The organism is Viridibacillus soli, assembly GCF_016612995.1.
Lineage (GTDB): Bacteria > Bacillota > Bacilli > Bacillales_A > Planococcaceae > Viridibacillus > Viridibacillus soli.
The window spans coordinates 1-57,671 of the sequence record NZ_JAEOAH010000005.1 but is presented as its reverse complement, the minus strand read 5'-3'; the positions used below and the strand labels follow the sequence as shown (position 1 = coordinate 57,671).

Sequence of the window (57,671 nt, the reverse complement as noted above, 5' to 3'; positions counted from 1 at the left end):
ACCACATGGCGATCCATTTGCGAAAGCAGATGAATTAGTAGAAGAAGCGAAAAAAGTTTCTCCGTTAATCTTCGTGGATTTCCATGCTGAAGTAACTAGTGAAAAAATCGCAATGGGATGGCATTTAGATGGCCGAGTATCAACTGTTGTTGGTACGCACACACATGTTCAAACAGCGGATGCACGCATTTACCCTGGCGGTACTGCGTATATTACCGATGTTGGAATGACAGGCCCGTACGATGAAGTATTAGGGATGAATAAAGAAAGCGTACTCTATCGCTTTAAAACAAATATGCCAGTACGCTTTGAGGTACCGAAACAAGGCCGCGAAGTATTAAGTGGCTTCTTTGTTGATCTGGATGATAAGACGGGCTTAGCAAAATCATTTGAGCGCGTATATATTAATGCAGATTATCCATTCCGAGCATAATTGTAAGTCTATTCCCAAAACCAGCTGCATACAATAATCCATGGACAATAGAGATGTCCCACATTTTTTCAAATTAAGGGAGGAATTGTTGTGGATTCATTGAAAGTATCTTCTCGCTCAAACCCGAACTCAGTCGCTGGCGCATTAGTAGCAGTCATCAGGGAGCAAGGCTATGCAGAGATGCAAGCAGTTGGAGCAGGTGCACTAAACCAAGCTGTTAAAGCAGTTGCAATTGCAAGAGGATTTGTTGCACCAAGTGGTACGGACTTGACTTGTTCGCCTGCTTTCACCGATATTTTAATTGCAGGTGAAGACCGAACAGCGATAAAGCTTTTAGTTGAAAAGCGTTCGAGATAAATAAGAACAAAAAATACCGGGCAACCGGTATTTTTTTTATATACATAAAAAAGTATGGTAACATAGTGATAATTGTCAGTATTTATTATTACAACTTATTGAACGGGCTTTTCCGTCAAAGGTCTGAATTTCAAAGAATTCGCTTATAAATAATAGTTTACATCGGTTCTTCGTGATAAACTGATGAAGGATAAAAAGCTTAAAACCTGTAATTAAGGAGATGTTATACATGTTACATCAGCTTTCATGGAAAGTCGGTGGGCAACAAGGGGAAGGTATTGAGAGTACGGGGGAAATTTTCTCTACGGCTATGAACCGTCTTGGATACCATTTATATGGATACCGTCACTTCTCTTCCCGCATTAAAGGTGGCCATACGAACAATAAAATTAACGTACGCACATCTGTCGTACACACGATTCCAGATGATTTAGATATATTGGTCGCATTTGATCAAGAAACAATCGATGTCAACTACAAAGAGTTAACATCAGGAGGCGTTATTTTAGCAGATGCTAAATTCAACCCTGAAAAACCAGAAGATTGCCCAGCAACATTATACGTTGTTCCATTCACGGAAGTAGCAGCTGAATTGGGCACTACTTTAATGAAAAACATGGTTGCAATCGGTGCAACTGCTGCATTATTAAATCTTGAAGATGAAGTATTCCAAAGCGTCGTTGATGAAATCTTCGGTCGTAAAGGTGAGACAGTAGTCCAAAAAAATATGACAGCGATTGCACAAGGTCATGTACTGATGAATGACATGCTTGGTGACCGTGTTGGTGCATTCGAATTAGAGCAGGCAGATGGCAAGCATCGCATGTTCATGATTGGGAACGAAGCTATTGCTCTAGGCGCATTAGCAGCAGGCTCTCGCATTATGTCAGCATATCCAATCACTCCAGCTTCAGAAATTATGGAATATTTAATTAAAAAATTGCCAAAATTTGGTGGTACTGTTATTCAAACAGAAGATGAAATCGCAGCAGCAACAATGGCGATCGGCGCTAACTATGGTGGCGTACGTGCATTTACAGCATCTGCAGGTCCGGGTCTATCATTAATGATGGAAGCAATCGGCCTTTCTGGTATGACAGAGCAACCACTTGTTATCGTTGATACACAACGTGGTGGTCCATCAACAGGTCTACCAACAAAGCAAGAACAATCGGATTTAATGGCAATGCTTTACGGTACACATGGTGAAATTCCGAAAGTAGTTATTGCACCAAGTACTGGTGAAGAAGCATTCTACGATACAATCCAAGCCTTTAACATTGCGGAAGAATTACAATTACCAGTTATTCTATTATCAGATCTTCAATTATCACTTGGTAAACAAACAGTTGAACCATTTGATTACTCGAAAATTGAAATTCGTCGCGGTAAATTAGAACTTGGAGAATTACCTGAAGCAGAAGATAAGGCTTACTTTAAACGTTTTGAAGTAACAGAAGATGGCGTGTCAACTCGTGTCGTGCCTGGTCAAAAACACGGTATTCATCACGTTACAGGTGTCGAACATGACGAAACAGGTAAACCATCAGAAGCTGCGGGCAATCGTAAAGCGCAAATGGACAAACGTTTCCGTAAACTAGACCACGTCAACTTCAACGTTCCAGTATTCAAAAACACACCGCACGAAGAAGCAGATGTCCTATTAGTAGGCTTCAACTCAACTAAGGGTGTATTAGAAGAAATTCAACCGATGTTGAATGAAGAAGGTGTGAAAACAAACCACGCACATATTCGTTTAATTCACCCATTCCCAACGGAGGAAATGAAAGAATTAATCGGTCATGCGAAAAAAGTAATCGTCGTTGAAAACAATGCCACTGGCCAATTAGCTAATGTGATAAAAATGAATATTAGCGCACACGAAAAAATTATTAGCTTAGTGAAATATGACGGCACACCATTCTTACCAAAAGAATTGTTAGGCCGCGTGAAGGAGTTGCTAACAGATGGTAACATTTAAGGATTTCCGGAATAATGTTAAACCTAACTGGTGTCCTGGATGTGGTGACTTTTCAGTGCAAGCTGCAATCCAACGTGCTGCAGCAAATCTTGAAATAGTGCCACATGAACTAGCTGTTATTTCAGGAATCGGCTGTTCAGGTCGTATCTCAGGTTATATTAATTCATATGGTTTACATGGTATTCACGGTCGTGCATTACCAATCGCACAAGGCTTGAAAATGGCTAACCGTAATTTAAAAGTAATTGCATCAGGTGGTGATGGTGACGGCTTCGCAATCGGTATGGGTCACACAATCCATTCAATTCGTCGAAACGTTGATATCACTTACATTGTCATGGATAACCAAATCTATGGCTTAACAAAAGGCCAAACATCACCACGCTCAGCTGCTGGCTTCATAACGAAGTCAACACCAGGTGGCGCAATAGAGCCTTCACTAAAGCCATTAGAAGTTGCAATATCTGCAGGAGCAACATTCGTAGCACAAAGTTTCTCAACAGATTTAAAAGAGCTAACTGCAATTATCGAAGCAGGTATGAATCACAAAGGCTTCTCATTCATTAACGTATTTAGCCCATGTGTAACTTATAATAAAGTCAACACATATGACTGGTTCAAAGAAAATATTACAAAATTATCAAGCTTAGAAGGCTACGACTCATCAAACCGTGCCCAAGCTATGGCAACAGTAATGGAGCATGACGGTCTTGTAACAGGTATCATTTATCAAGACAAAGAAGCACAATCATACCAAGATTTAGTCAAAGGTTATCACGAAGAACCCCTTAATCAGCAAGATATGATGATTGAGGAAAATGATCTCCAAGAGCTAATGAAAGAGTTTATGTAATAAATTATTTAGAAGTTAAACCTCTAGTCGCTTGTCGGCTAGAGGTTTAGCTTTTTTTAATGGTGTTTTGGGGAGGGAATGGAAGGGCTAATGCTAGTTGAGTTGTGCGAAAGTAAGTGAGTAGCGCCAAAATCCCCCAACTCGCCAAACCTAGCTATATGTCGAAACACCGACAATTAACGTTCTTTTCTTGTAGGAACCACACTCCATTCAGTATAATAAGAAAATGGGTATTCGAGTGTGCGAATACGAGTGGAAGGAGTTTACTGATGAACGAAGAACAGCGACTAGCTAGTCAACAAGTGAAACAACCAGATACATCGGACAAAAAATCCGAGAAGGACTATAGTAAATATTTTCAATCTGTTTATACAGCGCCATCTTTAAAAGATGCAAAGAAACGTGGTAAAGAAGAAGTTCAGTACCATAAAGACTTCGCTATTGATGAGAAATACATGGGTATGGGACATGGTCGTAAATTCTACATTCGTACGTACGGTTGCCAAATGAATGAACACGATACAGAAGTAATGGCTGGGATTTTCCTACAACTTGGTTATGAAGCGACAGATAGCGTAGAAGATGCGAATATCATCTTAATGAATACTTGCGCAATCCGTGAAAATGCGGAGAACAAAGTATTTGGTGAACTTGGTCACTTTAAACCGTTAAAACAAAAAAATCCAGATTTATTGATCGGGGTTTGTGGCTGTATGTCGCAAGAAGAAGCAGTTGTGAAGAAAATCTTGAAAACATATGACCAAGTTGATATGATTTTCGGGACGCATAATATTCATCGTATACCTGATATTCTAAACGAAGCGTATATGTCAAAAGAAATGGTTATTGAAGTGTGGTCTAAAGAAGGTGACGTTATTGAGAACCTTCCGAAAGTCCGTAAAGGTAATACGAAAGCTTGGGTTAATATTATGTACGGCTGTGATAAATTCTGTACATACTGTATCGTACCTTATACACGCGGCAAAGAACGTAGTCGACGCCCAGATGATATTATTCAAGAGGTGCGCCAATTAGCAGCACAGGGCTATAAAGAAGTGACATTACTCGGTCAAAACGTAAACGCTTACGGAAGAGATTTTGAAGACCTCACATATGGCCTTGGAGAATTAATGAATGAGTTGCGAACAATTGATATTCCCCGCATTCGTTTTACAACAAGTCATCCACGCGACTTCGACGATCACTTAATCGAAGTATTAGCAAAAAAAGGGAATTTGGTTGAGCATATTCATTTACCAGTACAATCAGGTTCAAGTGATATGTTGAAAATCATGGCGCGTAAATATACGCGTGAAAGCTATTTGGAGCTCGTTCGCAAAATTAGAAAAGCTATTCCAGATGTAGCGTTAACAACAGATATAATCGTTGGTTTCCCGAATGAAACGGACGAGCAATTTGAAGAAACGCTATCATTATATAAAGAAGTAGGCTTTGAAATGGCATTTACGTACATTTATTCACCACGTGAAGGTACACCTGCAGCTAAAATGCAGGATAATGTGCCAATGGAAGTGAAAAAAGAGCGACTACAACGGCTAAATGATGTGGTGAACCAACTTTGTGGTGAAGCTATTAAGCAATATGACGGTCAAATCGTAGAAGTGTTAGTCGAAGGGGAAAGTAAACGTAACCCGAATGTACTAGCAGGTTATACTAGAAAAAATAAACTCGTAAACTTTGTAGCACCTAAAGAAGTTATCGGTCAAATTGTGAAGGTACAAGTTACCGAAGCAAAAACATGGTCACTTCAAGGGGACTTTATCGAAGTCTTAACGGGTCAAGAGGTGGAAATATAATGGCGGAAATGTATACAAAAGATCAAATCATCGCAAAAGCAATGGAAGTCGCACATATGGTAGCAAACACAGAAGAAGTTGATTTCTTCAAACGTGCAGAAGCGCAAATTAACGAAAACCAAATGGTACGCGAAAAAATCGCTAGTTTAAAAAGTTTACAAAAACAAGCAGTAAACTTCCAACATTACGGTAAAGAAAAGGCACTTAAACTAATTGAAGATAAAATTGCGAAAATCGAAGAAGAAATCGATTCTTTACCAATCGTAGAAGAATTCAAACAATCTCAAGGTGATGTAAATGATCTATTACAATTAGTATCAAATACAATCGCTAACAGCGTTACAGATGAAATCGTTGAGTCAACAGGTGGCGATGTGTTACGTGGCGAAACAGGATCAAAAGTAGAAAACTCAAAACCAGGTAGCTGTTCTTAATCTTATAAATCCCAAAAACCTTTTAAAGATCTAGTATCTTTAAAAGGTTTTTTTATAGAATAAACTGTTTCTTTTTTCGTGAAATAAATAAACGCATTTCAAAAGAGGCGGAGCATTTTAAAAGAAAAAGAAACTTGATTAGGATTCTAAAGTGCTTGATGATTTAGGTGGTATTCCTCATCGTATTGATTAGAAAATTGGTGGCAAAGTGGATGGGCAGCAATATCTAAGTATACTTCCATCGATCGTTGAGCTCTTTTGAAAAATTCGATCCAGTTGATACGAAGATTAATGTAACGATTAGAGGTCGAGGCTGGACAGAGTTTGATAAGGCCTACTTTTTAAGGCAATAACGTTTAATCGGGTTATTTACTGGAGGTAAAGGGTATCATTTTTGATTTATATCCGAGTATTTATAAACAAAAGGAATTATCAACAGATATGACGTTAATTCCTCAATTGATTTATAATACGGATCATCCAGGTTCAGCAATGCCCGCTACCCGTCTAGCCTTTAAAGTAACAGAATAATAAGAGACTACTGTTTAGCTGAAATGAAAAAGGCTGTTCAGTAGTTTTTTTATTTAAAAAGACTAATCTAATCACCCAATAGGCTAATGCCGCATAAGATGAAATGAACGGAAGCAAAGGAGGAATTGCGCTGAAACAGTTGCGTCAAATTGTCACAAAGGCGGTCGTCGCTAAGGGAAAAAAACGAGTAGAAGTGTGTGAGCTTTTAAGACCACCCAATAAACCATCGAGTATTTTAGGGTGCTGGGTGATCAATCATACGTATCAAGCGAAAAAGCATGGCAATTTTGTTGAAGTAACTGGCAAATTTGATGTCAATGTTTGGTACGCTTATCATAATCATTCAAAAACGGCAGTGTTCTCAGAAACTGTACTGTACAAAGATCGTATCAAGCTTAAATACAGAGATACGGATACGACAGGTAAAGAGGATGTCCATGTGAAGGTTTTACAGCAACCAAACTGCATAGAAGCTATTATTACACCTTGTGGGGAGCAGTTCCAAGTTACAATAGAACGAGAATTGCTTGCGGAAGTAGTCGGAGAGACAAAAGTGTGCATTAGTGTACATCCATTAGAATTTGAAGAGGAGTGGGACTTAGATGAAAGCTCATCTAGTTCATCATCGTCTAGTTCATCCTCTTCCTCTTCATCGTCATCTAGTTCATCATCATCTAGCTCATCATCAGGTCCGCCATTTGAATCGTCATCCTTTCACTAAGGATCATTAAAGCCGGAAGCGACTCCGGCTTATTTTTTGTGTACAAAGATAAAAAGGTATGAAACGCTTTTCGTAACGGATTTTGTTATAATAGAAATAAGATTTAGGTATACAAGAGAGGTAATGACATGACAACATATACACCCATGATTCAACAATATTTACAAGTGAAAGCAGACTATAAAGACGCTTTTTTATTTTTCCGTTTAGGAGATTTTTATGAAATGTTCTTTGACGATGCCGTAAATGCATCTCAAATTTTAGAAATCACATTAACTAGCAGAGATGCAGGGATGAAAGAACGCATTCCGATGTGCGGTGTACCACATCACGCTGCTAAAAACTATATCGAAACACTTGTTCAAAAAGGCTATAAAGTAGCAGTTTGTGAACAAACAGAAGATGTCAAACAAGCAAAAGGTGTCGTTAAACGAGAGGTCGTACAGCTCATCACACCAGGGACGATCATGGAAGGGAAAGGGCTAGACGGTAAAACAAATCATTTTATCGCAGCTGCTGTGCAAATAAATACATCAGAATATGCTTTTAGTTATTTAGATTTATCAACTGGAGAAGCAACGGCTACATATGTAGAAGGTGACGGTAAATTATTGTTACAGCAACTACAAGCATATGATATTCGCGAATTAGTCGTGTCAGAACAATTATTTGACGAATTGACAGAACAGGCTGAAACATTATCAATTGTCCTATCAATAGAAGAAGAGGCTATGGATGAAGTAAGAAGTGCACAGTATTTAGTAGCAGCACCGAGTAATTTACACGGTGCGGGACGCAAGTTACTTTACTATATCGAACGTACGCAAATGCGCTCGCTATCGCATATTCAACCATTCCAATACAATGAAACAAAAAATTATTTAAATATTGATACCAATTCAAAACGTAATTTAGAATTGATTCAATCACTGCGTGGTGGTGATCAAAAAGGAACGCTTTTATGGTTACTGGATGAGACCGTTACAGCAATGGGTGGTCGAAAATTAAAACAATGGCTACACCAACCATTAGCAAACCGTCAGCATATTGAAAATCGCTTAAGCATCGTTACGGATTTACTTGAAGAGTATTTCATTCGAGCAGAATTACAGGAATTATTTAAACAAGTGTATGACTTAGAACGCTTAGCAGGACGCGTTGCATTCGGTAATGTAGGAGGCCGTGATTTAGCCCAATTGAGAGAATCACTACGCCAAGTTCCTGTTATTCAAGAGCAGTTGCAATCCTCTTCAAAAGTAAACCTACAAAACTTAGGGAAAGCACTTGATTTATGTAGTGATGTGGAAAGCTATTTAAGTCATGCGATTACGGATCATCCCCCCATTTCGATTAAAGAAGGCGATGTCATCAGAGGTGGCTACGACGAAAAATTAGACGAGCTCCGTTACGCCTCCCGTAACGGTAAAGATTGGATTGCTGCACTTGAACAGCAAGAACGTGAAAAAACAGGTATTAAGAATTTAAAAATTGGCTATAATCGCGTGTTCGGCTACTATATTGAGATTACGAAATCATATATACATTTAGCGGATTTAGAGCGTTATGAACGAAAGCAAACACTTGCTAATGCTGAGCGTTATATTACAGATGAGCTGAAAGAAAAAGAAGCGATTATTTTAAATGCAGAAGAAGAAAGCTTAGCGCTTGAATATACGTTATTTACACAAATTCGTGAAGAATTAAAGCATTATATTCCGCGATTACAAGCACTTGCTTCAGCAGTTAGTGAATTAGATGTCTACGTGAGCTTTGCGACAGTAACGGAAAAGTATCGCTTCACAAAACCGGTATTCCATGAAGGACGTTCACTGAAAATCGTTAATGGTCGTCACCCAGTCGTTGAGAAAATGATGAATAAGCAATTGTATGTTCCTAATGATTGCATTCTGACTGATGAGCGCAATATGATGCTTATTACAGGACCAAATATGTCGGGTAAAAGTACGTATATGCGCCAAGTAGCACTTATTACAATTCTTGCACAAATAGGCTGTTACGTCCCTGCAAATGAAGCAGAACTACCGATTACTGACCAAATTTTCACGCGTATTGGAGCAGCGGATGATTTAGCCGCTGGACAAAGTACATTTATGGTGGAAATGTTGGAATCTCAACATGCCATTACAAACGCTACAGCGAAAAGTTTGTTGCTCTTTGATGAAATAGGACGTGGTACCTCAACTTATGACGGTATGGCATTAGCTCAATCCATGATGGAGTATATTCATAATAAAATCGGTGCGAATACGTTATTCTCTACCCATTATCATGAATTAACAGATTTGGAGAATGCATTAGATCGCTTGCAAAACGTCCATGTTTCGGCAACGGAGCAAGATGGTAAGGTAGTCTTTTTACACAAAGTGAAAAAAGGGCCAGCAGATAAAAGTTATGGTATCCACGTTGCTGAATTAGCAGAGCTACCAGCTGATATTATTGCAAGAGCTCGTATATTACTTGAACAATTTGAAGCAACAGATGAAGTTTCAGCAGCAACCGTTACAAAAGTAGAACAAGCTCCAAGCATCAAAGAGGAGCCTGCTCAATTATCGTTATTTGCTGAAGAGAAACCTGGGAAAGTTGTAAAATCAGCTGTTTCAGAAATAGAACAAGACGCGCTAGAGCAGCTTCGTGCATTAAATGTATCCGGCACTACGCCAATGGATGCACTGCAGCTTGTTTACGCATTGCAACAATCTTTACTAAAAAAATAGGAGGTGCAAAAAATGGGTCATATTCATATTATGGATGAATTTTTGTCCAATAAAATTGCGGCAGGTGAAGTAGTTGAGCGCCCTTCATCCGTTGTGAAAGAACTAGTTGAAAATGCCATTGATGCAGGAAGCACCTCAATTGAAGTGACATTAGAAGAAGCTGGGTTAACATCGATTCAAGTAATCGATAATGGTAGTGGAATGGACGAAGGGGATGCATTGAAATCATTCCAGCGCCATGCCACCAGTAAAATTGATAACGAGCATGATTTATTCCGTATCCGCACGCTCGGTTTCCGCGGTGAGGCATTAGCTAGTATTGCTTCAGTATCCAAAATTTCACTCGTGACATCGGATGGTGAAAAGGGTACTGAAGTGCAGCTTGAAGGTGGTCATGTCATAGACAAAAAGCCTGCAGCATTGCGCAAAGGGACGGATATGAAAGTATCACAACTTTTTTACAACACACCAGCACGTTTAAAGTATATGAAAACGATACAAACTGAACTAGGTCACACGATTGATTTGATCAATAGATTGGCACTTTGTAATCCTGATATCGCGTTCAAATTGCGACACCATGACCATACATTGTTGGAAACAAATGGTCGCGGTGATTTACGTCAAGTGTTAGCGGCTATTTACGGTGTCGCCAATGCGAAAAAGATGGTGCCGTTTGAAGGTGAATCAGCCGATTATAAAATTTCAGGCTTTGCGACTGTTCCTGAAATAACACGTGCATCAAAAAATTATATGTCTATTTTCGTCAATGGACGTTGGGTACGCCATTACACTGTGCAAAAGGCGATTATCGATTCCTACCATACATTTTTGCCAATCGGTCGCTTTCCGATTTCGGTCATTAATATTGAAGGTGATCCGTTTTTAACAGACGTGAATGTTCACCCTTCAAAACAGCAAATTCGGTTAAGCAAAGAAGCAGATTTAATGGACTTAATTGAAAAGACATTGCATAAAGTGATTCGTCAATCGATGCAAGCGCCAGAAATTGCAGAAAAAAAGAAAAAAGTACCGCAAACAGGAGAACAAATCAACTTCTGGAAAACGATGAATTACAACAATACGAGCATGCCACTGTTCAATGAAAAACCGAAGCAAGAACAGGATTCAACTACCTTTTCAAGGCCGTTCCCGCAAGATGTTTTAAATTCGACATCAAATATAGGTGTTGTAAAAGAAGAAACATGGGAACAAATAAGTCATACGGGTAACTCGGAGAATTCTGAACTACCTGTGCAACAAAATAGCACAGATGTACAGCGTATGATTCCATATGAAGAGGAAAACGAACAATTGTCTAAAGAAGAGCCATTTCCAGAGCTTGAAATCGTCGGTCAAATTCATGGTACGTATATAGTAGCGCAAAGTGAGGATGGCTTTTATCTCGTTGATCAGCATGCTGCACAAGAACGTATTAAATATGAATTTTTCAAAGATAAGGTTGGAGATGTAAATCCAAATGAGCGACAATCATTATTATTCCCGTTAACATTTCACTACTCAGCTGACGAAGCACTCGTGTTACGAGAAAATGTAGATTGTTTAATAGATGTCGGTGTCTTGCTGGAGGAATTTGGCACGAACTCATTTGTTGTTAGAGAGCACCCTGCTTGGTTTCCGAAAGATTTTGAAGATGAGATTATTGAGGAACTTATTGAACAAGTGCTACGCGAACGAAGAACGGATGTTAGAAAATTACGCGAGGAAGCGGCTATTATGATGAGTTGTAAACGTTCCATTAAAGCAAATCACTACTTAGATCAGCAGCAAATGGAAGTATTACTACATGATTTAAAACAGATGGCCAACCCGTTCACATGCCCACATGGTAGACCTGTGATCGTCCATTTCAAAACGTATGAAATTGAGAAAATGTTTAAGCGAGTTATGTAATTTTAATGCTATAAGGAGGAAGATATTATGTTTTCATCTGTTCAACGTGAAAGTATTATTGAAACGCTCGATGCTTATTCTTTTGATGTATTAGTTATTGGTGGTGGCATTACAGGTGCAGGTATTGCTCTTGATGCTGCCTCTAGAGGATTATCCGTTGCCCTTGTTGAGATGCAGGATTTTGCAGCAGGTACATCTAGTCGTTCAACGAAGCTTGTACATGGTGGTTTACGTTATTTAAAACAATTGCAAGTCGGTGTTGTAGCTGAAGTAGGGAAGGAACGTGCCATCGTTTATGAAAATGGTGTGCACATTACAACCCCTCAGTGGATGCTACTTCCTTTCTACAAGGGAGGGACATTTGGACCTTATTCAACCTCACTTGGCTTAAAAGTGTACGACAAATTGGCTGGAGTTAAAAAATCTGAGCGTCGTAAAATGCTGAATTCTGAAGTGACGTTGCAAAAAGAACCGTTACTTAAAAAAGAAGGCTTACTTGGCGGGGGTTACTATGTAGAATACCGTACAGATGATGCACGATTAACAATTGAAGTCATAAAAAAAGCGGTTGAACTCGGCGCTGTTTGTTTAAATTATGCAAAAGTAGAAGAGTTTAAGGTAGAAAACGCGAAAATTACAGGTGCAGTCGTCCGTGATCAAATCTCATCTCGCACTTGGACACTTCAAGCAAATACAGTTGTGAATGCAACGGGACCATGGGTAGATGAAGTTCGTAAAAAAGATCAAATTAGTAACAATAAACAGTTACGCCTCACAAAAGGGGTACATATTGTTATCGACCAATCCCGTTTTCCGCTTCGACAATCTGTATACTTCGATACGCCAGATGGCCGAATGGTTTTCGCAATCCCTCGAGATGGCAAAACATATGTGGGGACAACAGATACTTTTTACGAAGAAAACCCAGTAAAGCCAGTTGTGACAGATGAAGATATTATTTATTTAATCGACACAATTCACCACATTTTCCCGGATGTCCAAATTACGAAAAACGACGTTGAATCGAGCTGGGCAGGTGTTCGGCCACTTATTTTTAAAAAAGGGAAAGATCCTTCGGAAATTTCTCGCAAAGATGAAATTTGGGAATCGCCAAGTGGCTTGTTAACAATTGCCGGTGGGAAATTAACGGGCTATCGTAAAATGGCGGAAAATATCGTCAATAAAATTATAGAAAAAAAGCAATTCAAAAAAGCAGGTCCATGTACTACTGAGTATTTATCACTATCTGGTGCAAAAAGTATTAACTCTTTAAATTTCGATGCCTATGTAAAAAATAAAACGTATGAAGGTACGAAATTTGGCTTAACAAAAGACGAAGCTCATATGCTTGTTTCAAAATACGGTACGAATATCCAAGAAATATTCAATATTATTCATACATTGCAAGTGAATAACACAGTTGAAGATTTACCAATCGCTATTCATGCGCAGTTGCTTTATGCCATTCAATACGAAATGGCGTTAACACCAGCTGATTTCTTTGTCCGTCGTACAGGACGGTTATTATTTGATATCGATAGCGTTTATGACCATAAAGAAACAGTCATTCAACTAATGAAAAAATATTTATCCTATACGGCAGCAGAAGAAGCGAGCTATCGTTTAGAGCTAGACCAGTTACTGTACGAGGCGACGCACTTTGCAAAAGAAGACTTATATGAATAAAGTGGCGCATACAATTAAAGCCTCAGACGGTCATCTAATTGCAGTGACCGTCTATCGCCCTATTGGACAGCCAAAGGGCCATATTCATATTCTTCACGGAATGGCAGAACACAGTGCAAGGTATGACGTTTTTGCGATATTTTTAACAGAGCATGATTATATTGTTTCTACGCATGATCATCGTGGTCATGGGCAAACAGCTACGTTAAATGAAGCGCCAAGAGGATATTATGCAGATGAACAAGGATTTGATCGTGCCGTATTAGATGTGCATGAAGTACTTGCATTTGTCCGAGTTGATTTACATTTACCTCCAACTGTTCTATTTGGTCATAGTATGGGTTCATTCATTGCGAGACGATATACGGAGCTTCACAGTGAGACGCTTTCTAAAGCTATCTTCTGTGGAACGGGCGCAGCTAGTGTGACGCATCGAGCTGGACATATACTTGCAAAATGTCTTGCTAAAAAGCATGGTAAAACAAAAGAAAGTCCATTATTAGATAAATTGTCATTTGGCAATTTTAATCGTGCATTTCCAAATACACAAACTGATTTTGATTGGCTTTCATCAGATATAGCTGAAGTAAAGAAATATATTGCTGATGACAATTGTGGATTTCTCGCAACAAATCAGTTTTACGCAGATTTAACGGGTGGTATTTTAAAGCTATCAAAACGAGAGGAAATGAACCGCATTCGCAAAGATTTACCGATTCTCTTAATAAGTGGTGCGGATGATCCTGTTGGTGGCTTTAGTAAAGGAATTTGGAAAGTGGCTAAAAGCTATCAAAGTTGTGGTTTAACGAATATTACAGTGCAGTTATTTGTAGAAAAAAGACATGAGATATTGAACGAAGTAAACCGAGAAGAGGTTTACAACTCAATCATACGGTGGTTAGAAAAAGAATGAGACGACAAGATTTAGATGTAATTGCTATTGTTGGCCCTACTGCTTCTGGCAAAACAGCCCTTAGTATAGAGCTGGCGAAGCAGTTAAATGGAGAAATTATTAATGGTGACTCCATGCAAATTTATAAAGAATTGAATATCGGTACAGCTAAAATTACAGAAGCTGAGATGGGCGGTATACCCCATCATTTACTTAGCATTAAAGAGCCAACTGAATCGTTTTCAGTCGCTGAATATCAGCAGCTTGTGCGTGAACGTATAGATTTCATCCGAGCTAAGGGTAAATTCCCTATCATTGTTGGAGGGACAGGCCTTTATATTCAAGCGGTATTGTTTGATTATCGCTTCACGGAAGAAAAGATTGATGAAGTAGCGCGTGAAGCTTATTATACAGAGCTTTCAGAAGTGGGACCTGAGGCGATGCATGCGAAATTAGCGAAGCTCGATCCGAAAACAGCTGAAACGATCCATCCGAATAATACAAGACGTGTAATTCGAGCGCTTGAAATGGTTGAGCAAAGTGGGGTTGCAAAATCTTCTGATGAGCAAAATCAAGGTAACAAACCGCTTTATAAACATTTAATTATGGGTTTAAATATGGACCGTGAACTGTTATATGACCGAATAAATAAACGTGTTGACCTGATGTTGGAGCAGGGGCTACTTGCTGAAGTCGAGGCTCTTTGGAAAAAGGATATTCGCGACGTGCAATCGGTGCAAGCTATTGGTTACAAGGAAATATACGCTTATTTTGATGGTAAATGTTACCTAGAAAATGCCACAGAGCAATTAAAACAAAACTCCAGACGTTATGCGAAGCGTCAACTCACGTATTTCCGTAACAAAATGGATGTAAGATGGTTTAATAGCTTAGATGGCACAGAAAAAATAATTAGAGAAATATTGGAATTTTAAAGGGTTTTTTCTAAATGAAATCGAATACAATCTATTGAGAAGATTTTATAATAGAAGAGGGAGTGGCTTTGTATGAAATCAATTAACTTACAAGATGCGTTTCTAAATCAGATGCGCAAAAACGGAATTTTCGTAACCGTTTTCTTGCTAAATGGCTTTCAATTAAAGGGTGTCATAAAATCATATGATAATTTCACAGTATTATTAGAATCTGAAGGTAAGCAACATTTGATTTACAAACATGCCATTTCTACATTCGCCCCTTCAAAATCCGTTAATATTTCTCAGGATGATGAAGCATAACATTAGTTCGGCTAGTATAAGTACTAGCCGGATTTTTTATTTCTCGCTATACTAATAGAGGTATTTAAAAAGATTGACCGATAATGGAGGACTTTAATAATGAAAACTATTACAACAACGGAACTTTTAGACAAAGTTGATGCAAATGAAGATTTATTTTTAGTAGATGTACGTGAAGACGAAGAAGTAGCAAATGGTGTGATTCCAGGCGCAATTCATATTCCGCTAGGCTCATTACCTGACAGAATCGATGAATTAGATAAAACAAAACCATATATTTTCATCTGTCACGCAGGTGGCCGTAGCGGCAGTGCATGCTCGTACCTTACTGGCCTAGGTTATGATGTGACGAATATGGAAGGCGGTATGCTCGCGTGGGAAGGCGAGTTGGAATTTTAAGTTAATCCAAAAAAGACGAATCGTAAATTGATTCGTCTTTTTTATTTTAAAGAATTATTATTTCGTAATGATTTTAATGGTAGTCGCCAATTTCTCATGTATGATAATACACGAAGAGCGGTCATACTAACAAATATTACGTACAGCCATATATCTTGTTTGAATAGGCCTAAACCAACAATTACACCAGCAATTGCCGCCCATACGGCATAAACTTCTTCACGCAATACAAGTGGCTTACGACCAGCCAATAAATCGCGGATAATACCGCCGCCTGAGCCGGTTAATACAGCAGCTACAATCGCCGCACTAATTGGTAAATCTAATCTTACAGCAAATAATGCACCTTGAATTGCAAATGCTGATAAGCCAATAGCATCAAAGAAATTGCCCCACCGATGCCAATGCTTCAGCAAATTTTGAGGGAATATAAAAACAATAGTAATTGAAATAAGTGCAATTTGGAACATTGTCTCCTGCTCCCAAAGAGCAGAGACAGGTACGCCTATAAGTGTATTTCGAACAGCCCCTCCGCCAAATGCAGTCACGATACCAAGTAAGTAAACACCAAACAAATCATATTCTTCTTCCATTGCAACAATTGCGCCAGAAATAGCAAAAGCAATTGTACCGATAATACTAAATACATCCCATGCCATAATAGATCCTCAACTTTCTAAGAACGTCCTTGAATTGTACCAAAAATAGTGATAAATACAAGTTTTACAGACCGGATTGTTGACTCTTTGGTTGTTATTGATAAGATAGTAATGGAAAAGTAAAAAGGAGCCAAACAAATGACGTATTCAACAACATTTAGTAAAAAATTATTAATGAAAGCAAAAGAAATTGAAGTACTAATTAAGCCTTACCATGATCACGTCGATGAAGTGGCTTTCTTCAATCAACAAAAAGTTTTAGCAGCTTTTCGTAACCATCAAGTAAGTGATTTTCATATGCATCCATCAAGTGGCTATGGCTATGATGATGAAGGACGTGACAATTTAGAGCGCGTTTATGCGGAAGTTTTCGGTGCAGAAGCTTGTATCGTACGTCCACAAATTATTTCTGGCACCCATGCCATTACTTTGAGTCTCTTTGGTGTATTGCGCCCGGGAGATGAGCTAATGTATATTACCGGAGAACCTTATGATACACTACAATCAATTGTTGATGGTGGTGATAAAGACACCGGTTCATTAAAAGACTTTAATATTGGCTATCAACATATTGATCTAGTCAATGATATAGACGTTGACTGGGATACAGTGAAAAAGGCTGTTTCTGAGAAAACAAAAGTCATCGCAATTCAACGTTCAAAAGGATATGCATCACGTCCTTCTTTCACAGTAGAACAAATTGCTGATATGATTAAAAAAATACGTGAAATTCAACCATCAGCTATTATATTCGTAGATAACTGCTACGGAGAATTTGTTGAAGAAATTGAACCAACTGACATTGGTGCAGATTTAATGGCGGGCTCACTAATTAAAAATCCAGGTGGTGGCTTAGCTAAAATTGGTGGCTATATTGCTGGGCGTGCAAATTTAGTGGAGCAATGTGCATTCCGCATGACTTCACCAGGAATCGGTGCAGAAGCAGGTCCTACTTTGAATGCGCTTGCGGACTTCTATCAGGGTTTCTTCTTAGCACCGCATGTAGTTGCACAAGCAGTAAAAGGTGCAATATTCACTTCTGCGATGCTTGAATCGATTGGAATGACAACTTCACCGCATTATTCAGCACCACGTACGGATTTAATTCAATCGGTTTCATTCAAAACTGCTGATCAAATGATTTCTTTTTGCCAGGCTATTCAAGCGAGTTCACCAATAAACGCCCATTTTGCACCTGAACCAGCATATATGCCGGGATATGTGGATGATGTAATTATGGCAGCGGGTACATTTATACAAGGCGCAAGTATTGAATTGTCTGCTGATGGTCCAATTCGCCCGCCATACACTGCTTATGTTCAAGGTGGTTTAACGTATGAACATGTAAAATACGCTACATTAAGTGCAGTGCAAAAATTAGAAAAATAAAATTCCCAATAAAAATACAGTATTAATTGAGAATTTTGAGTATAGAAAAAGCTTAGAAACCATTGTGGCTCTAAGCTTTTTCTATACTTAAATAGTTATGTTATGTTATATGACATGGTATTGACAGAAAATCTAACATGATGTATTATTTAACTTGTAAAGGGGAAGGTGAATGATATGAGTCGTGAAATACGAAGATCAATGCCATTACTCCCAATTAGTATAGTCATGCAGCTGACAGATTTAACAGCTCGTCAGATTAGATATTATGAAGAACATAATTTAATCGAACCTGCAAGAACAGAAGGCAATCGCCGTATGTTCTCCTTAAATGATGTCGATTCGCTGCTTGAAATTAAGGACTTGTTGGAGCAGGGTATCAATATGGCAGGTATTAAGAAAGTATTCGCTTTAAAAAATGAACCCGCAATTGCTAACCTCGGGAAGAAAGACATTACCGACGCAGACCTACGTCGCATATTGCGAGAAGAAATGCAGCAAGCTCAACGCCTTCAAAGAACTTCTATTCGTCAAGGGGATTTATCTCGTTTCTTTCAATGAGAAGCTGAGTAGAATATAAAATTTTTACATGTGGAGAGTGAATAAAATGGGAAAATTCACAAAAGAAGACATTAAGAAATTAGTATTAGAAAAAGAAGTTAAGTTCATCCGTTTACAATTTACAGACATTCTAGGAACAATCAAAAACGTTGAAATTCCTGTAAGTCAACTTGATAAAGCATTAGATAATAAAATGATGTTCGACGGTTCTTCAATAGAAGGATTTGTTCGTATTGAAGAATCAGATATGTATCTCTACCCTGATTTAGATACTTTCATCGTATTCCCGTGGACTAATGGTAAAGGTACAGTTTGCCGATTCATCTGTGACGTATACAAAGCAGACGGAACACCATTTGCTGGAGATCCACGTAACAACTTAAAACGCGTACTTAAACATATGGAAAAAATGGGCTTCACAAGCTTCAACTTAGGACCTGAGCCAGAATTCTTCTTATTCAAATTAGATGACCGCGGCGAACCAACTCTTGAGTTAAATGACCATGGTGGTTACTTTGACTTGGCACCAACTGACTTAGGTGAAAACTGCCGTCGTGATATCGTACTTGAACTGGAAGAAATGGGCTTTGAAATTGAAGCATCTCACCATGAAGTAGCTCCAGGGCAACACGAAATCGACTTCAAATATGCAGATGCTATTACAGCATGTGATAACATCCAAACATTTAAATTAGTTGTTAAAACAATCGCTCGTAAACACGGTCTACATGCAACATTTATGCCAAAACCACTTTACGGTGTAAACGGTTCAGGTATGCACTGTAACGTATCACTATTCAATGGTAAGGAAAATGTATTCTATGATGAATCAGCTGAAATTGGCTTAAGTAAAACAGCAATGCAATTCATGGCTGGCGTACTAAAACACGTACAAGGATTTACAGCAATCACAAACCCAACTGTAAACTCATACAAACGTTTAGTACCAGGTTATGAAGCGCCATGTTACGTAGCGTGGTCAGGTCAAAATCGTAGTCCATTAATCCGTATCCCAGCATCACGCGGCCTATCAACTCGTGTCGAAGTACGCTCAGTTGACCCAGCTGCAAACCCATACCTAGCAATGGCCGTTATTTTGGAATCAGGTCTTGTCGGTATCGAACAACAATTAACACCGCCTGCAGCAGTTGATCGCAACATCTACGTGATGGATGCAAAAGAACGCGCTGAACACGGTATTACAAACTTACCAGCTAACTTAGATGATGCCCTAATTGCATTAGCTAATGACGAAGTTGCTAAAGAAGCACTTGGTGAGCATATCTACGCTAACTTTATGGAAGCAAAAGAAATTGAGTTTGACATGTTCCGCACACAAGTACACCCTTGGGAACGTGAGCAATACTTGAAAATGTATTAATAGTTAAACCCGTTGAGGCTCTAGGCTTCAACGGGTTTTTATTTGCCCACGGAATTTTTACGAATATTTTTTTTGCGGATTTATTTATTTTGCATATACGTATCAAGTTTTTCAATCCATTTAAAAATCGCTCAATTTCCCAACGTGATTTGTGCATGTTGGAGATTTCATCAGGCTCCAAATATGTTGACATAAAAAAGCGATGGTTACTTAACCACCGCCCATCTTTAATCCATTTCAATTTTCCATTTTACTTCTTTTGATTGCTCTAAGAATGCTGGTTCATACTTTAACTCAAATGTCTTCTCTGCCGTCACATCAAAATATAATTTACTGCTCGCTGTTTGACCTTTTTCTAAATCTTTATTAATAGCGAACTGATCATAACCGTAGTATTCCTCTAATTGATTACCTTTTTTATCGAAAATATAGAAGTCAGAACTATCTGCATGGATCGTTTTATCCGTTGTGTTTGTAACGCTAACTGCCAGTGTAATTACTTTGTCCTTCTCTGCCTTAGAATACTCATCCTCTTCTGTATATTCGGCGCTTTTAATTGTTAATTCTATGCCATCTAATTTTACAACGTCGCCAATTTTATAGAATACTGGTGCTTTTTCTTGTGTTTTATTAGCAGAATCCTCTTTTTCTGTTTGTTCCGTTTTCTGAGCGTCTTTTTTATCGCTTTCTGTTTTTTTGTCCTCAGTGTCGTTACAACCAGCTAATAAAAGTACTGCAGCTAACGGTGCTAAATACCATTTTTTCATGTTATCCCTCTTCCCGTACTATGTACCTTTTTAACTATATTCCAGAATGAATGAATTGTCACGACATAAATAGTGCATATTTAATAAAAAATATCATCTTTGTAACATTAGTAGATATATATTCCAAAGTGTTTTCATAAGTTATTGAGTAATATAAAAAAGATTGTAAGAATCAAATATTACAGTGATTCTTACAATCCTATATTTTAGTTATAGAACATTGCGGTATAAACCGACTACTTTACCTAAAATGGATACTTGATCTACTATTATTGGCTCCATTGAAGAGTTTTCAGGTTGTAAGCGGAAGTATGATTCTTCTTTGAAAAAACGTTTTACAGTCGCTTCATTTTCTTCAGTCATAGCTACAACTATTTCGCCATTACTTGCGGTAGCCTGTTGTTTTACGATTACATAGTCACCGTCCAAAATGCCAGCTTCTATCATCGATTCACCCATGATCTCAAGCATGAAAATTTGGTCTTCCGAAGTGCCATAAGAATCTGGAATTGGAAAGTATTCTTCGATATTCTCAAATGCTGTTATAGGAAGACCAGCTGTTACTTTCCCGACTAGTGGCACATGTACAACGCCTTGTTTAGCAATTGTAGAATCTTGCTGATCTAAAATCTCAATCGCGCGAGGTTTTGTTGGGTCGCGGCGAATTAATCCTTTGCTTTCAAGTCTAGCTAAATGTCCGTGGACTGTAGAACTTGAAGCAAGGCCAACTGCCTCACCAATTTCGCGGACGGAAGGCGGGTACCCTTTAGTGCGAACTTCCTCTTTGATGAATGCTAATATATCTTCTTGTCTTTTCGATACTTTTTTCAATCCAATCACCTCTTTATCTCATACTATATAAATGTTATTCATAGTATAGCATTGGCGAACAAGTAATGCAAACATAAGTTCGAAAAAAGCGTTGACAAAAAACAAATGTTCGGCTTATATTAAGAACATACATTCCGAACGAACATTCGAAAAGGGGAGATAACATATGAATTGGTTCAAAAAAAATCAATATATTACATTGCTTTTTGGCGTTTGCATGGCCTTTACAATGATATTTGTGATTACAAACAGTGGAAATACCTCATATAAAGAAATTGAAATTCATAACGGAGATACATTACTATCGCTTGCAAACAAGTATAGTGGCAAAATGGCTGACCATGAATGGATAGAAATGGTCAGAAATGAAAATAATATAATTGACGATACAATTTATGCAGGGCATACTCTAGTAGTTCCGGAACATGACATTTTAAATGTTCCAAATTCAGTGGTAGAAGTGGCGAGTGATAAAAAATGACACAAAAATCAGCAGTACTCTACTGCCGTGTAAGTACAGAAAAAGAAACGCAGGACAAATCGCTAGACAGGCAGAAAATGGAGCTAATGGATTTTGCAACAAGCAAAGGTTATGAAGTAGCCCAAGTATTTTCAGATCGACATAGCGGCTATGATATTGATCGTGAAGGCTTACTGGATTTACTTGAATATGTGAAGGTATATGAGATTCCAGCGCTTTTTGTTCAAGACGAGACACGTTTAGGACGTGGAAATGGTCGAATGGCGGTTCTGCATTTATTACAAAAAACAAACACAGATATTTTCACGTTAAGTGATTCAGGTCATGTCCGATTAAATGAAATGGACGCCATGCTTTTAGAAATTTTAGCTATTGTGGAAGAGTACCAACGGAAGCTACATAACGCTAAAATACGTAGAGGGATGAGACGAGCAGTACAAAATGGCTACCGACCAGAAAAGAATTTAAAAGACCGTGGTAATCCTGAAGGGCGAGACCGCATAGATGTTCCAATCGAGCAAATTGTCCAGCTTAGAGAAAAGGGTATGACGTTTGAAGAAATTACCGTGACCCTTAAAGGATTAGGTTTTCATGTCAGTAAAGCGACAATTCACCGTCGATTTATGGAATTTAAGGAGAGAAATGAAGACTAAAAGCTTGCGCTTGCAGTCTTTTTTGCATACCTTTGTATTAACGTATGTATGAAAGGTGAGGTATTTATGTTATCAAAAGAAAAATTACAACGTATAAGTGAACTTTCGCAAAAATCAAAATCACAAGGTTTAACTATTGAGGAAGCCAAAGAGCAAACGGTATTACGAAAAGAGTATTTAGACACTTTCCGATCTTCAATGCGTGAAACAATTGAAAATGTCCGCGTTTTCGATCCAGAGGGAAATGAAGTAACACCTGAGAAATTACGCCAAAAGCAAGAAAAGAATAATCGTTTAAATTAATACACATTTTGTAGAAACCATTGTTTTATATAAGAATCTTGACTAAACTGTAATAGTACAATATTTAGCTTTAGAAAGGATGTCAACTAAATGACTCAACAAGCAGATCAGCTTGCAATTAACACAATTCGAACTTTATCTATTGATGCAATTGAAAAAGCTAACTCAGGCCATCCAGGCTTACCAATGGGTGCAGCACCAATGGCTTACACACTTTGGACAAAACAACTTCGTCACAACCCTTCAAATCCTAACTGGTATAACCGCGATCGTTTTATTCTATCAGCAGGTCACGGTTCTATGTTGTTATATAGCTTATTACACTTAGGTGGATACGGCTTACCGATGGAGGAAATCAAAAATTTCCGCCAATGGGATTCGAAAACACCAGGTCATCCAGAATACGGTCATACAGCTGGCGTTGAAGCGACAACTGGTCCATTAGGTCAAGGTATCTCAATGGCTGTCGGTATGGCAATGGCAGAAAAACATTTAGCTGGCGTTTATAACAAACCAGAGCACGAAGTAGTGGATCATTATACTTTCGGACTTTGCGGAGATGGAGATTTGATGGAAGGTGTCGCTGCAGAGGCAATTTCTTTAGCAGGTCACTTACAACTTGAAAAACTGATCGTACTTTATGATAGCAATGACATTTCTTTAGACGGCGATTTGAATAAATCATTCTCTGAAAACATTCAAAAACGTTTTGACTCATATAATTGGAACTACATTCATGTAGCTGACGGCAATGATATTGTAGCGATTAACGCTGCCATAGAACAAGCAAAAGCACATAAAGGACAACCTACTATTATTGAAGTAAAAACAGTAATTGGCTACGGTTCACCAAACAAATCAGGTAAAGCTGACTCTCACGGTGCTCCACTAGGTACTGATGAAGTAAAATTAACAAAAGAAAGCTACGGTTGGTCACATGAACCTTTCTTCGTACCTGAAGATGTTTATGCGACATTTAAACAAGCGGCAGACATACAAGGAACTCTTGCTGAAGCTACTTGGAATGAACAATTCGATGCTTATAAAAAAGCATTCCCAGAGCTTGCTGAACAATTTGTCAATGCTATGAACGGAGAACTTCCTGCAGACTTCGCATCAGAAGTACCTGTTTATGAAGCAGGCAAATCAGTTGCTACACGCTCATCTTCTGGTGAAGTGATCAACGCTCTTGCTAAAAAAACACCTTCATTCTTCGGAGGAAGTGCTGACTTAGCAGGTTCAAATAAAACAACAATTAAAGGTGCTGGCGATTTCTCCGCAACAACTCCTGAAGGCCGCAACATTTGGTTCGGTGTTCGTGAATTTGCGATGGGCGCAGCTCTAAATGGTATGGCACTTCACGGTGGTGTAAATGTCTTCGGTGCTACATTCTTTGTCTTTAGTGACTATGTACGCCCAGCAATTCGTTTATCAGCACTAATGGGACTACCTGTAACATATGTATTTACACACGATAGTATTGCTGTTGGTGAAGATGGTCCAACCCATGAACCAATCGAACATTTAGCTGCATTGCGCGCTATGCCAAATCTTTCTATAATCCGTCCTGCTGATGCTAACGAATCTGCAGAAGCTTGGAAAGTAGCCGTATCATCTAAAAATAAACCAACAGTTCTAGTACTTTCTCGTCAAAACTTACCTGTATTAGACCATTCAGCATCACTTGCAGCTGATGGTGTTGCAAAAGGTGCTTATGTTGTTTCTAAAGCAAACAAAGAAGTAGCTGACGCATTAGTTTTAGCAACAGGTTCAGAAGTGAGCCTTGCTGTTGAAGCACAAAAACTATTAGCAGCAGAAGGTATCGAAGTATCAGTCGTTTCAATGCCGTCATTTGATCGCTTTGATGCCCAAGATGCAGCATATAAAGAAGCTGTATTACCAAAAACAATTACAAAACGTTTAGCAATCGAAATGGGTGCATCATTCGGCTGGCATAAATACACTGGCTTCGAAGGTGATGTTTTAGCAATTGATCAATTCGGTGCAAGTGCTCCAGGTGAAATTGTAATGAAAGAATATGGCTTCACTGTAGAAAATGTAGTTGCGAAAGTTAAAGCTTTATTCGCTTAATAAAATAGTTGTAAATTTGAAAAGTAGAGGGTTTTTTCCTCTACTTTTTCTTTTTTGACAAATAAAGTGCTATAAATCGGCCGTCAATTGACAAAATCTTCTTACAATGTTTGATATACTATTTTCAAGAGAGGAGTGGTAATCGTGCGAGTATACTCAATCTTTCATGTGAAAAAGAAACATCAAGCATTTGTTTATGGTAGAGAACGTTTACTATTTGATTTTATTCAATCCTCACAAACTTATGAGCAAGCAATACATCCAGCGCAAGAGCTCTCTTATTTATGCGAGCCCTTGGATATTTTAGAAATTGAACAAATTATTCAACAGCAATTAGGTAATAACTTTTCAGGCATTCAAACAAAGGATCATCAAATCTTTTTGATGAATGAATTTAAAGGGGAAATCCAAGTTGATATTTTTCCTTACTACATAGCTGTTGTCTGTGTTGGATCGCGCATGCTTGAGCTAGATTTATTTGCAACATTATCAAAATTAAGCGATCGTTTTATCGGTTTTAATAAAGATGAAATGGAATGCGGCTGGTTAAAACCGCTAAAATTTCATTCTCATGAAAGACGATAAATCTTGTCAAACAGTAGTATGTAGTGGGTTTTTATTGTATAATCCTTGTTGGAGAGATTTTTCTCGCATACGAAACTTGGAGGAGGAAAACCAGTGAATACTACGTTGTGGATTATACTTGTTATCGTGGCATTAATAGCAGGAATAGCTATCGGTTTCTTTGTTGCCCGTCAATATATGATGAAATACTTAAAAGAAAACCCACCTATTAACGAACAAATGCTACGTGTAATGATGTCTCAAATGGGACGTAAACCGTCAGAAAAACAAATCAAACAAATGATGAACTCAATGAATAAATTAAGCAGTAAATAAAAAATAGCACTCAGCTGAGTGCTATTTTTTTGTCTTTTCTACGAATACAAATTCCTCTAAAAACTCAGCTACTAAACGTTCATATGCATCTGAATTCATATTGTAGGATTGTGCATGAGGGCCTTCCTCAAAAAGTTTTAGTTTTTTGGGGCCAGGTTTTAAGCTATACATTTCAATTGTCATCTCAGGCAATATGAAGTCATCTGGGATACTATGAATAAAGAGTACCGGTTTTTCGATTCTCGTTACAGCCTCTTTAGGTGAGATGCTCTTTACTGAGTAGCCATCTCGCATTCTTAAAAAGATATCGGCTAGTTTAATTGCTAAACTAGTACGCAGCGGTGTTTGCTTCATCATTAAGTGATATAGTTGTTCGGAAAAATCAGAGAAGGCGCAATCGGAAATGTAGAAATCAGCTTCATCTTCTAGAGTTCCAGCATATAATAATGTCGTAGCAGCGCCCATTGATTCTCCTTGTACACCGATTATGCCGCCTTCACCAAGCTTTTCTTTCAACGATTTCATAACTGCTTGTAAATCATATTTTTCATAATGACCATAGCTTGTTGTTTTGCCACCAGAGTCACCATGCCGGCGATGATCATAGACGACGGAGTTAAAGCCTAAACGCTCAAAAAGACGTACATATTTCATGGAATTAATCTTATTTTCTGTGACACCATGGCAAAGAATGATGGTGTTTTTTGTTTGCAAAGGTTGGAAATAAATAGCCTTAATAGGGTAGCCGTTAGGGGAGTCTACCCACATTTCTTCCTTGTTTACATGCTCAAACCAAACTTCGTCGAAACGCTTTGCTTCCTTTTCTCGCTGTAAAATGAAAGCAGCATCTTTGTTCTTCATATACATGATTCGACTGGAAAACAAATAGCCGAGAATAGCTGTAATGGCACCAAAAGTACCTGAAACAAGCCCGATAATCCAAAGCAAGCGTTTTTTCATGACCATCACTCCTCTACTTTTGCTTTTGCGTAAAAAGTCGGTACTGACCACTGTCGATTGATTTCGACAAAAATGGCTCGACAATTGCTGCCGCTTGGCAAATTTTATCGATATCAACACCGGTATGAATTCCTATACTCTCTAGCATATGTACAACATCTTCTGTTGCAACATTTCCTGTAGCTCCTTTAGCAAAAGGACAACCACCAAGGCCGCCTGTTGACGTATCAAAGCGATCAATACCAGCTTGTAATGCAGCAAAAATATTTGCTAGAGCCATTTTGCGTGTATCGTGAAAATGAGCTGTTAAAAGTAACTCGGGAAACTCTTTTTTTAACCGTTTGAATAATGTGTAGCTTTCTACTGGGTTTGCCATACCGATTGTGTCTGCAACACTTAACTCGTCAACGCCCCAACTTGCAAATATTTTACATAATGCAACTGTATCTTCAATTTCCATTTTACCTTCATAGGGACAGTAAAAGGCAGTTGAAATACAGGCGCGTACAAATTTACCTTCATCCTTCAGCTTTGCCACAACGGGTGCTAATCTAGCCATTGCTTCAGCCGTATTTTTATTGATATTTTTTTTATTAAATGAATTACTGACACCAACAAAAACAGCAATTGCCTCTGCACTAGCTTCCATCGCACGCTCCACCCCTGTAGCATTTGGTGCTAAGACAAACTGTCTACCCACTTTAGTAGTACTTTTCACTATCATCTCGGCATCGGCCATTTGTGGTACCCACTTTGGCGAAACAAATGAAGTTAATTCCATTTCTGAAATACCGGCATCTTGTAAAGCTTTTATGAAATTTAGCTTCACATCGGTAGCAATAGCATTTTTTTCATTTTGTAAGCCATCTCTTGGGCCTACCTCGATAATTGTCGCATTATTTGGTAAACTAAACATAACATCCCCTCCTATAAGTTCATTGTAAGGAAGGGGGATACATATTAGCAAATTTTTTTATACGGCATAAGGGGGAATTTATTATGACAATAGAAGTTGTAATTGTGAGCGCTGTTCGTACAGCAATTGGAAATTTCCAAGGATCGTTAAAGGATGTTCCAGCAACAAAGCTTGGTGCGATCGTTATAAAAGAAGCTTTATCAAAGGTTGGGGTACCTTTTGATCAAGTAGATGAAGTGATTATGGGCAATGTTTTACAAGCCGGGATAGGTCAGAATCCAGCACGTCAAGCTGCGATTTTCGCAGGGCTACCACAAGAAGTATCTGCTTTAACGATAAATAAAGTATGTGGATCGGGTCTTAAGGCTGTCCACTTAGCAACGCAAGCAATTCTTGCAGGGGATGCAGATATTATTATTGCTGGGGGTATGGAGAATATGAGCCAAGCACCCTATTTACTGAAAAATGCGCGTGAAGGCTTCCGTATGGGCGATCAAAAAGTAATTGATAGTATGATTACAGATGGCCTATGGTGTGCGTTTAACGATTATCATATGGGCGTAACAGCGGAAAATTTATGTGATCAGTATACAGTTTCTCGTGATGAGCAAGATGGTTTCTCTGCACGTTCTCAAGAAAGGGCAACAGCAGCGATAGCAGCTGGTAAATTCGAAGAAGAAATTGTGCCAGTGGAAATTCCACAACGCAGGGGAGAACCTATCATTTTTGACACAGATGAATATGTAAAGCCAGGTACGACAGCCGAAAAGTTGGGCAAGTTAAGGCCAGCGTTTAAAAAAGAAGGCTCTGTGACAGCCGGAAATGCATCTGGTATTAATGATGGTGCAGCAGCACTTCTTGTTATGTCAAAGGCGAAGGCTGATGAATTAGGCATTAAGCCACTAGCAACAGTTGTATCAAATGCAAGTGTTGGCGTGGATCCTGCAGTAATGGGCAGTGCTCCGGTGAAGGCTGTACAAAAAGCATTAACAAAAGGACAGTTGGAAATAGGGCAAATCGATTTAATTGAAGCAAATGAGGCATTCGCAGCACAATCGATTGCGGTTGACCGAGAATTGCATTTTGACCATGAAAAGTTAAATGTGAATGGTGGTGCAATTGCTTTAGGTCACCCAATTGGTGCAAGTGGTGCTAGAATATTAGTGACTCTACTCCACGAAATGGAGAAGCAAGATGCAAAAATAGGTCTTGCTACACTCTGCATTGGCGGGGGACAAGGTGTTGCAACGATTGTAAAAAGAACGTAAGAAGGAGAACCGACATGGCTAAAAAGAAAAAACAAAAAAGACAACAACCATCACAACAACCATCAAAAGACGAGGCTCTAACATTAAAAGACCAACTTAATGGTGATGTGTTAGAAAAATTAAAACTTGCTAAAAAAGAACTTGTCGTAAAAGAACAGGCTGCACAGGAGGAACGTGAAGCCAAGTTAGTATTTGAACGTAAACAACGCGAGAAAAACAAATCGTTTGAAGAATTACTAAATGAATATGGCGATAAAGGCTCTAAATTTAATGGTTAATAGAGAACTTGAATGGTTTGTTTAACAAATACTTATGTAACAGATCAAAGGTGGTAATTCTAATGAAAAACTCAAAAATTAAGCTTTTTAAAACTCCAGGTATTTCTTTTCTAGCTGGGATAATATTTGTATTTGTGGGACTAAATGGGGAAAAACTCGCAAGTATATATTAAAGACATTATAATTCTACATCATGGACAACTTCTGGTAGTCTAATAAATACTTTTGTATATATCCCTATAATTATAGGTGTTATTCTCTTAATTTTATCTATAGGTACATTTCTTTTATCATACAATAAGTTGCTAAGAAACGTTTAAGGGTTTTAACAAGTGAAGATGTCAAATTAAAAAGTCAGCTTTCTCCCTATTGGAGTAGCTGGCTTTTAATTTGCAAAAATTATTTTAAATCTCTAGACCACTAGTGTTGCATAAATAAAGATGGAAAATTTTGTCTATTAACACTTAGGGTTTAGAGCCAAAAAAGGAAACACTTCAATTTGTAGATCAACTCTTTTTTCATTTTGAGTCCTATCTTGGTTGAGCAACAATCTTTGAGAAAACAGCCTTAAAATTAAATGTGAGACCGATTTGCGGAAATATACCAATCCAGCGCGTGGTTCAGAAAAATGGATAAAACTCTACAAAGAGCGCAGTGCAGTTGAACGAGTCAACGCTTATTTAAAAGGCTATTTTCAACTGAACAATGTCCGCCATCGATCTGGGAAAAAAGAAAAGTGTCATTTCCAATTGATTACACTGATTTACAACGCGAGCAAATTAGCAGTCCATCGTATCAACAAAGTTTTACGTGAACAACCAAACGTAGCTTAATTTTTAAAAATAAATTTTGCACTATGGGAGTAGTCTGTGCTCTAAAAAAATACGATTTATGAAATTGATTCTATAAAGTAATTCTTGGTAAACAGTTCACGAGCTAAAAATAAACAAAAGACAGTCCATCTACTTATTTACAAAAAAGGACCCGAAATATCGGATCCTTCTACAACACTCATCTATGAGCATTATACACATCTTTTTTTGTTAATTCTCCAAGCTCTTTTACATCTAACGATAGCGCTTTATTATACGCAATAATTGTTGCTTCTAACTGTTCTTTAGAGCTTGCGCCAACTACTGCAGATGCCACAACAGGTGATTGCAATACATAAGCAATCGCCGCTGCGTGAACATCTGTTGCGTTGCCTGCTATTTTTTCTAATGTAGATTGTAGCTCATCTTGGCTATATGTTTGGTAGCTGTTAGTTTTTGCTATTCGTTTTTGCCAATCATTTGTTAAAAGTCCTTTTGCTAAAGAACCACGAGTCACAATGGATACGCTGTTTTCTTCTAGCACGTCAAACCATTCTTCTGGTCTACGATCTAGTAAACTATATTGCATCATGACAGATGTAGCAGCACTTTTTGGTAAAAATTCTTTTATAACATTAGGTCTGATTGATGAAATGCCGTATGCCCGAATGACGCCTTCTTTTTTTAAGCTATCAAATGCATCGGTAATATCATCCCAAGGGTCTTCAATTGTTCCGCCGTGTAGTTGATATAAGTCAATATAATCCGTTTGTAAGCGACGTAAGCTTTCCTTTACTTGAAACTCGATATTTTTCTTCGAAGGGTCCCAGTGCCAACCTTCTCCGTCTTTGTTCCAAACATTACCAACCTTTGTTGCTAAAATTATATCTTGTCGTTTGCTGCTCAATGCTTTGCCTACAAGTTTTTCATTGACACCTCTATCATATAAGTCCGCGGTATCGAAATAGGTAATGCCATGATCTACGGCTGCATCGACTATCCATTTTGCTGTCTTTTCGTCAGTTGGTAGAGACATGCAACCAAGGCCGATTTCTGAAATGGTTAATTCGCTATTACCTAATTTTCTGCTATTCAAAAATATCACTCCTCATATGATAATGGTACAATGTTTAATAATAAAAGAACAACGGAGAGGATTGCTATCATGAAAAAATTCGAAGAAAAAACAATTGCCTCAAAAAAAATATTCGAAGGTCGTGTTATTTCTGTCAAAGTAGATGATGTCACATTACCAAATGGGAGCACGTCGACGCGAGAGTTAGTTACTCACCCAGGAGCAGTAGCGATTATACCAATTACAAACGAAGGCAAAATAGTTCTTGTAGAACAATATCGTAAGCCCTTAGAACGTAGTATTATAGAAATCCCAGCAGGTAAATTGGAAAAAGGTGAGAAACCAGAATATACGGCTATCCGTGAATTAGAAGAAGAAACAGGATATGGTTCAAAAAAATTCACGTATGTTCAATCTTTTGCCACATCTCCAGGCTTTGCAGATGAAGTTATTCATATATATGCAGCAAGAGATTTATATAGAATTGAGAATCCGGCAGGGCTAGATGAGGATGAATTTGTCGAATTATTAGAAGTTACTTTAGAAGAAGCTGAACAAATGATTCGTGATGAACGCATTTATGATGCTAAAACAGTATTTGCAATTATGTGGATGAAAAATATCTTGTAAACGAAGTTATGAAATGGGTCGGGACGAGCATAGGTTGTACGAAGTAAAGGAAGGTGACCTATATGAACCGATCATTTCAACTAATTTATTTTTTCTTAATCATCGCAATTGGTTTTATTGGTGGTATTTTACTGTTGCAGCTGTCCACTGTAGAACAAGCAGATTGGCTTATTCGTACATTTGACCGCAGAGTGCTTTTAAAAGCACAGCCGTCTATTTGGCAATCTCTATGGCCAGTCGTCATTCCATTTGTCATTGTTGCGTTGCTAGCATCGCATAATTTATTGCGACATGTGACGCGAATTGTTGTCGTATTAAAAGCAGCTTTCTTCGGATATAGCTCAGGTTATTTAATAGACACTCAAAATGCTTTCTGGTCATACGCAGCATGGTGGTTTCCTTTTCAATTGCTACACAGTATAGTATTATTGTTATTTTGTATAGTGCTTGTACCACAACCTGTTTATTCGGTACGAAAAAAGTTGCCAATTTGGCCGAGAATAGTAGTTATAGTCATTACAACTATAATTATATTTGCGGGTGAATTAGTTGCAATTCACTTTTTGTTTAAATTAAAATAATTATTAAATAATAACAATTATAATTCTAAATAACTCAATCTTGTAATGAGAATTGCACTTTTGGTATAATGAAAGAAGTTAAGGGGGGCGTCATATGGAAAGCCGTATTGATCGAATAAAAAAACAATTACATGGTGCGAGCTACAAACTGACGCCGCAACGTGAAGCGACGGTAAGAGTGCTTTTAGAAAATGAAGAAGATCACCTTAGTGCTGAGGATGTTTATCTACTCGTTAAAGAAAAAGCACCGGAAATCGGACTTGCAACTGTGTATCGTACATTGGAGCTTTTAACAGAGCTGAAGATTGTCGATAAAATCAATTTTGGCGACGGCGTATCTCGTTATGACCTACGTCAAGAAGGAGCTGCTCACTTCCATCATCATCTCGTTTGTATCGAATGTGGTGCTGTGGATGAAATTCAAGAGGATCTATTAGAAGATGTAGAAGCAGTCGTTGAAAAAAGATGGAACTTTATTATTAAAGACCACAGATTAACATTTCACGGTATTTGCTGGCGTTGTCATGATAAAGAGTCAGATAACAAAAGCAATCAATCATAAGTTTATAGCTTAAAAACAAAGGATGGCGGAGGTGCTGTCCTTTTTTATTTACATTTTTTAAGGGGGAACCAAGAGTGAATCCAGTCGTTCTAGATGCTATAGAAGATTATTTACATTTTTTACGCGTTGAACGCCAGCTATCTGATAATACATTACAATCCTATAAAAGAGATATCATTGCCTATACCAAAAATATATTCGTAGTTCAAGATGTACAAAATTTTGATGACATTGACAGATTGAATATATTGCATCACTTACAAGCGCTTAAAATATCTGGTAAATCTGCACGTACTATTTCAAGACATATATCATCGATTCGCTCATTTCACCAATTTTTGTTAAGAGAAAAAAGAGCTGCTGGAGACCCGACAGTGCATTTAGAAATGCCCAAGATTGAGCAAAAGCTACCGAAGATTTTATCAATAGAAGAAATTGATATGCTAATTGCTATGCCAAACCTTGCAAAACCACAAGGAATTCGCGATCAGACGATGCTAGAGCTGTTATATGCAAGCGGTATGCGAATTAGTGAATGCATTGCACTTAATTTAGAAGATATTCATATAACGATGGGTTTTGTGCGTGTGTTCGGTAAAGGAGGTAAAGAGCGTATTATTCCGCTCGGACGTTCAGCGCTAGAAGTTTGCCAGGCATATTTAAAAGAAAGTAGACCAAGACTAGAAGATAAGCTACATAAATCAGAGGCCTTTTTTATCAATCAAAGAGGGCAACGACTGACACGCCAATTTTGTTGGAAATTGATAAAAGATTATGCGGATAAAGCCGGTATAGATAAAGAGATCACACCACATATTTTACGTCACTCCTTTGCGACGCATTTAATTGAAAATGGTGCGGATTTACGTGCCGTACAAGAGATGCTTGGGCATGCCGATATATCAACGACACAAATCTATACGCATATTAGTAAGTCTCGATTATCTGAGGTTTATAAGCAATTTCATCCGCGTGCGTAAAAAACTTTCATTCGTCAGAGGTCTGACGTTCATTTTTCTGTAGAATTTGGTAAAATGAATTTATTCATAGAGGAGGCACACACAAATGAACAGAAAACCATTTAAACGTATTCACTTAATCGTGATGGATTCAGTAGGGATTGGTGAAGCACCAGACGCTGAAGCATTCGGTGATGTAGGTGCAGATACTTTAGGACATATAGCAGAAAAGATGAATGGCTTAACAATGCCCAATATGGCTAACTTAGGTTTATCAAATATTCGTGAGTTACACGGAATTCCGGTTGCCACAAAACCAGCAGCTTATTTTGGTAAGATGCAAGAAGCGTCTGTTGGAAAAGATACAATGACAGGTCACTGGGAAATCATGGGTTTGAACATCGATAAACCGTTTAAAGTTTATCCAGAAGGCTTCCCACAACAATTAATTGCGCAATTAGAAGAACGTACAGGTCGCAAAGTTATTTGTAATATGCCAGCAAGTGGTACACAAGTAATTGAAGATTTTGGTGAAGAGCATATGAAAACGGGTGCACTTATCGTCTATACATCTGCTGATCCAGTACTTCAAATTGCAGCACATGAAGAAATTATTCCTTTAGATGAACTATATAAAATTTGCGAAATCGCCCGCGAATTAACATTACAACCTGAATTTTTAGTAGGTCGCATCATTGCTCGTCCATTCTTAGGAACGCCAGGCAACTTTAAACGTACGTCAAATCGTCATGATTATGCGCTAAAACCATTTGGTCGTACTGTTATGAACGAATTAAAAGATGCTAATTTAGATGTCATTGCACTTGGTAAAATTTCTGATATTTACAACGGTGAAGGTGTAACAGAGGCGATCCGTACGAAAGACAATACAGATGGTATGGATAAAGTAGCAGAAGTTGTACGCAAAGATTTCCACGGCTTATCATTTTTAAACTTAGTAGATTTCGATGCGACTTACGGACACCGAAGAGATCCACTTGGCTATGGTGAAGCATTAGAAGAATTTGACCGCCGTTTACCAGAAGTTTTGGAAGCGTTAACGGAAGATGACTTACTACTAATCACAGCTGATCACGGGAACGATCCAACATTCCCTGGATCAGACCATACTCGTGAATATGTACCATTAATCGCATATTCACCACGTTTTAAAGAATGCCAACAATTAACACTGTGTAACACGTTTGCAGATTTAGGTGCTACTGTTGCAGAAAACTTCAATGTGAAACTGCCAGAATTCGGCACAAGCTTCTTATCTAATTTAAAGTAATGGGGGACGTTTCATATGAGAATGGTTGATATTATTGAGAAAAAACGAAATGGTGGGGAATTAGCTAATGAAGAAATTCGCTTTTTCGTTGAAGGTTATACAAACGGCTCTATACCAGATTATCAAGCAAGTAGTTTATTAATGGCTATTTACTTTCAAGATATGAATGACCGTGAACGTGCAGATTTAACAATGGCAATGGTTGAGTCAGGAGATCAAATCGACCTTTCTAAAATCGAAGGGATTAAAGTAGATAAGCACTCGACAGGTGGCGTTGGTGATACAACGACGTTGGTATTAGGTCCCCTAGTAGCAGCTGTCGGTGTTCCCGTTGCGAAAATGAGCGGACGCGGCTTAGGTCATACTGGAGGTACAATCGATAAATTAGAAGCAATTGACGGCTTCCACGTCGAATTAACAACAGAGCAATTTATAAAACAAGTAAACGATATTAAATTAGCAGTCGTAGGTCAAAGTGGTAACTTAACACCAGCAGACAAAAAATTATATGCACTACGAGATGTGACAGCTACTGTTAGTAGTATCCCGCTAATCGCAAGCTCCATAATGAGTAAAAAAATTGCATCTGGAGCAGATGCTATTGTGCTAGATGTGAAAACGGGCGAAGGCGCCTTCATGAAAACAGTGGAAGATGCCAAAAAACTAGCTCATGCAATGGTTCAAATTGGTAATAATGTTGGTCGTAACACAATGGCGATTATTTCTGATATGAGCCAGCCGCTAGGCTTTGCTATTGGGAACGCACTTGAAGTAAAAGAAGCAATCGACACTTTGCGTGGCGAGGGTCCTGAAGATTTAACCGAGCTTTGCTTAACACTTGGAAGTCAAATGGTCGTTCTAGGTGGTCAAGCTAAAACAATCGAAGAAGCGCGTGAGCAATTAGTAGAAGTCATACAAAATGGCAGTGCTTTAGAAATCTTTAAGAAATTTATTGAAGGTCAAGGTGGTAACCCTGCTGTAGTGGATGACACTTCACTATTGCCTCAAGCTCAGTATACTTTTGAAGTACCTGCAAAAGAAGATGGCTTTGTATCCTTTATTGAAGCAGATGATATCGGTACAGCGGCAATGCTTTTAGGGGCAGGTCGAGCTACAAAAGAATCTGTCATCGACTTAGCGGTAGGATTAATGCTACGTAAAAAAGTCGGGGACAAAGTAAAACAAGGTGATTCACTAGTGACAATTTATGCAAATCAAGAAGATATCACAGAAGTGATGAACAAAATTTATACACATATCGAAATCGCAAAAGAAGCACCACAAGTACCAAAATTAATTGAAGCTATTATTACTGAATAATCCTAACTATGGCTGTTACTCAAATTCATGAGTAACAGCTTTTTTTATGATGAGAAATTATCAAATCTTGCATTGTGGATTACATTAAAATAAGATAACCTCTACATCCAGTTCCGAGCACCACATCCTCGAGATCGCTTCGAACCCTCATGAGAAGTCAAAGAGCTACTTCACGTCGGATTCGCAAGCGTTGTTGGGTGTAAACGGACGCTCTACGCTTTTGCTAATGAAAAGTTATCTATTTTGAACTTACTACCAAGAATTTCAATGAAAGAAATCCTCTATCCTATTCAAATGCTTTGTAAATTTTTTGAGAAGGCGTTTTTTATTTGATTAAAAATTCCTCGAATCTCCAATACTTATGGTTAAAGATGACATACATTCACTGTCGATTTAGTTCTAAATTTAGAAGGTTTCTTCTTAAATTGTCATGCGAAAGGAAAACGCAAAGCCGCTGTGGAATATGCTTGTGAAAAGGAGGTATGACTATGCAACAGCAAATTCAATTGACAGTGGATGGCATTGCCATTATTCGTTTACAAGGTGATTTAGATCATCACGCTGCAAACCGTATTCGAGAAGATATTTCACAGGCAATTTACCAAGGGAGCATTCATGCAATTATTTGGAACTTGGGTGACTTGCAGTTTATGGATAGCGCGGGTATCGGTTTGATTTTAGGAAGAATGCGCGATTTGGCGCCGATTAACGGGCAAACTGTCATCTTAAATCCATCTGCAACAATGCAGAAGATTTTTCAGTTTTCAGGGTTGTCCAAATATATTTGGCAAGATACAGAAGATCAAGTGATTAGAACATTAGGGGGGATTTTGAATGGATAACGAGATGACTTTATCGTTTTTAGCAGTCAGTGAAAATGAAGCGCTCGCGCGTATGGCGATGACGAGCTTTATGACCGTGCTAGATCCAACGATTGAGGAATTGTCCGAGGTGAAGACTGTCATTTCAGAAGCAGTTACAAATGCTATTATTCACGGCTATGAGGAAGATCAAGCGGGTATTGTAACTGTGTATGCGACGCGTATCGATCGCGAGGTGACTGTGACGATATCTGATAAAGGATGCGGAATTGCAGACGTACAGCAGGCCATGGAGCCTTTATATACGACAAAGCAGCAAATGGATCGCTCTGGTATGGGCTTTACGATTATGGAAAGCTTTACGGATCAATTATCGGTTAAATCTGAGCGCGGGAAAGGGACAACGGTCACCTTCAAGAAGCAATTTCAACCAGTAAGTTCACCGTTTGCTACTAGGTGAGAAAATGACATCTAAACAACAGGCCACTTCCGTATTGCTGACACAGGAGAAGATGAGAGAGCTCATATTACAGTCACAAGCTGGCGATGCTGCGGCTAGAAAGGAAATGGTAGAGGGCAATACTCGCCTCGTCTGGTCAATCGTACAGCGTTTTGCATCTCGAGGAGCAGATTTAGAGGATCTTTTTCAAATTGGCTGTATTGGTTTAATGAAGTCAATTGATAAATTTGATCTGTCATATCAAGTGAAATTTTCAACATATGCAGTTCCTATGATTATCGGTGAGATTCAACGCTTTTTACGGGACGATGGTATGGTCAAGGTGAGCCGTTCAATAAGGGAGCTTAACTATAAAATTCGCCATGCAACAGATGATTTTCTTAAGATCAATGAAAGGCCCCCAACAATGCAGGAGTTAGCCAATTTGTTAGAAGTTACAACAGATGACATTGCAATGGCTTCTGATGCTCTGAGAGACCCGGCATCATTGCATGAACAGTTATTCGAAAGTGATGGGGATCCGATTACGTTAATGGATCAAATGCGAGATGCTACCTCTGAGCGGCCTTTTGAACATATACCACTCCGAGATATATTAACGAGGCTTGGTAAAAGGGAGCAAACCGTCATCTATTTACGTTATTACTTAGATTGCACGCAAAGTGAGATTGCTGAGAGACTGGGTATTTCTCAAGTGCAGGTATCGCGTCTAGAAAAGCGGATTTTAGCACAACTAAAAATTTGGCTAGCACCAGGACAATTGAAAGGACTAGAAAAGGCGGCAAAAAAATGACTGAAGAACAACAACCAATCTTTGCAAGTATAGAAGCAGCAGAAAAGTTCATGATTTCACAATTTGGTGAAAGCGAGAGTTTTGATGTAGGTATGAAGCATATGCATGTTCATAAAATGCCGGTTTTTAGCCTGTATATTAATGGACTTATAGATAGTGCCAATTTCACAGAGATCCTAGTGAATGTACAACCTACACAAGAAACTGATGGCTATACACCAGATACAGAACCGGCCTATTTCCAGTTTTGCTTCCCCTATTTCGCATTTGAGCCAATGGCAAGTCAAGAACAGTTATTAACCGCAATATTAGGTGGCCAGGTGGCGTTTATTACTCCATCTGGCTATGCTTTTATAGCGGACTTACGGGCTTATCCTGGAAGGCAACCAGAGGAGCCTGATAATGAGAAAGTTATCAGGGGATCACGGGATGGTTTTACAGAAAATATTATACAAAACTCGGGACTTATTAGAAGACGTTTACGCGATGTGTCACTGCGATTTGAATTGCATCAAATTTCTGAGAAAGGTAAGACAGATACGGCTATTGTCTTTATGAAAGGTATTGCAAGTGAGGAGCATCTCAATTATATTCGCCATCGGATAAAGAAGATTAAGCATGATGGATTAACAATGGCAGATAAATCACTTGAAGAATGGCTGTTTAAACAGCGTTTTCATCCTTTGCCATTCGTACGTTACACAGAACGTCCTGACATTACTGCGGCCCATTTATTGGAAGGGCATATCGCTATTATTGTTGATACCTCGCCATCTGTTATTTTAGTACCGGTTACCTTTTTCCACCATTTACAACATGCAGAGGAATATCGTCAAGCGCCGTTTATTGGGACAGCAGTTCGATTTTTACGTTTTGCTGGTACTTTTTTCAGCCTCATTTTATTACCTCTTTGGTATTTACTAATCAAACATCCGGATTTAATTCCAACGTTTTTAGATTTCGTCGGTGTGGATAAGAAATCCGCCATACCGTTACTACTCCAGATTTTAATAGCTGATGCCGGGATAGAATATTTGCGGCTTGCCGCCATTCATACGCCAACACCTCTATCAACAGCGATGGGGTTAATCGCAGCTGTTATTATTGGACAAATTGCGATTGATGTTGGTTTATTTTCACCGGAAGTCGTATTATATACGGCCATTACAGCTATATTTACTTTTGCAATTCCTTCATATGAACTGAGTATTTCTATTAAAGTATTCCGGATTATTTTAGTACTCGCCACCGCATGTCTCGGTGTCAATGGTTTCTTCCTCGGGATTTTAGGAATTTTCCTATATATTTGTGCCCTACGTCCAATGAAAGTACCGTATATGTGGCCTGTCGTTCCGTTCTTCCCACAAGCATTTTTACGTATATTTATACGCTTCCCAATGACAACTGATGCCTTAAGACCGTATATTGTTGGTGCAAAACAGCGAAAACGTTCATAATATGCCATTGCATACTTTTCTCTTTCTATGATAAAGTTCAATTAGTTGTAGAAAAATTCCGTGAATTCTAATAGGTAAATCGGATAAAGGGAGAGATTTGAATGCATTTATATGGAACACAAAATATCAATGATAATGGTCATTTATCAATAGGGCAAGTAGACGCAATTGATCTAGCAAAAACATACGGAACACCTTTATTCGTATACGATACAGCACTATTCCGCGAGCGAGCGCAAGGTTTTATTAACACGTTTAAAAATGCCGGAGTGAAAGCACAAGTTGCTTATGCCAGTAAAGCATTTTCAAGTGTTGCAATTTATCAGTTAGCGGCTGAAGAAGGACTATCAGTTGATGTCGTTTCAGGTGGTGAACTTTATACTGCTTTAAAAGCCGGTTTCCCAAGTGAACGCATCCATTTCCATGGTAATAATAAAAGCTTAGATGAATTAAATTTTGCTTTCGATTCGAAAATTGGTTGTATTGTAATTGATAATTTTTATGAAATTGACGCTTTAAAAAAATTATCTGAAGCACGTCAGCAAAGAATGCATGTCCTTATTCGAGTAACACCGGGAGTAGAGGCGCATACACATGACTTTATCACAACAGGGCAGGCGGACTCTAAATTTGGTTTTGACTTAAATAATGGACAGGCAGACCGTGCATTTAAACAATTGCAGAATCATCCATATTTAGAATTACAAGGAATGCATTGTCATATTGGATCACAAATCTTCGATACAGCGGCTTTCAGCTTAGCAGCCAAAAAATTAAGCGATAAAATGGGCGAATGGCACAAAGAATCCGGTTTCATTAGTCAAGTGTTAAATCTTGGTGGAGGCTTTGGAATTCGTTATACAGAAGAGGACACACCGCTACAACCAGCCGTTTATGTAGATGATATGATTAAAGCAGTGCAACAAGAAATAGCTGCTTTTTCACTGCCAATGCCTGAGATTTGGATTGAACCAGGCCGCTCATTAGTTGGGGATGCTGGTACAACACTTTATACAGTCGGCTCTCAAAAGGTAGTTCCAAATACGAGAAATTATCTTGCAGTTGACGGTGGGATGTCCGATAATATTCGCCCAGCGCTATATGAAGCAAAATACGAAGCTGTTATTGCCAATAAAATAAATGACAAATTGGTTAACACTTATACGATTGCTGGTAAGTTATGCGAGTCTGGTGATAAACTGATTGAGGATATTGCGTTGCCAGAAGCAGAAACAGGGGACGTTTTAGCTGTGTTCTGTACAGGTGCATATGGTTATTCAATGGCTAGTAACTATAATCGTATTCCTAGACCAGCAGTCGTTTTTGCAGAGAATGGCATGCATCAATTAGTTGTGAAGCGTGAAAGTTATGAAGATCTTGTGAAGCTAGACCTTCCTCTAACGATTAGGAAGGAGGTAAATCGTTAAGTGAAGAAAAGTAATATAATATTACTTATTTTATTCCTAGTAATGACAACTGCGTGGGGCATTATTTATTGGCTGTATTTTGCACCACCTGGATTGGTAAAATAATGGTAAAACATTTGCGCATTTTTTGCTTTTCGTGTAGGATGTTTTAAGATACTTAAAGGCAAAAAAGAGGGATCATATAAATGTTAATTCGTTATAAGAAAGCGTGCGAAAAAATTGCGATGGGGCTCTTGTCATTTATGCCGGATCAAAAAGATCTGAAAATATTACAAGAAACGATTCGACAATATGACACGGATCCGAACTGGCAACTGTTTTTATGGAAACAAGAGGATGACTTTGTTGGTTTAGTTGGCATTGAAATAGCTAATAATGAGTGGATTGTTAGACATATATCGGTTGACCCTTCACATAGAGGTGAAGGACTCGGTAAAGAGATGGTTATACAGCTTTCTAAGATGGATATGTGTTGTGTGATTGCGGCTTGCGAGCAAACTGCACCGTTCATACAGAAATGTAAAACGATGCTAGAAGAAGCAGACAAAGAAATTTAATGTCTGCTTCTTCTTTTTTCGTCTCTCGCGAGAAGAATATCCGAGCGGTCACGGAGCATATGCTTATGTTGTAGGAAATGGGCATCTGTTTTGGGCAGTAGCGTAATGGCAGTGTGTACTTGTGTTTTCAAGGCTGTTGCTGTAATGGGTAGGATAAATTTTTCGAATGGCTCTTTTTTTTCTACTGCTTTTTGCGCTTGCTGCATAAAGTGTAAAACCGCATTGCCGTCCATTTCTTCCATAAAAGATGAATTGACGGACTGCTCTAAAGTAATATATGCTTTTTTTAAAATGGTTTCGGCACCGGTGTAATTTTCTCTGCGCCAATGATAGAGGCCAGTTGCTAACTGAATCCATCCTGTTAAAGGATGCGATTTATCTCCCGGAGCAAGCTCCTTCCAATACTCCTCTAGCACCTCGTGGCATTCAAAGTAATCTTGATTGCCATTGAAATATGTTAGAAACTGGACAAATAATGGGTGGTACATCGGATGCATTTCGAACACCTTTCCTCTATACTAAATTTTGAACACAAATTGTCAGGTGGTTGACTATGTCATATGAAGTAAAACTCGAGGCCTTTGAAGGACCTCTCGATTTATTATTGCATTTAATTCATCGCTTGGAAATCGATATATACGATATTCCGATGGCCGAACTTACAGCTCAGTATATGGAGCACATTCGTGCAATGCAAGTACTTGAATTGAATGAAGCAAGTGAATATTTAGTTATGGCTGCATCTTTACTTGCGATTAAAAGTAAAATGTTATTACCTATCCATGAAGGAGAATTAGATGAAACGGAATTTGATATGGATGAGCCCGATCCTCGTGAAGAGCTTGTTGCCCGCCTAATTGAATATAGAAAATTTAAAGATGCTGCAGTGAATTTAAAAGATTTAGAATCGTCTCGTTCACAATATTTTACAAGACCGCCAGCAGATCTCTCGGCATTTGGGCCAACAGAGCAATTAGCGTTATTTGAAACGGCAGTAAATGTTTTTGATATGGTCGGTGCATTCCAAAAGATGCTAAGACGAAAACATTTAAAGGCACCATTAACGACGAAAATTACAAGGCATGATATTTCGATAAAAGACCAGATGATGGCTGTAATAGACGTGCTGAAATTTGCAGGAGGGCGCTCGAGCTTTTTTGATTTATTCCCGTATGAAGATAAATCAACTTTGGTCATAACATTTTTATCATTATTAGAATTGATGAAGCGCCAAGTAATAGTAGTAGAACAGACTAATAACTTTGAAGATTTAACGGTCATTTTACGGAAGGAAGATTTGAACGATGAACAACTTGAGTCGCTTGATGAGCAAAATTGAAAGCTTACTTTTCGTCATAGGTGAAGACGGTTTAACTGTCAAACAACTAAGCTTCTTAACAGAAGAGCAAGAAGTTGACATAGCGCAAGCTTTAGCACAATTAGCTCATCACTACAATACAGAGGAAGGGCGTGGGATTACACTAAAAGAATTAGCGGGTACCTATCAGCTTATTTCAAAACCAGCTCTTGCAGATACGATCCAGCGGCTGGTAGAAAACCCGCCGAGTCAATCATTATCGCAAGCCTCTTTAGAAGTGCTTGCTATTGTTGCATATAAACAACCAATTACCCGTGTAGAAATTGAAGATTTGCGAGGAGTTAAAAGTGAACGACCGCTACATACATTAAGTTCAAAGGGTTTAGTACAAGAAGTAGGTCGAGCAGAAGGAACGGGCCGTGCAATTTTATACGGCACAACGAAAGAATTTTTAAACTACTTCGGTTTGAAAGATTTAAACGAATTGCCAGATTTACCAATGGGTGAAACAGAAACAACGGATGACAGTCCAGACTTATTTATGTCTAAATTCCAAGAGGCTTTCCAAGAATCAGATTCAAATTAGAAGAAAGGTGTGGGCGATTGCTTCGCCGATATATAATCGGATTTTTAATGGTAGTGCTACTACTGATTAACACGTCTCCAAGTTCTGCTGCGTCGCATTCATATGCAGTCATTGATGCAGAGACCGGTAGATTATTATTAGGTGCTAATGAGCATACACCGTTGCCAATTGCCAGTCTGACGAAAATGTGGACTGCGCTTGTCGCATTAGAAAATATGGATTTACAGGCGCCTGTCACAGTATCGAAGCAAGCAGCAATGAGTGAAGGTTCCTCCATTTACTTAACGGCTGGAGAAGAAACAACGTTAGAGACATTACTATATGGACTTTTGTTACGCTCAGGTAATGATGCTGCTGCTGCCATTGCAGAAGCTTGCGGTGGTTCATTAGAAGGGTTTTCTAAAATGATGAATGATACAGCAGCTTTGTATGGCTTGGAGCATACACATTTTGAAAATCCATCTGGTTTGCATAATGAGCAACATTTAGCTTCTGCATACGATACTGCGCAAATGTTACGTATTGCGATGCAAAATAAAAAATTCAAGAAGATAGCCTCCACAAAAAATTACTCAAGCAATACGGTGAATGGTACAGTATGGGAAAATAAACATAAGCTTGTTCGTAATAATAAGTTTGCAATAGCGGGTAAAACTGGCTACACGAAAGTGGCTGGACGAACGCTTGCTACTTATTTTGAAAAGGATGGCAAAAAAGTCATTGTTGTGACGATAAATGAATCCAACGACTGGTTAGTGCATAGTAGCCATGCAGAGTATGTTTTTAAGAACTATCGTAATGAGGTAGTTGCAAAATCCGGTACGTATTCAGTGCAATCAGATATTCGGGTGAATTTAGCAGATTCTCAAACATTACTACTGACTAAGCAGGAAGAAAAAAGCGTGCAACATATATTACAGTTGCCACGAGCCAAATCACAAGACGCGATTGGTAGATGGTCATTTTATATAGGCGACAATCTAGTAAAAGATACACTCGTTGAGGTAGATTGGAGATAAATAGTTGAGTAGAGTAAAGACTGCTTATTATGAAGCAGTCTTTTTCATTTTTAAAGAAAAAAGTGATTTAGAAAACAAAAAGTATTGATTCAAAGACGTTAGTCAAGCGCTTAGTTGAGGCACTAATACTTTTCTTATAGTAGAAAGTGTGCAATAATTTTGGACAGGCTAATAGTATTTAACTTATGAGGTGACCGAATGGAAAGACTACAAAAAGTAATTGCGTATGCAGGAATTGCATCACGTAGAAAAGCAGAAGAAATGATTAAGCAAGGCTTAGTTAAAGTCAATGGACAGGTTGTTAGAGAACTTGGTACAAAAGTTTCTCCTTCAGATACAGTAGAAGTAGAAGGTGTTAAATTAGAAAAAGAACGTAAAGTGTATCACCTTCTTTATAAACCAAGAGGCATCATCTCGGCTGTAACAGACGATAAAGGTCGTAAAACAGTAGCAGATTTATTTCCTGAAGTAGAGCAACGTATTTTCCCTGTTGGTCGTTTGGATTATGAAACTTCAGGTTTGATTTTACTAACGAATGATGGTGAATTTTCTTACCAACTAACACACCCAAAATTCAAAATTGATAAAACATATGTAGCTCGTGTTAAAGGCATTCCAACTAGAGAAGCATTGAGACAATTAGAACGTGGCGTTATGTTAGAGGATGGTAAGACAGCACCAGCACGTGTGAGATTAATGTCTTCAGATAGTAAATTAGGCAAGTCGATTGTGGCGATTACGATTCACGAAGGACGTAACCGACAAGTTCGCCGAATGTTTGAAACAGTGGGTTACCCAGTACAAAAATTAAAACGTGAACAATTTGCCTTTTTAACATTGCATGGTTTGAATGCAGGTGAGTCACGTGAATTGTCTCATCATGAAGTGAAACAATTAAGAGTGTTAGCTGAAACCGGTATAATCGGCTAATTATTTAAGAATACTGATATACGTATACATTCCGTAATTTGTACATGACGTTTAGAATGCATTTTCTAAACGTCATGTCCTATTTTACATAGCATAAACGACACGAAATGACCTTAAAAAGGAAAAGTGAAAACACTATGCTTGGGATGGAAACGTTCACAAACACTTCAAATATATAAAATTTCGTCATTCAAAACTTTGCTATAATTAGGTGGATTGTTTCGGACGTTTTTAGGAGGTTTACTTCGAATATGGACAAAAAGAAAAAAAGATTTTATGTAAGAACAGTTATTTTAGCAATACTTGTAGCAGCAATTGCCTTTACAGTTTATACAACTGCTACGAAAGATACAGTTCCTCTGTTAAAGGTTGGCGCAGAAGCACCCGATTTTTCATTAGTTGATTTAGACGGTGAAACACATCGTTTATCAGATTACAAAGGCAAAGGCGTCTTGTTAAATTTCTGGGGCACTTGGTGTAAGCCTTGTAAAAAAGAAATGCCTGCAATAAACAGCCAATACAACGCATTTAAAGATCAAGGCATTGCAGTATTATCAATTAACCAAGCACAGACGGTTTTCGAAGTTGAGAATTTCACGGATTCTTTCAATCTAGATTTCCCAGTTGTTATCGATAAAACGAAAAGTGTCACACGAACTTATAATGTAAATAAATTACCAGCGTCTGTTTTCATTGACCCTGAAGGTAAAGTCGTTAGGGTTTACGAAGGTGAAATGACAGAAAAAATGTTAGCTGAATTCTTTTCAAGTATTAAGCCAAAGTAAGGAGTTCTAAAAGATGAAAAAAATACTTTGTGTATGCGGCCATGAGAACCCAGAAGGTACAACTTTATGTGAGAAATGTGGTAGTCCTCTTTCGGAGGAGGAAAAAGGTAGAAAGCTAGCGGATATGCGTTATGAAGGAACAGCCATTCGTTCAAAAACGTATAACAAAACGATAATTGATAAAATTTGGAACTTCTTTTCAAGCGTAAAAGTCGGGGTTTCAATTATCATAATTACGCTAGTGGCAGCAGCTATAGGTACATTTTTGCCGCAAGTAATATACGTATCGGTTCCAGAGAATGCTGATGTAAAAGAAACTTATGCAGATGCTTACGGTATATTCGGTACGATTTACTATAATCTAGGTTTAACAGATATTTATGGTTCTTGGTGGTTCCAAGTATTGATCGGCATGCTTGCTATTTCCATTATTGTTGCCAGTCTTGACCGTGGTATTCCACTTTATAAATCTTTGAAAAATCAACGCGTGAAACGTCATGAAAACTTCTTGAAGCGTCAACGTATTTATGGTGCTGGTGAAATGACAGCAGCAGAAGTTGACAACGCGTTTGATTTAACAGAAGAGAAAATGAAAGAAATGAAATACAATATTCGTCGTGAAGAGGGCGCATTATTAGCTGAAAAAGGCCGCTTTGCTCGTTGGGGTCCATATATTAATCATGTTGGTTTAATCATTTTCCTATTCGGTGTTATGCTACGCTTAATGCCGGGATTCTATATCGATAAAACATTATGGATTCGCGAAGGCGAAACGATGGCTATTCCAGGAATGGAAGGCTATTATTTAGAAAGTGAAAAATTCGTCTTTGAAACATATTCAGAAGATGAACAAAAAGAAGAATTTAACCAATCTAAAAAAGCCGTTAACGCTGTAGCCAAAAACTATCAATCAGATGTTAAATTGTTCAAAGCGCCAGACGATGCAGTTCCTGGTGATACATCTAATTTAACTGAAGTAAAAGAAAAGGCTATTAAAGTAAACGACCCATTAAAACATGATGGTTACGCGCTTTATCAAATGGATTTCCGTCTGAATGAATTAAAAACGATGCATTTCAATTTAACGGATAAAAAGACAGAGAAATCACTTGGTGCTGTTGCAATTGATTTAACAAACCCTGAAAAAGAATATAAAGTCGGCAAAGATAGTAAAGTTGTCTTGAAAAAATACTATCCTGATTTCGCAGGCTTTGAAGATGGCGAGCCACAAACAGCTTCACCACTACCAAATAACCCTGCGTTTATCTTTGAAATGTATACACCGGAAACACCAAAAGGCGAAACGAGCTTTGTAGCTATTAAACAACCGATAGAACCATTTGGTGAAAATAAATATGCAATGAAATTTAGTTCAGTTGATACACGTAACGTTTCAGGTTTAACCGTTCGTAAAGATAAAACACTTATGATTTTAATGCTAGGTGGTATAATCTTTATGCTAGGTGTAACCATCGGTTCTTATTGGAGCCATCGTCGCCTATGGCTATTAAAAACAAAAGATGGTCGTTTATTAATGGCATCGCATACAAATAAAAACTGGTTCAGTATGAAAAAAGACTTAGATGCAGTTACTGAGTATGCACATCTCCCGGCTTATGTTGACCAGTATGATGAGGATCAGAAAGCTGAAGAGGAAGAGAAGAAATTGAAAGACAAAGAAAAGGAAGGTGACAACACCTTATGAGTTTAATTGACTTAAGCGGTAATCTACTATTCGTAGCGTTTGTCGCATATTTAGTCGCTACATTACTTTTCGGTGGTGCAGTCAAAGGCGGTTCGAAAGGCGAATCTGAGAATGCAGGGAAAAAATGGGGTTCATTGGCGATTGTTATTACGATCATTGGATTCGTAGCAAATCTTGGCTATTTCATTACTCGTTGGATTTACGCAGGACATGCACCAGTTAGTAATATGTTCGAATTCACAACAGCATTCGGTATGTTTGTTGTTGGAGCATTTATCTTAATTTACTTTATTTATAGAGTGCCTTCACTTGGATTATTTGCATTACCAATCGCAATTATCATCATTGCGTATGCGAGCATGTTCCCACGTGAGGTAAACCCATTAATCCCGGCGTTAAAAAGTTACTGGTTATACGTCCACGTAATTACTGCTGCTATTGGTGAATCTATTTTAGCAATCAGTGCTGTCGCCGGTTTAATTTACTTACTGAAAAATATCGACTTAACAAAACGGTCAAAACAAAGTTTCTGGATTGAAATTGTTATGTATGCTTTAGTACTTGTACTAGGATTCGTAGCAGTTACGACAACATTTAACGTAACAGGCTATGAAGCTAAATTTAGTTACGTAAATAAAGACGGTGCAACTCAAGAAATTACTTATAATACACCGGCATTATTCGGTATGCATCAATCTGAATTATTAACCGCAGATAAAATGGAACCACTTGCTAATACGCCATCTATCGTCAATGCAAAAAAATTAACAACGGTAGTTTGGTCAATCTTAATCGGCACACTTTTATATGGTTTAATCCGCTTAATCATTCGTAAGCCAATTGCAGTTGTGATGCAACCGTTCGCTAAACGTGCTAACTCACAATTGATGGATGAAATTGGTTACCGTTCCGTGTTAATCGGTTTCCCGGTATTTACACTTGGTGCTCTAATCTTCGCGATGATTTGGGCACAAGAAGCATGGTCTCGTTTTTGGGGCTGGGATCCTAAAGAGGTTTGGGCACTTATCACATGGTTATACTACGCAGCATTCTTACATTTACGTCTATCAAAAGGATGGCAAGGTAAGAAATCTGCTTGGTTAGCAGTAATTGGTTTTGTTATTATTATGTTCAACCTAGTTGCTGTAAACTTAATCATTGCAGGTCTTCACTCATACGCTGGCTAATAGTCAGCTTAGGATTGTAGCAAAGATAAAGCCTTTTCCTTTATAGGGAAAGGCTTTTCTTTTCATTTCGCTAGGCTAATTGTACAATAGACATATAGATGGTTTTGGGAGGAATAGCTGTGAATGAACAAATTTCAATTTTAGTAGTAGATGATGAGGATCGTATCCGTCGTTTATTAAGAATGTATCTAGAACGTGAAGGGTATGAAGTAGAAGAAGCTGAAAATGGAGAAGAAGCTGTCGAAAAGGCGTTAGCAAATGACTATCACTGTATTTTACTTGATATTATGATGCCAGAAAAAGATGGGCTTGAAGCTTGCGGAGAAATCCGTGATAAAAAAACAACACCAATTATGTTATTAACTGCAAAAGGTGAAGAAGCCAACCGTGTACAAGGCTTCGAACTTGGCGCAGATGACTATATTGTAAAACCATTTAGTCCACGTGAAGTTGTTCTACGTGTCAAAGCCATATTACGTCGCTCAGCAGCATTCTCACCAATTTCAACAACTTCTGCATCAAAGGACTTAGTCGTGTTCCCGCATTTAACAATTGATCATGACGCACACCGTGTTTCTGCAGATGGTGTTGAAGTGAATTTAACACCGAAAGAATATGAACTTTTATACTTCTTAGCTAAATCACCGGATAAAGTATTTGACCGTGAACAATTGCTAAAAGAAGTGTGGCATTATGATTTCTTCGGTGATTTACGTACAGTTGATACACATGTGAAAAGATTACGTGAAAAATTGAATCGAGTTTCTGAAAACGCAGCTAAAATGATTGTAACGGTTTGGGGCGTTGGATATAAATTTGAGGTAATCAATGAATAGAATGTGGAACAGTGTTGTCGGGAAGCTATGGGTAACCATATTGCTTCTCGTTTCATTTGTCTTGTTTGTTTTCACTGTTCTTATGCTCGAATTTTTATCGAATTACCATTCTCAACAAGCAGAAACCTCATTACGCCAAGAAGCTTCAACAATCGCGCGTATTGTAAATGATCATGATACGGCTGATTCAACGAAAGCCATTATTTCAGATATTTTAAGCGAAGAGACGAATGCTTTAATAGCTGAGCAGCCAGGGAAAGTTTCTTATTCTTTGCAAGAAGGACTAAACCAAGAGGAAATTAAACAAAAAATCCTTAATGAAAAAGCATTTGATAGTGTTTTTACATCGAATGAACCAATCGTTAAAGAAATGATGCTACCATCAACTACGCAAATAGACCATATGGAATCATATATCGTATTTGCTTTCCCATTAAATGTTGAAAATCAAATACATGGGGCTGTATTTATTTATCAAAGCCCAGATGCCATACATAGAACGACAAAGGAAACGACTAAAATTGTCTTTCTATCAGCGGCAATTGCCTTAATGTTAACAACGTTCTTCGCATTTTTCTTATCAACACGAATTACTTCACCACTGCGTAAAATGAGAGAAGCTGCGTTTGAATTAGCAAAAGGCAAGTTCGAAACGAAAGTACCAGTTTTACAAAACGACGAAATTGGTCAATTGGCGACAGCTTTCAACCAAATGGGCCGTCAATTAAAACACCATTTAGAAGTCATCAATCAAGAAAAAGAGCAGCTCTCAAGTATTTTGACATCGATGACAGATGCGGTTATTACGTTTAACCGCGATCGCACGATTTTAGTGAGCAATCCACCAGCTGAGTTATTATTACAAAAATGGTTCATTAATAAAAGTGCTAATAGCGACAAACCGATTCCGGCCGAGATTTATCATATGCTTGATCATGTTTTAGATTTAGAAGAAGAGCTTGAAGTAGAACTTGAAATCGAACGTTCCTACTATGCGATTTCAATTAGTCCATTGTATAGTGGAAACTCTGTACGCGGTGCAGTTGCTGTATTACGTGATAAAACGGAAGAGCACCGTCTAGATAAGCTGCGTTCAGATTTTATAGCCAATGTCTCACATGAATTACGTACGCCAATAGCGATGCTACAAGGCTATAGTGAAGCGATTATGGATAATGTGGTATCGAGTGAAGAGGAACGTCAAGAAATGATTAAAATTATCTATGACGAGTCGCAACGAATGGGTCGTCTCGTAACAGATCTTCTCGATTTAGCTCGCATGGAATCAGGCCATATGCGACTGTATAAAGAATTGGTGCCAATAACAACTGTGTTTGAACGAATTACACAAAAGTTTGTTCAAGTCGCTAAGGAAAAACAAGTTCACTTGACATTTGATACAACATTTGAAGATACACTGCAACTAGAAATGGATGAAGACCGTATCGAGCAAGTTTTAACAAATTTAATCGATAATGCCATTCGCCATACTCGAGTAGAAGGTAGTGTACATGTAACCGTTGATCGCCAGTTATCATTTGCATGTATTCAAGTAAAAGACAACGGTGCAGGTATTCCAACAGACGATTTGCCATATGTATTTGAGCGCTTCTATAAAGCAGATAAAGCAAGAACGCGTGGTAAAGGTGGTACAGGTCTAGGTCTTGCTATTGCAAAAAATATCGTCGAAGCACATAAAGGTAGAATCATGGTTGAAAGCGAAGTAGACAAAGGCACGACTTTCACATTCTACTTGCCAATTGAAAAAATATAATAGGTAAATATAGACAAAAAACGAATTGTGAGCTAGAAGGCTTTACAATTCGTTTTTTTTTGCATATAGTTATAGTGTATTATAATTAAATTATGGTTCATCTTCGGGGCAGGGTGAAATTCCCGATCGGCGGTAATAGAGAACAATGTAATACTCTTGAGCCCGCGAGCCGCAAGGCAGGATTTGGTTCAATTCCAAAGCCGACAGTATAGTCTGGATGGGAGAAGGTGAAGGTACGGTCGTCTTTCAATTTGAGTATCAATAAGACGCTTATTTGACTATGCCTAAATTCTCCCTTAAGTATGTATTTCTACTTAAGGGTATTTTTTTGCATAGCTGCGACCACCTTTCCTCTTTTTGAAGTGGATCGACAAAAGGAGAGAAAAGTATTATGAAGAACACAAAATTGCAAAAAATGATTGCAATTGGGATGTTAAGCAGCATTTCTTTCGTATTAATGCTATTTAACTTCCCGCTACCGCCGTTTCCGGCATTTTTGGAAGTAGATTTCAGTGATGTACCTGCTTTAATTGCAGCAATCACAATGGGACCTGTCGCAGGTATTTTAGTCGAATTATTTAAGAATATTTTAGACTGGCTCTTCTCAGGAAGCCCAACAGGTATGCCAGTAGGTCATATCGCAAACTTTACAACAGGTGTCTTATTCATCATGCCAGTGTACTTCGTTTATCGCAGACTTTCAAATGAAAAAGGCTTGAAAATGGGTCTAGTCCTGGGAACACTAACAATGGCAGTAGGTATGAGTTTACTAAACTATGTTTTATTCTTGCCAATGTACACGTATTTCTTAAATGTACCTGCTACAACGGGAACAGCATTAACGAAAATGATTGTACTCGGTATTTTACCATTTAATATTTTAAAAGGGATTATCGTAATGATCATCTTCTTGCTATTGTTTTCTAATCTGAAAAAATGGATTGAAAAGCAACATACGCAATTCTTAAATTAAACTTTCAGCTGGTGTCTTATTAAAGACATCAGCTTTTTATTATTGAATAAAAAGGCAGAAGGTTGTATAATACTGTTAATAAATAGGGTTTTCGGTACATTAAGTAGGGTAATTTCTCGAAAAATGCGAAATTAGATATGAACAACTCCAAAGTGTTATTCATTAAATAATCTATAATGCTATATACTTCGCAAGAAGAGAGGATGCATTTTAATGGCTGAAAGGAAATTATTAAGTGCTTTTATGACATCAATTATAGCGTTTTTTGCATTACCTTTATTATTCATGCAACCAGGGGAAGATTTCCTTCAAAGTGCATTTTCATTAACAGTTTATGTAGTACCACTTATTTTTACATATGGCTTTTTAACTTCATATATCGCGGACAAAATAGCGGAGAGTAAAATGAATGTTAGAGGTTATTCGTTTTTATTGCATCTAGCTTTTGGAACTTGTATTGTGTTTCCGATAACGTTTATTTGTTTAACACGAGGCGATGAATGGGTATCTCATGCAATGACCAGTGCTATTGCAGGTTTTATTGTTGGTAGTGTTTATTTTTTCGTCGATTTAGCACTGCTTAAAATCGCTCTTCGTATGTCACAATATTCTTGTGAAGAACAGAATATTTGAAATTCCTATTAATTAGCAATGAGGTCCATAACCTCATTGCTTTTTTTGTGTGCCGGGCATGTCCGTCAACTAGGTGATGAAAGTTCACTGTGGGCGTTGGGATATGCGAACCACTAGCCAAGAGCAAGGGTGTCCATGGCGACGCGGAATCTGAAGGAAGCTGGCGGCAAAACCTTGGTCCGAGGTACACGACTCACATTCGAGGTTGTTCTGTTTGGACGAGATTGCAAAACAAAAGGTAAAGGTATTACGCGGAGAAAAACTTGTCCGTACAAAGGGAACAATCGATGAATGGAGCAAACAAGACGATTATGCGACTGAATTTGCCTCTTCTATAGGGAATAGTGATGTATACTCTGTGAGGGGCTATGATGAATCGTTTCGCATCATGACATACAGCGAAGAAGGAGGTTCTTTGGCTTAATCCAGTGGCATCAGAGCACGGTTATCGACAATAAGTAGGAGGGACGCTTGGTTGTTTGGACTACTTGTGAAAGTTAGTAAAAGTACAATTGAAAGCTTATCAGAAAAATATCAAGTACTTGTTGCAAAACATTTAGCATTACAGGAAGTAGCCTATTAAAATATTTGTGATACTAAAAACAGTAAGATAAATGGCATATATTTCACTTCATTTGTGTAGAATAATAGAAATGGAGGGAGGGGGAATATATATGATATTTGCGAAAATCTCAATGAATAGTGGGAAAGAAATCGAAGCATTCCTTGAAGGGACATTAGAAGAAGTAGAGAATGATTTCGTTGATACGATTGCAGCAAAACGTACGTTACATTTTGACCATAAGATGGGTAATGGACGTATTAAAAAAATCACAATCAACACACGTTATATTTCTAGCTTTGAATTAATAGAAAGATAATCCTTCTAACTTAGTAATACTACTAAGAGCACTCAATCGGGTGCTTTTTTTCTATGCAAAAATTAAGAAATAGGTTAAACCTGTTATTTAAACAGCTGTGAAACGTGTGATGAGAAGTATTAAAACTATGTCAATAGTTGGTGATGGTAGAAGGAGAGAGGGATGTATGTAATATAAAACAGTCATTAACAACTATTACAATCCACTACTTAATTTTTTGTTTAACTACATGGTAAATGGGGACATACTTGCTTAAGATAAAAGTCCATTCGAAGGCTAAATTCGATAGGATAATTTTGATTTAAAATAATTAGTAGTTTTAAAATGATAACTTTAAAGTGAAAGCACTTTCGATAGCACTTTCAATAAGTAAAAATAATTTATCAGTAAAAGAGGCAAGAAAACTGTGGGAAAACAAGTTATTAGTGTTCGACAATTCACAATAATTGTAATGCTTTTTTCTATAGGAACAGCTATATTAATCATACCTGCAAGTATTTCACAGGAAATAAAACAAGATGCTTGGATAGCCGCTTTATTAGGTGTGATACTTAGCTTATTAATCGTGAAATTGTTTATAGGAGTAGGGAATATTAATTCTAAAATGACCTTTGTGGAAATCAATGAAGGCGTTTTGGGGAAATATGTAGGTAAAATCACTTCTATTGCCTTTATTCTTTTTTCTTTTATTGGGGCAAGTGAACTACTTTATTATCTAGAAAATTTTATGAATTCTATTATGCCTGAAACACCCGCTGCTGCTTTTGGCATTTTGTTTATGCTCGTCATTATTTATAGTATGTATTTAGGTATAGAGACATTTGCTCGTGCAACTGAATTGTTAGTGCCTTTATTTGTTCTTATATTTGTTTTCTTTGTAATTTGCATATCTCCTCAAATCGATATACAAAATATACAACCTATATTTGAAACCAGAACAAAACCATTGATATTTAGCATATTACTTTTTCTAAGTGTATTTTCTTTCCCACAAGTCGTTCTGTTAATGATTTTCCCGAGTGCCATAAATGTGCATAAATCAGCGTCAAAAGGATTTTATATAGGTACAATTGCTGGAGGAGTTGTATTATTTATAATGATTGTTTTAGCGATAGCAGTCTTAGGAGCAACGAACGTTTCTCAAAACGCTTATCCCAGCTATACACTAGCTATGCGCATTTCTATAGGAAACATTCTTGAGCGTATTGAAATAATAATGGCTTTTATGTGGATTATTACAATTTTTATAAAGACATTCATGTATTTTTATGCATCTATTTTGGGGTTATCTCAAGTACTTAAAATGAAAGATTATCGTTCTCTTATCTTCCCAATGGGGATGATTTTATTTACCCTATCACAAATAGGACATCCTAACATAGTCGATTCACATATATTCGATAAGGAAGCTTGGTTACCATTTTCATTAATCTTTGCAATTATACTTCCATTGTTATTATTAGTAATTGCAAAGCTTCGAGGAATTAAAAGTTAGTAAATGTAGATCTCTAACTTACTAGGGATTCACTCATGAATGATTTAAAATTGAAAGCAGAATATAAGTTGAATCTGAGACCATTGACTATCAGAAAATCAGTAGAGAGTTTTGTATTCGATTAGAATTAATCGATACGTGTTGTGAGTGGGCATTGTTTATATCTCTAATATTTGTTTATTCTTAATATCAAGCTCTCCTTGTGTTAATATCCCAGGCTCCAATAATTCTTTGGGTTTTAGAATGTCATCTGCTTGACTAATGGTAGATGTATTATCTGTGTATCGTAAGGCATAGTCATTTGATACAAAAGGTTAATCCAGTGTTAAATTATGCAGTTAAAAGAGCATGACTGTGAAGAAATATTTCAAGAAAAAGTAAGATGTCGTCATAAAGAGAATCGACTACAGTTTCAATAGTGGAATGTCAACACTAAACTGGACAGCTATTATAAGGACTGCTGCTTGAATTCCACCGGTGTTAAATAGCCCAGTGTTCCGTGAATTCGAATATTGTTGAACCAATGAACGTAATCATCTAGTTCAAGAGCGAGCTGTTCAAGTGAGGAGAAGTGCGCTCCGTTAGCGAATTCTGTTTTAAATACCTTAAACATTGCTTTAGCTACGGCGTTATCATAGGGGCATCCCTTGCATGCTTAGTGATCGTTGGATCCCGAACGTTTCAAGTGCTTCTGAAATGCGCTTATTATCAAACGCTTTTCCTCGGTCTGTATGAAACATTTTAATGTTGTTCAAGTTTCCTTTAATACTTGCTAAAGCTTGATACACTAGCTCTGCTGTCTTATCTGCACCTGCACTGTAGCCAATAATTTCACGATTATAAAGATCGACAAATAAACACATATAGTGCCATCTTTTCGATATACGAACGTAAGTTCAATCACTCACGATAACCGCGAATACTTCTTCTTGTTGTTTAAACTGACGTTGTAATTCATTCTTTACTGATGCTTCATTACACGTTTGTTTATGCGGTTTGTATTGCGCCACGGTGTAATTCGATATCAAACCTAATTGGTTCATAATCCGTCCAATTCGACGACGAGACACAATTTTTTTCGTTTCTAATTTCCCTAGTTCTTTCTTTACCGAGAATGACAGTTATTTTCTAACAGAACAACAAGTATGTTGAATTTCCAAGTACATAATCTAAATGAGACTATTAAGCATTTTGAACATATTGGTGTACCTTTTGTAAAGAAAAAAGAGATTAGTGAATTTGGAAAGTTTATTTGGATTAAAGATTCTGAAGGTCGACTGGTCGAGCTTTGGGAGAAATAGCGGGTTGTAATCATTTGCTATAAAGCTAACGGGTGTTTCGTATTATAAGGTTAACCAGTTTTTACTGGTTGACC

General features: G+C 37.9%; 58 protein-coding genes, 3 pseudogenes and 1 riboswitch (1 of these 62 running past the window's edge). Of the genes and pseudogenes, 53 read left to right on the top strand and 8 right to left on the bottom strand.

The features are described from left to right. From JFL43_RS05490 to JFL43_RS05425, 14 genes are all read left to right on the top strand, one after another. Positions 1–433: the 3' portion of a TIGR00282 family metallophosphoesterase gene (locus tag JFL43_RS05490; RefSeq protein WP_100796548.1), read on the top strand. 365 nt of this gene lie to the left of the window's left edge; the window shows 433 of its 798 coding nt (coding positions 366–798); its start codon lies off the left edge, out of view; the stop codon is at positions 431–433. 90 nt (positions 434–523) lie between these two features. Continuing rightward, positions 524–790 (top strand): stage V sporulation protein S, encoded by a 267-nt coding sequence (locus JFL43_RS05485; RefSeq protein ID WP_100796549.1) that lies wholly within the window; start codon positions 524–526, stop codon positions 788–790. Between the two features lie 229 nt (positions 791–1,019). Continuing rightward, on the top strand, positions 1,020–2,771 hold the full coding sequence (locus tag JFL43_RS05480) for a 2-oxoacid:acceptor oxidoreductase subunit alpha (protein ID WP_100796550.1): 1,752 nt from the start codon (positions 1,020–1,022) through the stop codon (positions 2,769–2,771). After that, entirely contained in the window at positions 2,758–3,624 is an 867-nt protein-coding gene (locus tag JFL43_RS05475) for a 2-oxoacid:ferredoxin oxidoreductase subunit beta (RefSeq protein WP_100796551.1), read from the top strand. The genes JFL43_RS05480 and JFL43_RS05475 overlap by 14 nt, the downstream gene beginning before the upstream one ends. A gap of 269 nt (positions 3,625–3,893) precedes the next feature. Further along, entirely contained in the window at positions 3,894–5,441 is a 1,548-nt protein-coding gene (miaB, locus tag JFL43_RS05470; protein WP_200748258.1) for a tRNA (N6-isopentenyl adenosine(37)-C2)-methylthiotransferase MiaB, read from the top strand. Next, entirely contained in the window at positions 5,441–5,875 is a 435-nt protein-coding gene (locus JFL43_RS05465; protein WP_100796553.1) for a RicAFT regulatory complex protein RicA family protein, read from the top strand. The genes miaB and JFL43_RS05465 overlap by 1 nt, the downstream gene beginning before the upstream one ends. Positions 5,876–6,509: 634 nt before the next feature. Then, the gene (gene cotE / locus JFL43_RS05460) at positions 6,510–7,127 is read left to right on the top strand and encodes an outer spore coat protein CotE (protein WP_325166637.1); all 618 of its coding nucleotides are present in this window, start codon (positions 6,510–6,512) and stop codon (positions 7,125–7,127) included. Positions 7,128–7,255: 128 nt separating this feature from the next. Continuing rightward, complete coding sequence (gene mutS, locus JFL43_RS05455) at positions 7,256–9,862, top strand: DNA mismatch repair protein MutS (RefSeq protein WP_200748257.1); 2,607 nt, start codon at positions 7,256–7,258, stop codon at positions 9,860–9,862. Positions 9,863–9,874: 12 nt separating this feature from the next. Continuing rightward, positions 9,875–11,776 carry a DNA mismatch repair endonuclease MutL gene (gene mutL / locus JFL43_RS05450; RefSeq protein ID WP_200748256.1) on the top strand — a complete coding sequence of 634 codons (1,902 nt, stop codon included), beginning with the start codon at positions 9,875–9,877 and terminating at the stop codon, positions 11,774–11,776. A 27-nt stretch (positions 11,777–11,803) separates the two neighbouring features. Next, entirely contained in the window at positions 11,804–13,462 is a 1,659-nt protein-coding gene (locus JFL43_RS05445; RefSeq protein ID WP_234447616.1) for a glycerol-3-phosphate dehydrogenase/oxidase, read from the top strand. Continuing rightward, on the top strand, positions 13,437–14,375 hold the full coding sequence (locus tag JFL43_RS05440; RefSeq protein ID WP_234447615.1) for an alpha/beta fold hydrolase: 939 nt from the start codon (positions 13,437–13,439) through the stop codon (positions 14,373–14,375). Before JFL43_RS05445 ends, JFL43_RS05440 begins: the two co-directional genes overlap by 26 nt. Beyond that, positions 14,372–15,289 (top strand): tRNA (adenosine(37)-N6)-dimethylallyltransferase MiaA, encoded by a 918-nt coding sequence (gene miaA / locus JFL43_RS05435; RefSeq protein ID WP_200748255.1) that lies wholly within the window; start codon positions 14,372–14,374, stop codon positions 15,287–15,289. Before JFL43_RS05440 ends, miaA begins: the two co-directional genes overlap by 4 nt. A 72-nt stretch (positions 15,290–15,361) precedes the next feature. Continuing rightward, complete coding sequence (hfq, locus tag JFL43_RS05430; protein WP_100796559.1) at positions 15,362–15,592, top strand: RNA chaperone Hfq; 231 nt, start codon at positions 15,362–15,364, stop codon at positions 15,590–15,592. Between the two features lie 99 nt (positions 15,593–15,691). Further along, a complete protein-coding gene (locus JFL43_RS05425) occupies positions 15,692–15,991 on the top strand; it encodes a rhodanese-like domain-containing protein (RefSeq protein WP_200748254.1) in 300 nt (99 codons plus the stop codon). Positions 15,992–16,032: 41 nt separating this feature from the next. On the opposite strand, the gene JFL43_RS05420 is transcribed toward JFL43_RS05425, so the two are convergent. After that, complete coding sequence (locus JFL43_RS05420; RefSeq protein WP_100796561.1) at positions 16,033–16,650, bottom strand: trimeric intracellular cation channel family protein; 618 nt, start codon at positions 16,648–16,650, stop codon at positions 16,033–16,035. 174 nt (positions 16,651–16,824) lie between these two features. On the opposite strand from JFL43_RS05420, the gene JFL43_RS05415 reads away from it, so the two are divergent. The 3 genes from JFL43_RS05415 (at position 16,825) to glnA (ending at position 19,981) form a co-directional block, all read left to right on the top strand. After that, positions 16,825–18,039 (top strand): methionine gamma-lyase family protein, encoded by a 1,215-nt coding sequence (locus JFL43_RS05415; protein ID WP_407701961.1) that lies wholly within the window; start codon positions 16,825–16,827, stop codon positions 18,037–18,039. Between the two features lie 177 nt (positions 18,040–18,216). Beyond that, a complete protein-coding gene (locus JFL43_RS05410; protein WP_100796563.1) occupies positions 18,217–18,600 on the top strand; it encodes a MerR family transcriptional regulator in 384 nt (127 codons plus the stop codon). Between the two features lie 46 nt (positions 18,601–18,646). After that, the gene (gene glnA / locus JFL43_RS05405; RefSeq protein ID WP_100796564.1) at positions 18,647–19,981 is read left to right on the top strand and encodes a type I glutamate--ammonia ligase; all 1,335 of its coding nucleotides are present in this window, start codon (positions 18,647–18,649) and stop codon (positions 19,979–19,981) included. Positions 19,982–20,208: 227 nt separating this feature from the next. On the opposite strand, the gene JFL43_RS05400 is transcribed toward glnA, so the two are convergent. Both JFL43_RS05400 and lexA read right to left on the bottom strand, forming a co-directional pair. Then, a complete protein-coding gene (locus JFL43_RS05400) occupies positions 20,209–20,748 on the bottom strand; it encodes a DUF4352 domain-containing protein (RefSeq protein ID WP_200748252.1) in 540 nt (179 codons plus the stop codon). Between the two features lie 210 nt (positions 20,749–20,958). Further along, positions 20,959–21,579, bottom strand: coding sequence for a transcriptional repressor LexA (gene lexA / locus JFL43_RS05395; RefSeq protein ID WP_100796586.1), 621 nt, complete (start codon positions 21,577–21,579; stop codon positions 20,959–20,961). A 166-nt stretch (positions 21,580–21,745) separates the two neighbouring features. On the opposite strand from lexA, the gene yneA reads away from it, so the two are divergent. The 6 genes from yneA to JFL43_RS05365 all read left to right on the top strand — a co-directional run bounded on the left by yneA (position 21,746) and on the right by JFL43_RS05365 (position 26,007). Beyond that, on the top strand, positions 21,746–22,060 hold the full coding sequence (gene yneA, locus JFL43_RS05390; protein WP_200748251.1) for a cell division suppressor protein YneA: 315 nt from the start codon (positions 21,746–21,748) through the stop codon (positions 22,058–22,060). Further along, entirely contained in the window at positions 22,057–22,713 is a 657-nt protein-coding gene (locus JFL43_RS05385; RefSeq protein WP_200748250.1) for a YneB family resolvase-like protein, read from the top strand. The genes yneA and JFL43_RS05385 overlap by 4 nt, the downstream gene beginning before the upstream one ends. Before the next feature lie 66 nt (positions 22,714–22,779). Continuing rightward, positions 22,780–23,016 carry a DUF896 domain-containing protein gene (locus tag JFL43_RS05380; protein WP_200748249.1) on the top strand — a complete coding sequence of 79 codons (237 nt, stop codon included), beginning with the start codon at positions 22,780–22,782 and terminating at the stop codon, positions 23,014–23,016. Between the two features lie 90 nt (positions 23,017–23,106). Next, entirely contained in the window at positions 23,107–25,107 is a 2,001-nt protein-coding gene (gene tkt, locus JFL43_RS05375; protein ID WP_200748248.1) for a transketolase, read from the top strand. Positions 25,108–25,251: 144 nt separating this feature from the next. Beyond that, on the top strand, positions 25,252–25,692 hold the full coding sequence (gene sirA, locus JFL43_RS05370; RefSeq protein WP_157812957.1) for a sporulation inhibitor of replication protein SirA: 441 nt from the start codon (positions 25,252–25,254) through the stop codon (positions 25,690–25,692). Positions 25,693–25,785: 93 nt separating this feature from the next. Beyond that, a complete protein-coding gene (locus tag JFL43_RS05365) occupies positions 25,786–26,007 on the top strand; it encodes a YneF family protein (RefSeq protein ID WP_100796592.1) in 222 nt (73 codons plus the stop codon). A 21-nt stretch (positions 26,008–26,028) separates the two neighbouring features. Here JFL43_RS05365 and JFL43_RS05360 read toward each other — a convergent pair whose 3' ends face one another. Next, positions 26,029–26,967: an alpha/beta hydrolase gene (locus JFL43_RS05360; RefSeq protein WP_200748247.1), complete on the bottom strand. Its 939-nt coding sequence runs from the start codon at positions 26,965–26,967 to the stop codon at positions 26,029–26,031. A 13-nt stretch (positions 26,968–26,980) separates the two neighbouring features. Then, positions 26,981–27,883: a hydroxymethylglutaryl-CoA lyase gene (locus tag JFL43_RS05355; RefSeq protein WP_200748246.1), complete on the bottom strand. Its 903-nt coding sequence runs from the start codon at positions 27,881–27,883 to the stop codon at positions 26,981–26,983. Between the two features lie 83 nt (positions 27,884–27,966). On the opposite strand from JFL43_RS05355, the gene JFL43_RS05350 reads away from it, so the two are divergent. From JFL43_RS05350 to JFL43_RS05340, 3 genes and pseudogenes are all read left to right on the top strand, one after another. Then, positions 27,967–29,151 (top strand): acetyl-CoA C-acetyltransferase, encoded by a 1,185-nt coding sequence (locus JFL43_RS05350; protein ID WP_200748245.1) that lies wholly within the window; start codon positions 27,967–27,969, stop codon positions 29,149–29,151. A gap of 14 nt (positions 29,152–29,165) precedes the next feature. Continuing rightward, entirely contained in the window at positions 29,166–29,429 is a 264-nt protein-coding gene (locus JFL43_RS05345) for a YqkE family protein (protein WP_200748244.1), read from the top strand. Between the two features lie 569 nt (positions 29,430–29,998). Beyond that, positions 29,999–30,262: pseudogene (locus JFL43_RS05340) on the top strand (transposase); the annotation flags it as partial. 178 nt (positions 30,263–30,440) lie between these two features. Here JFL43_RS05340 and JFL43_RS05335 read toward each other — a convergent pair. Further along, entirely contained in the window at positions 30,441–31,337 is an 897-nt protein-coding gene (locus JFL43_RS05335) for an aldo/keto reductase (protein ID WP_200748243.1), read from the bottom strand. A 69-nt stretch (positions 31,338–31,406) separates the two neighbouring features. On the opposite strand from JFL43_RS05335, the gene JFL43_RS05330 reads away from it, so the two are divergent. From JFL43_RS05330 to JFL43_RS05275, 12 genes are all read left to right on the top strand, one after another. Next, entirely contained in the window at positions 31,407–31,946 is a 540-nt protein-coding gene (locus tag JFL43_RS05330) for an NUDIX domain-containing protein (RefSeq protein ID WP_100796597.1), read from the top strand. Positions 31,947–32,008: 62 nt separating this feature from the next. Next, the gene (locus JFL43_RS05325) at positions 32,009–32,527 is read left to right on the top strand and encodes a hypothetical protein (protein WP_100796598.1); all 519 of its coding nucleotides are present in this window, start codon (positions 32,009–32,011) and stop codon (positions 32,525–32,527) included. A 94-nt stretch (positions 32,528–32,621) separates the two neighbouring features. Continuing rightward, entirely contained in the window at positions 32,622–33,089 is a 468-nt protein-coding gene (gene fur / locus JFL43_RS05320; protein WP_100796599.1) for a ferric iron uptake transcriptional regulator, read from the top strand. Positions 33,090–33,163: 74 nt separating this feature from the next. Beyond that, a complete protein-coding gene (gene xerD / locus JFL43_RS05315) occupies positions 33,164–34,069 on the top strand; it encodes a site-specific tyrosine recombinase XerD (protein WP_100796600.1) in 906 nt (301 codons plus the stop codon). Positions 34,070–34,154: 85 nt separating this feature from the next. Further along, positions 34,155–35,339, top strand: coding sequence for a phosphopentomutase (deoB, locus tag JFL43_RS05310; protein WP_100796601.1), 1,185 nt, complete (start codon positions 34,155–34,157; stop codon positions 35,337–35,339). A gap of 15 nt (positions 35,340–35,354) precedes the next feature. Further along, entirely contained in the window at positions 35,355–36,659 is a 1,305-nt protein-coding gene (locus JFL43_RS05305) for a pyrimidine-nucleoside phosphorylase (RefSeq protein WP_200748242.1), read from the top strand. Positions 36,660–37,147: 488 nt separating this feature from the next. Next, a complete protein-coding gene (locus JFL43_RS05300) occupies positions 37,148–37,501 on the top strand; it encodes an STAS domain-containing protein (RefSeq protein ID WP_100796603.1) in 354 nt (117 codons plus the stop codon). Further along, positions 37,494–37,940 carry an anti-sigma F factor gene (gene spoIIAB / locus JFL43_RS05295; protein ID WP_100796604.1) on the top strand — a complete coding sequence of 149 codons (447 nt, stop codon included), beginning with the start codon at positions 37,494–37,496 and terminating at the stop codon, positions 37,938–37,940. The genes JFL43_RS05300 and spoIIAB overlap by 8 nt, the downstream gene beginning before the upstream one ends. A gap of 4 nt (positions 37,941–37,944) precedes the next feature. Further along, positions 37,945–38,733, top strand: coding sequence for a SigF/SigG family RNA polymerase sporulation sigma factor (locus JFL43_RS05290; RefSeq protein ID WP_100796605.1), 789 nt, complete (start codon positions 37,945–37,947; stop codon positions 38,731–38,733). Beyond that, positions 38,730–40,190, top strand: a complete 1,461-nt coding sequence (locus JFL43_RS05285) for a spore germination protein (protein ID WP_100796606.1) — start codon at positions 38,730–38,732, stop codon at positions 40,188–40,190. Before JFL43_RS05290 ends, JFL43_RS05285 begins: the two co-directional genes overlap by 4 nt. Positions 40,191–40,291: 101 nt before the next feature. After that, positions 40,292–41,617 (top strand): diaminopimelate decarboxylase, encoded by a 1,326-nt coding sequence (lysA, locus tag JFL43_RS05280; RefSeq protein ID WP_100796607.1) that lies wholly within the window; start codon positions 40,292–40,294, stop codon positions 41,615–41,617. 185 nt (positions 41,618–41,802) lie between these two features. After that, positions 41,803–42,174, top strand: coding sequence for a GNAT family N-acetyltransferase (locus tag JFL43_RS05275; protein WP_100796608.1), 372 nt, complete (start codon positions 41,803–41,805; stop codon positions 42,172–42,174). Here JFL43_RS05275 and JFL43_RS05270 read toward each other — a convergent pair. Continuing rightward, the gene (locus tag JFL43_RS05270; RefSeq protein WP_200748357.1) at positions 42,171–42,671 is read right to left on the bottom strand and encodes a DUF309 domain-containing protein; all 501 of its coding nucleotides are present in this window, start codon (positions 42,669–42,671) and stop codon (positions 42,171–42,173) included. The genes JFL43_RS05275 and JFL43_RS05270 overlap by 4 nt on opposite strands. Before the next feature lie 56 nt (positions 42,672–42,727). Here JFL43_RS05270 and JFL43_RS05265 point away from each other — a divergent pair, with 56 nt between their 5' ends. The 14 genes from JFL43_RS05265 to JFL43_RS05200 all read left to right on the top strand — a co-directional run bounded on the left by JFL43_RS05265 (position 42,728) and on the right by JFL43_RS05200 (position 56,296). Then, positions 42,728–43,513, top strand: a complete 786-nt coding sequence (locus JFL43_RS05265) for a segregation/condensation protein A (protein ID WP_200748241.1) — start codon at positions 42,728–42,730, stop codon at positions 43,511–43,513. After that, the gene (scpB, locus tag JFL43_RS05260) at positions 43,479–44,078 is read left to right on the top strand and encodes an SMC-Scp complex subunit ScpB (RefSeq protein ID WP_100796611.1); all 600 of its coding nucleotides are present in this window, start codon (positions 43,479–43,481) and stop codon (positions 44,076–44,078) included. The genes JFL43_RS05265 and scpB overlap by 35 nt, the downstream gene beginning before the upstream one ends. A gap of 17 nt (positions 44,079–44,095) precedes the next feature. Continuing rightward, positions 44,096–45,097 (top strand): D-alanyl-D-alanine carboxypeptidase family protein, encoded by a 1,002-nt coding sequence (locus JFL43_RS05255; RefSeq protein ID WP_234447613.1) that lies wholly within the window; start codon positions 44,096–44,098, stop codon positions 45,095–45,097. A 198-nt stretch (positions 45,098–45,295) separates the two neighbouring features. After that, positions 45,296–46,027, top strand: coding sequence for a pseudouridine synthase (locus tag JFL43_RS05250; protein WP_100796613.1), 732 nt, complete (start codon positions 45,296–45,298; stop codon positions 46,025–46,027). A gap of 251 nt (positions 46,028–46,278) precedes the next feature. Continuing rightward, positions 46,279–46,812: a thiol-disulfide oxidoreductase ResA gene (gene resA / locus JFL43_RS05245; RefSeq protein WP_200748240.1), complete on the top strand. Its 534-nt coding sequence runs from the start codon at positions 46,279–46,281 to the stop codon at positions 46,810–46,812. Positions 46,813–46,825: 13 nt separating this feature from the next. After that, positions 46,826–48,517 carry a cytochrome c biogenesis protein ResB gene (gene resB, locus JFL43_RS05240; RefSeq protein ID WP_200748239.1) on the top strand — a complete coding sequence of 564 codons (1,692 nt, stop codon included), beginning with the start codon at positions 46,826–46,828 and terminating at the stop codon, positions 48,515–48,517. Continuing rightward, positions 48,514–49,704 carry a c-type cytochrome biogenesis protein CcsB gene (ccsB, locus tag JFL43_RS05235; RefSeq protein ID WP_200748238.1) on the top strand — a complete coding sequence of 397 codons (1,191 nt, stop codon included), beginning with the start codon at positions 48,514–48,516 and terminating at the stop codon, positions 49,702–49,704. Before resB ends, ccsB begins: the two co-directional genes overlap by 4 nt. A 119-nt stretch (positions 49,705–49,823) precedes the next feature. Further along, positions 49,824–50,540: a response regulator transcription factor gene (locus JFL43_RS05230; RefSeq protein ID WP_325166636.1), complete on the top strand. Its 717-nt coding sequence runs from the start codon at positions 49,824–49,826 to the stop codon at positions 50,538–50,540. After that, positions 50,533–52,314, top strand: a complete 1,782-nt coding sequence (locus JFL43_RS05225) for an ATP-binding protein (protein WP_200748236.1) — start codon at positions 50,533–50,535, stop codon at positions 52,312–52,314. Before JFL43_RS05230 ends, JFL43_RS05225 begins: the two co-directional genes overlap by 8 nt. Before the next feature lie 95 nt (positions 52,315–52,409). After that, positions 52,410–52,547: riboswitch (FMN riboswitch) on the top strand. Between the two features lie 158 nt (positions 52,548–52,705). Then, positions 52,706–53,287, top strand: a complete 582-nt coding sequence (locus tag JFL43_RS05220; RefSeq protein WP_200748235.1) for an ECF transporter S component — start codon at positions 52,706–52,708, stop codon at positions 53,285–53,287. 213 nt (positions 53,288–53,500) lie between these two features. Next, positions 53,501–53,920 carry a hypothetical protein gene (locus tag JFL43_RS05215; RefSeq protein WP_200748234.1) on the top strand — a complete coding sequence of 140 codons (420 nt, stop codon included), beginning with the start codon at positions 53,501–53,503 and terminating at the stop codon, positions 53,918–53,920. A 214-nt stretch (positions 53,921–54,134) separates the two neighbouring features. Further along, entirely contained in the window at positions 54,135–54,344 is a 210-nt protein-coding gene (locus JFL43_RS05210; RefSeq protein WP_200748233.1) for a hypothetical protein, read from the top strand. A 250-nt stretch (positions 54,345–54,594) separates the two neighbouring features. Continuing rightward, on the top strand, positions 54,595–54,801 hold the full coding sequence (locus JFL43_RS05205) for a hypothetical protein (RefSeq protein ID WP_100796631.1): 207 nt from the start codon (positions 54,595–54,597) through the stop codon (positions 54,799–54,801). A 406-nt stretch (positions 54,802–55,207) separates the two neighbouring features. Next, positions 55,208–56,296 carry a GerAB/ArcD/ProY family transporter gene (locus tag JFL43_RS05200; protein WP_200748232.1) on the top strand — a complete coding sequence of 363 codons (1,089 nt, stop codon included), beginning with the start codon at positions 55,208–55,210 and terminating at the stop codon, positions 56,294–56,296. A 448-nt stretch (positions 56,297–56,744) separates the two neighbouring features. Here the strand turns inward: JFL43_RS05200 and JFL43_RS22365 are convergent. Beyond that, positions 56,745–57,387, bottom strand: a pseudogene (locus tag JFL43_RS22365) (IS3 family transposase); the annotation flags it as partial. A 7-nt stretch (positions 57,388–57,394) separates the two neighbouring features. On the opposite strand from JFL43_RS22365, the pseudogene JFL43_RS22360 reads away from it, so the two are divergent. Further along, positions 57,395–57,597 (top strand): annotated as a pseudogene (locus JFL43_RS22360) (VOC family protein); the annotation flags it as partial. Positions 57,598–57,671 lie beyond the last annotated feature (74 nt).

Bases quoted from the DNA above. Each gene is read 5' to 3' on its own strand.
- tkt (WP_200748248.1), top strand. From the start codon at position 23,107: ATGACTCAACAAGCAGATCAGCTTGCAATTAACACAATTCGAACTTTA.
- JFL43_RS05415 (WP_407701961.1), top strand. From the start codon at position 16,825: ATGAAAGCAAAAGAAATTGAAGTACTAATTAAGCCTTACCATGATCAC.
- JFL43_RS05275 (WP_100796608.1), top strand. From the start codon at position 41,803: ATGTTAATTCGTTATAAGAAAGCGTGCGAAAAAATTGCGATGGGGCTC.
- fur (WP_100796599.1), top strand. From the start codon at position 32,622: ATGGAAAGCCGTATTGATCGAATAAAAAAACAATTACATGGTGCGAGC.
- JFL43_RS05465 (WP_100796553.1), top strand. From the start codon at position 5,441: ATGGCGGAAATGTATACAAAAGATCAAATCATCGCAAAAGCAATGGAA.
- JFL43_RS05330 (WP_100796597.1), top strand. From the start codon at position 31,407: ATGAAAAAATTCGAAGAAAAAACAATTGCCTCAAAAAAAATATTCGAA.
- miaA (WP_200748255.1), top strand. From the start codon at position 14,372: ATGAGACGACAAGATTTAGATGTAATTGCTATTGTTGGCCCTACTGCT.
- JFL43_RS05445 (WP_234447616.1), top strand. From the start codon at position 11,804: ATGTTTTCATCTGTTCAACGTGAAAGTATTATTGAAACGCTCGATGCT.
- spoIIAB (WP_100796604.1), top strand. From the start codon at position 37,494: ATGGATAACGAGATGACTTTATCGTTTTTAGCAGTCAGTGAAAATGAA.
- JFL43_RS05265 (WP_200748241.1), top strand. From the start codon at position 42,728: ATGTCATATGAAGTAAAACTCGAGGCCTTTGAAGGACCTCTCGATTTA.
- JFL43_RS05380 (WP_200748249.1), top strand. From the start codon at position 22,780: ATGTTATCAAAAGAAAAATTACAACGTATAAGTGAACTTTCGCAAAAA.
- JFL43_RS05355 (WP_200748246.1), bottom strand. From the start codon at position 27,883: ATGTTTAGTTTACCAAATAATGCGACAATTATCGAGGTAGGCCCAAGA.
- JFL43_RS05410 (WP_100796563.1), top strand. From the start codon at position 18,217: ATGAGTCGTGAAATACGAAGATCAATGCCATTACTCCCAATTAGTATA.
- JFL43_RS05345 (WP_200748244.1), top strand. From the start codon at position 29,166: ATGGCTAAAAAGAAAAAACAAAAAAGACAACAACCATCACAACAACCA.
- scpB (WP_100796611.1), top strand. From the start codon at position 43,479: ATGAACAACTTGAGTCGCTTGATGAGCAAAATTGAAAGCTTACTTTTC.
- JFL43_RS05475 (WP_100796551.1), top strand. From the start codon at position 2,758: ATGGTAACATTTAAGGATTTCCGGAATAATGTTAAACCTAACTGGTGT.
- JFL43_RS05480 (WP_100796550.1), top strand. From the start codon at position 1,020: ATGTTACATCAGCTTTCATGGAAAGTCGGTGGGCAACAAGGGGAAGGT.
- yneA (WP_200748251.1), top strand. From the start codon at position 21,746: ATGAATTGGTTCAAAAAAAATCAATATATTACATTGCTTTTTGGCGTT.
- resB (WP_200748239.1), top strand. From the start codon at position 46,826: ATGAAAAAAATACTTTGTGTATGCGGCCATGAGAACCCAGAAGGTACA.
- JFL43_RS05385 (WP_200748250.1), top strand. From the start codon at position 22,057: ATGACACAAAAATCAGCAGTACTCTACTGCCGTGTAAGTACAGAAAAA.
- JFL43_RS05420 (WP_100796561.1), bottom strand. From the start codon at position 16,650: ATGGCATGGGATGTATTTAGTATTATCGGTACAATTGCTTTTGCTATT.
- JFL43_RS05215 (WP_200748234.1), top strand. From the start codon at position 53,501: ATGGCTGAAAGGAAATTATTAAGTGCTTTTATGACATCAATTATAGCG.
- miaB (WP_200748258.1), top strand. From the start codon at position 3,894: ATGAACGAAGAACAGCGACTAGCTAGTCAACAAGTGAAACAACCAGAT.
- JFL43_RS05425 (WP_200748254.1), top strand. From the start codon at position 15,692: ATGAAAACTATTACAACAACGGAACTTTTAGACAAAGTTGATGCAAAT.
- JFL43_RS05300 (WP_100796603.1), top strand. From the start codon at position 37,148: ATGCAACAGCAAATTCAATTGACAGTGGATGGCATTGCCATTATTCGT.
- ccsB (WP_200748238.1), top strand. From the start codon at position 48,514: ATGAGTTTAATTGACTTAAGCGGTAATCTACTATTCGTAGCGTTTGTC.
- mutS (WP_200748257.1), top strand. From the start codon at position 7,256: ATGACAACATATACACCCATGATTCAACAATATTTACAAGTGAAAGCA.
- cotE (WP_325166637.1), top strand. From the start codon at position 6,510: ATGAACGGAAGCAAAGGAGGAATTGCGCTGAAACAGTTGCGTCAAATT.
- mutL (WP_200748256.1), top strand. From the start codon at position 9,875: ATGGGTCATATTCATATTATGGATGAATTTTTGTCCAATAAAATTGCG.
- resA (WP_200748240.1), top strand. From the start codon at position 46,279: ATGGACAAAAAGAAAAAAAGATTTTATGTAAGAACAGTTATTTTAGCA.
- JFL43_RS05305 (WP_200748242.1), top strand. From the start codon at position 35,355: ATGAGAATGGTTGATATTATTGAGAAAAAACGAAATGGTGGGGAATTA.
- JFL43_RS05250 (WP_100796613.1), top strand. From the start codon at position 45,296: ATGGAAAGACTACAAAAAGTAATTGCGTATGCAGGAATTGCATCACGT.
- JFL43_RS05400 (WP_200748252.1), bottom strand. From the start codon at position 20,748: ATGAAAAAATGGTATTTAGCACCGTTAGCTGCAGTACTTTTATTAGCT.
- JFL43_RS05350 (WP_200748245.1), top strand. From the start codon at position 27,967: ATGACAATAGAAGTTGTAATTGTGAGCGCTGTTCGTACAGCAATTGGA.
- JFL43_RS05360 (WP_200748247.1), bottom strand. From the start codon at position 26,967: ATGAAAAAACGCTTGCTTTGGATTATCGGGCTTGTTTCAGGTACTTTT.
- JFL43_RS05325 (WP_100796598.1), top strand. From the start codon at position 32,009: ATGAACCGATCATTTCAACTAATTTATTTTTTCTTAATCATCGCAATT.
- JFL43_RS05290 (WP_100796605.1), top strand. From the start codon at position 37,945: ATGACATCTAAACAACAGGCCACTTCCGTATTGCTGACACAGGAGAAG.
- JFL43_RS05220 (WP_200748235.1), top strand. From the start codon at position 52,706: ATGAAGAACACAAAATTGCAAAAAATGATTGCAATTGGGATGTTAAGC.
- lysA (WP_100796607.1), top strand. From the start codon at position 40,292: ATGCATTTATATGGAACACAAAATATCAATGATAATGGTCATTTATCA.
- JFL43_RS05225 (WP_200748236.1), top strand. From the start codon at position 50,533: ATGAATAGAATGTGGAACAGTGTTGTCGGGAAGCTATGGGTAACCATA.
- glnA (WP_100796564.1), top strand. From the start codon at position 18,647: ATGGGAAAATTCACAAAAGAAGACATTAAGAAATTAGTATTAGAAAAA.
- deoB (WP_100796601.1), top strand. From the start codon at position 34,155: ATGAACAGAAAACCATTTAAACGTATTCACTTAATCGTGATGGATTCA.
- JFL43_RS05205 (WP_100796631.1), top strand. From the start codon at position 54,595: ATGATATTTGCGAAAATCTCAATGAATAGTGGGAAAGAAATCGAAGCA.
- JFL43_RS05270 (WP_200748357.1), bottom strand. From the start codon at position 42,671: ATGCATCCGATGTACCACCCATTATTTGTCCAGTTTCTAACATATTTC.
- JFL43_RS05285 (WP_100796606.1), top strand. From the start codon at position 38,730: ATGACTGAAGAACAACAACCAATCTTTGCAAGTATAGAAGCAGCAGAA.
- hfq (WP_100796559.1), top strand. From the start codon at position 15,362: ATGAAATCAATTAACTTACAAGATGCGTTTCTAAATCAGATGCGCAAA.